A 44,420-nucleotide genomic window follows, 5' to 3' on the forward strand; every position below is an offset into this window, starting at 1 on the left:
TCAAATGAGACCTGATATAAACGCAAGGAACGCGCAAAAAAACTGCCGACCGCAGAATACATAAAACCGGCAAATAAAGGCACGGTCATAATTTTAAAGATTGCCGGTTGTGGATAATACCAGGAGGCAATCGCAGGATGGGTCAGAAAGATTTCCATCACCATGGCCATGAGATGAAACAGCGCAATCACTTTGGCTTCGGCCCAGGATTCCAGTTTGGTATAAAGCAGCAGCACCTGAATGAGCAGGGCAAAAAATAACAGATAGTCATAACGGTAAAAACCGTAAAACAGATCACTGCCCATGGCAGCAGTGAGTGCAAACGCCAGCAGGAGTAGAATCCCAAATAAGGCAGCCGAAGCTGCCTTATAGGTAAATTCAAACCCTGATTTGAATAGATCGATCAAGGTTTAAATCCTAAAGATATTTAGCACTATACTCATGTACGGTATCAATAAAGGCTTTTGGATTGGCTGGATCGACCCACTGGGTAATGCCGTGGCCGAGGTTTGCTACATAACCGGTTTTTTCACCATTGGCATAAGCATCATCCAGCATGGCTTTGGTCGCCTTAATAATAGTTTCCGATGAACCATATAAGGTCGCAGGGTCGAGGTTACCCTGAAGCGCAGCACGACCCGCAACGGTTTGACGTGCTACATCCAGTGGTGTGGTCCAGTCCAGACCAAAGGCATCTGCGCCTGTAGCGATCATCGGTTCCAACCACTGACCGCCACCTTTGGTAAACAGAATTACTGGAATCTTGCGGCCATCTTTTTCACGGTGCAAGCCAGTAACAATCTTCTTCATATAGTTGAGCGAGAATTCAATATATTCACGATGTGCCAGTGCGCCGCCCCAACTATCAAAAATCTGTACCGCTTGTGCACCTGCATCAATCTGCGCATTCAGATAATCAATCACGGCATCGGCTAGACGTTCCAGCAAAGCATGCAGCACTTCAGGCTGTGCATACATCATATTTTTGGTGAAGCGGAAATCTTTGCTTGAACCGCCTTCTACCATATAAGTCGCCAAGGTCCACGGACTGCCAGAGAAACCGATCAGAGGAACCTGGCCACCCAAGGCTGAACGAATGGTCGACACTGCATTCATCACATAATCCAGATCCGATTTTGCATTAAAGGCTGGCAGATTTGCGACATCCTGCTCGGTACGGACGGTTTTATGAAATTTAGGCCCTTCACCCACTTCAAAATACAATCCTAAACCTAAAGCATCAGGCACTGTCAAAATGTCAGAGAACAAAATCGCGGCGTCCAGATCATAACGGCGTAAAGGCTGCAAGGTCACTTCACAGGCCAGTTCAGTATTTTTGCAAAGAGAAAGGAAATCTCCTGCCTGAGCACGCGTTGCGCGATATTCTGGTAAATAACGGCCCGCCTGACGCATCATCCATACCGGAGTGGCATCTACAGGTTCACGCAACAAGGCGCGCAGAAAACGATCATTTTTTAAGGTCGTCATTTACTTTCCTATCTATCTTTGATATTCGCCATATCATAACAAAAAGGTTGTATTTTTAATAACTTCTGCTGACTTTAAAAACCGATCAGCTTAAGCGGCCAAATGTGATGTTTTACACAAAACAACTACTGCATCTCCACATTTTTTCTGTAATACTTATAGTGTTTTTTCACATTTTTAAAGAAATAATTTTAAGGTTGATTTACATGTTCGTTCGCACAATGCTCGCTGTGAGTTTAGGTTGCATTTTCGCAGGTACTGTTTTTGCTGCGTCTACTGCTGAACAACCATTGAACCCGCAAGTTGTTACCGATGTTTCAGTCCAGGATCCAATTGATCCACTCGCGACTGAAGCTTCAGCCGCCCAAGCACCGGCTGAAGCCAAAATTACGGCGCAAGAACAACAAGACTTAAATCAGGCCTCTGAAGCACTGAATGAGCTACAAGATACCGAAGACCAATCTGCTGATATTGGTGCAGCGCCAAATACCAAGGCCCCGACGAACTCTGCTGCGACCAAAGCTTCGTGGACTTTAGACGGCTTAAACAATGCCCAGTGGTATGAAAACATTGGTGCAGGTCAATTTCCGGTCTACGCACGTGCACATGTCATGCTCAACAATGCCCACGCTTCACCGGGTGCGATTGATGGTACCAGCGGCAAGAACACACTGAAAGCAATTGCCTCTTTCCAGCAAATGAATGGCATCAAGCCAAATGGCGTACTGACGCAGGAAACCTGGGACAAACTGGTGGCACGTCAGGGTTCCAAGCCGACCTTTGTAGAGTACACCATTACTGAAAAAGATCTGGCAGGACCATTTGCCAAATCGATTCCTTCAGATTATGCGCTACAGGCGAAAATGAAAGGTTTGTACTACACCAGCGCATCTGAAATGCTCAGTGAAAAGTTCCATATGGATGAAAACTTCCTGAAGAAGTTGAATCCAGGTGCTAATTTTAACAAAGTCGGCCAAAAGATTCTGGTGACCAATGTTCGTAATGAGCTACCAGAAGGTATTCACTTGATTGTTGCACATAAAGGTGCCAAACAACTGTACTTATTTAACAGTAAAAATCAAATGATCGGCTCATTCCCTGCCAGTATCGGCAATACCAGTACGCCTTCACCAACGGGTACTTATAAAATCACCGGCGTTGCACCAAATCCTTGGTATAGCTACTCGCCAAGTAACTTTGTTCAAGGTAAAAACACCAAACCACTGTCTCTACCACCAGGTCCAAACGGCCCGGTCGGTAATGTCTGGATTGGTCTCAACAAAAAATCATTTGGTATTCACGGCACACCGAATCCGTCCATGATTTCTAAATCCTATTCACACGGTTGTATCCGTCTGACCAACTGGGATGCCAATGATCTTGGCCGTAAAGTCAAATCTGGCGTAACTGTTCGTTTCTTAGAATAATGATCCGTAAAATGCTTTGAATAAAATGGCCCGCTTTTCAGTGGGCTTTTTTATGACTTGATTTTAAGCTGATATATCGTTGCAAAAATGCAATGATATGTCGCCTATTTGAGATTTTTTTGAGCTTAAAACAACAGTATGATGATCTCAAGTTGAAAATAAGATCGAGATGAAATCATGAAGGCTTTTCTACATCCTAGCGAAAATCGTGGTCATGTAAAAATGGGCTGGCTGGAGTCTAAGCACAGCTTCTCATTTGGTAACTGGTATGATCCCAAGTATATGGGGATCAGTGCCTTACGTGTTATTAATGATGATTTAATCGATGGGCATCAGGGTTTTGGAACCCATCCCCATGACAATATGGAAATCCTGACCTGCGTACTGAAAGGCACCATTACTCATCAGGACAGCATGGGCAATCATGGCGGTATTGCTGCGGGTGAATGGCAGCTCATGAGTGCCGGAACAGGTATTCGCCATAGTGAAATGAATCAGGGCGATGAGCGGGTACATTTACTGCAAATCTGGATTATTCCCAATGAACAGGATGCCAAACCGAATTATCAGCAAATTCGTCTGGATCCGCATGAGCAGCCTAACCATTGGCATTTAATTTGTGGACCGAATGGCAATGCGCCGATGCATATTCGTCAGAATGCTGAAGTCAAAACTGCGGTAATTCAGCAAGGTCAAAGTTTGCAAGTGCAGGCCACCCAGCAGATCAATTATATTCATGTAGTTTCTGGCACTGTGCAGATTGCAGAACATAGAGTTGAGGCGGGTGGTGCAATTGCTTTTCTGGATGACTCAGCGATTCAAGCCATCGATGATGCGCAAGTGATCTGGTTTGATTTACCAGAAGTGCCTCACTAAGTTTTAAGGCTCTCACCCATCATGGCTATTAATCACTTTGATGAATAGCCATTTTTTATGAATCGAGAATAAAAGCAGACAGAAGCTTTATCAGAAGATAATTTTTTTAAAAACAGCTATAAAAATTACACCAATTCACATCAGTTTTTTACTTAAAATTCTGGCATTTCAGGCGAAGATGAAGCTGATTCATTTCTATTGAATGAACGCATCGCGAATGGCTGATCTGGTCATGGTCTTATATGGGATTCAACGTCTATCCAGCTTTGTATTGATTTTAAATAAACCAAAGAGCAACGCTTATGAACCAGATTTTAGAAATTCAGAATCACCAGCAACATGCTCTGCATTTTTTACTAGCGTTTTTAAAACAACAAAACTATCAGTTCACAGCCATTACCCCGTTGTCGCATCAACGGATTTTAGATCGTAAAAGAAACGAGAAAAATCAGGAAATAACCCTGCAGGATATATTTGGCTGGAATCTGGAATTTAGCAAAACCGATCTTGATCCGGTTCTTTTTTCCTTGCTGGCAAAACAGCAACTTCTACAGGTTCAGGATGAGCAATACACCAGTCTGGTCAGAGTCGCTTCACTGGAAGGTGAACTCTTTATTCACTCTTCCTTTCCGACCACACAACAGGATGCTGTTTTTTTTGGTCCCGATACTTATCGCTTTGTCTATCATCTCAAGCAATATCTAGCCACCGAACCTCGCCCTTTCAAACGGGCTGCTGAAATATGCTGTGGCACCTCTGCTGCTGCCATCAGTATCGCCAAATACTTTCCGGATCATGAGGAAATCTTTGTAGCAGATCTAAACCCCAAAGCCTTGCTCTATAGTCAGCTCAACATTGATTTTTCGGGTTTTGCTTCAATCTCTCCTGTACAGAGCAATTTATTTTCCAATCTTGAAGGTCAGTTTGACCTGATTTTTGCCAATCCACCTTATTTAATTGATCCTGAGCAACGGCAATATCGACACGGGGGTAATGAGCTCGATGGCAATGAATTATCTTTTAAAATTATAAAACAAGGCCTGCAAAGGCTAAATTCAGGCGGCCGTTTATTTTTATATACCGGCGCTACCATCACACGAAATGGCAATCGATTTTTACAGTATCTGCAAGACCTGATGCAGCAGCATCAAAATATTCACTGGTCTTATGAGGAAATTGATCCGGATATTTTTGGTGAAGAATTAGAGCAACCTGCTTATCAGCATGTGGAAAGAATTGCTCTGGCTCTGATTAAGATTGAAGTATGCGATTGAAGAATATCTGTTTATAAATTATCGACTTTTTAAATATCGAACCTCTTTAAGATCCGTTTATTTTAAATCATTCTGTAAAATTCATCAGCAATAAAAAAACCCCAATCTTTCGATTGGGGTTTTTAAAATTTGGCGGAAGCGGTGTCCGTCTAACAGTAGTCCTAAACAATCCCGGACAATATTATAAACATATATTTTTCAATTATTTAATATTTTTATTATCCTAAGCCATCTTGCCTAATCCTACCATTTCCAGTATTTTATGAGGGGTAGGTTGTGGGGTAAATCAAGACATGCCAAAGAAATCTAAAGAGCTATCTGCACTCAGTGTAGCAAAAATTAAGAAGACTGGGCGACATTCTGTAGGGGGCGTTGATGGTCTTTGCTTGAATGTAGAAGGCAATTCTCGTGTCTGGATTTTACGCGCTGTTGTTGGCAAACGTCTGGATAAAGATGGAAAATTAAAGCCCCATCGACGTGATATTGGTATTGGCCCTTACCCTGAAGTTTCATTAGCTGAAGCGCGTGCCAAGGCAACAGAATTAAGGTTACAAATACGAAGCGGTATTGATCCAATTGCACATAAACAGGAACAGCTCAACAAGCTTAATATTCAGAAGCTTCGTGATAAAACATTCCTTGAGTGTGCAAAAGTCGTTATTGCCAATAAAACTCGTGAACTTAAAAATGAAAAGCATATTGGACAGTGGACATCTACATTAGAAACTTATATCTATCCTACTCTTGGCGATATTAGTATTGGCACAATTACTAAAGTTGATATTGCCGAAGTTCTTAGACCTATCTGGATTAAAAAAAATGAGACCGCCAAGCGTATTCGTGGCCGTATTGAAACCATTTTTGATTATGCCAAAGCTATGGGATATTTTGTGGGTGACAACCCTGCTGAATGGAAAGGCAATCTTGAGCCAATCTTAGGCAACTTAAAGCAGGAATCGCGCCCTCACCCATCATTACCTTATGAACAAGTTGCTGAGTTTATTCAGCACTTGAGACAGAAAAAAGGAATTTCACCGAAAGCTCTGGAATTTGCAATTTTAACGGCTTGCCGTTCTGGTGAGATTTTTGGAGCTAAATGGCAGGAAATTGATTTTAAAAATAAAGTCTGGACTATCCCTAAAGAACGTATGAAAGCTGAAAAAGAACATCGTGTTCCGCTATCCCAACAAGCTATCCGTTTACTTAAGTCTGTTCAAGAATTTACTCAACAGCAAGATTACATTTTTCCTGCTCCACGAAATGGTGCAATGCTTTCTGACATGTCATTGACCACTCTGATCAAACGTATGCATGAACAGAAGTTTAAAGAAAATGGCTTAGGCTATATTGATCCAAAACAAAATCGAGTAATTACAACACATGGTTTTCGGTCTACTTTCCGGGACTGGTCAGCAGACAAAACAGATTACCCTAGAGAAGTTTGTGAGCACGTATTGGCACATAAGCTACCTGATGAAGTCGAAGCAGCTTATTTACGTGGGGCTTATCTGGAAAAACGTAAAGGATTAATGGCTGACTGGGCTGAGTTTTGTAATGCACAAAAATTAATAGCATAAAATCTATGCTTCCGCCTTAAATGGCAGAAGCATTAATATATTTTTTCCCTCATCAAGTCTGATAGAGATTATACTTATTTAATAATATAATAAGTTTCAGCATTCAAGGTCTGTTTAATAATACATGCCAACTGCCCCAACACTGATTCAACACGAGAATTCAGTTCAGAATAATCTAGGCTCGGCTGAACTAATACTATTTCTATAGTAACGTCATAAGTTCTATACTTTTTAATCAAAGCATCTAAATCTGACATTTCACCTAATATGAATCTACTATTTTTAGTCTTTTTATAAGTATTATTCTCTCTAATCTTTAATTGTTTTAATGCTTTTACTGCATCAGATAATTTATCACAAGTTGAAAGGGTTTGCTGAACCAGCTCATTCACAGCTCCAATAGAAGATTTTGTACCTATAGCATATTTACAATGATATAAACGCATACATACTTTTTGCTGTTCTTCATCAATCCAAAATCCAACTAAATCTGCAAGTTCATTACTACCATCGTCATAGAACAATATGTTCGGCTTATTTTCTTGAGATTGAAGTACATCAATTATTTTACCCTGAACAGAGTTTTTCACTGCCCCAAACTTCCAACTCTCTTTATTTATCTCCACCCCATTCCAGTCCAACTCAGTTACATTATCTTTTACTAATGTGTAAGAATATTTATTCTTATAACCAATTTTTTCATTTAAACTAATTACTTCAAAACCTGAAGTCCAAGCAACAAGCCCAAGTTTTTTTGGAAGTTCCTTAATAAAATCTAACTCACAATTAAGTTTTATTCCATTATAAGACTCGGAAACTAAAATAAAACCATGAGTTAAATCATAGATATAATCAAGTGTACAAAAATAATCATCTTCAAAATAAATTTTTATCGAAAAACTTATTATCTCTTCAGCTTGTTTAACATTTAAAACCTCATAAAAGCTAAAATTTAATGTTTTTAAGCCCAACTCTCCTCTAATCCGTATTAAATTAACAGCCTTAGAAATTAAATCTACAGGTGAGATGGTGAGAATTTTAAAATTAGCTAAGTTTTCAACACTAAATGGCTCAAGCATATTATTAACAAATGAATCAATAGGAATATTTTCATTATGAATTTTGTCATATAACGATTCACACCATTTGACCCATTGATAAATGTTAGCACTAGACATTGACCATGTGATACCCTTCCTAGAGCACCCCAAGCTAGCTTTCTTACCGTCAATGTAACCATGGCCAAAAAAATTTGATAATGCATTATTATTTAAATCTTGCTGTGTTAATTCTTTGTAGACATCTGTACCAGTAAACATTCTAAATCTTATATTTCTAGATGTTGATAACATACCTAAATTTGCAAACGCTGAACGTTCTAGATCATAAAACATTCGAAATAACTCAGGAAAACTAAAATTAATATAGCCTAACTCTTTTGCTAAATTCTGGACTAAATCCTTATTACTTCCATGAATAAATAAGTCAGTACCTTTTCTCAGAAATATGAATATATCGAACAAATCAAATTGTAACTCATCACTAGACACCCACATAGGGGTAACTTTCTTTCTTGATAAGATAATTCCTAAATTTTCTTCCCTAAAAATTGCAGAAATATAATTATCCGACAACTTATTAAAATATTTTTTAAGATTAGTTTTTTCAAATATCTCGTTAATATCATCATCAATTTCTTTATAAATTGTTGCGCTATTTTTAATATAAAATGAATTTGATGAGAACAATTTTCTTATCAATTCATGATTATATTCACCATCAATTGAAGAACTAAAAAATTCTTCTGTCATTTTTTCTTTACTTAAACTCCCAATCAATAGGTTCCAATCTGCATCAGCCTGATAAAGCTCTTGAAATTGCTCTCCAATATCATCTGCAACAACATTTGAGATGATTGTTGCTTGACCTAGTTTTTTTGTTCTATTAACCCTTGTGAAACGACCCACTAATTGCATAAATATTGGCAAGCTCTTACATTTTTTATGTAAAGCTAATATTTTTAAATTAGGTAAATCATACCCTTCTCCAAACATATCAACACAAACCACTATTTGTGTTTTTCCTTCCTTTAATTTACTTTTATCTTCTTCATTTATTCCATCTTTGCTGGTTGCTAATAAAACTTCCATTTTTTCAGGGAAATATTCTTTTATTAGAGAGGTATATAATTTTTTTAATTCTTTTGCATGCTTAATAGTAGAAGTTTTAACCATAAGAACATGCTCTAGCCCTGCCAGAATATCTTTCTGTAATACTTCCAATGCTTTCCTTGCAACAACGCCATCGGATTTCTCGTCATAATATTCATTGACAGCTTCAAATTGAATTTTCTCAAAAATACCTTCATCAAAAGCTTTTGCTATTGAATATTGATATATGAGTTTTCCTTCTAATTTTTTACCATCTCCTCTGTAAGGGGTTGCGGTAAATTGAAATATCTTCTTTTTTCTTTGGGTGAAATTATCACGAAGTTTTTTCCATGTTGGAGCTTCACTATGATGAGCCTCATCAAAGATCAACCTATCAAACTGATTTAAAAAAACCTTCAAATTTTCATCTTGGAATGAATTAAAAATTTGCGATGTTGCAACGACAATAAACTGTTCTTCTAAATCATGTTCAACAATTTTATCAATATCTTTTGGTTCTAACCTAGAAATAATAGGTTGTTCACTATTTTCAGGAAGAACCCCCCAAGCAATATATTTTTTAAAATCGATTAGATCATCACTTATTTGCTTCCGTAAAGAGTCGGATGGAACAACGATTAGCGTTCTCTTAAATATTGCTTTAAATAACAATGATGCAATGACACCCGTTTTTCCTGTCCCTGTAGGCATATTAATTATTACAGGTTCTTCCTCATCATTTAAATCATAGTCTAAACATTTAAGCAATGCTGACTTTTGAGGTAGCCTTAAGGCTGTTTCATAAATAGCAAGGGTTGATTTCCACGATGAAATTATCTGATCTTTTGACTTATCATTTCCAGTATCAACTCTTACTAGCCCCATATTTAACCTGTTAGATTTATTGAAATAAGTTCCATGATGATAGTAGAAACTATTTAAAACAAGAGCAAATAATCAATAAAAATATATTGTTACAATTATAAAGTTTACTTATTTTTGAATTCGCTCGCAATCAAAATAGCCTGTGTTTCTAGTTAAACCCTTTCTGATATGTTATTGATGACTGTGATCTAGAACATGCTTGGACAAAAGCTAAAAGAAAATGGCTTAGGTTATCTTGATCCAAAGCAAAATCGTGTTATTACAACACATGGTTTTCGGCCTACACTTCGTGGCTGGTTAGCAGAGAAAAACAGAGTACCCTCGTGAAGTCTGTGAGCACGTACTTGCACATAAGCAGCTAGAAGAAGTCAAAGCAACTTACTTACGTGAGGCTTATCTTGAAAAACGTAAGAGTTTGATGACTGATTGGGCTTAGTTTTGTTGTAAATTACTAATAGTATTTATTGAAAAATCATACAATAAAATTGCCCATTCAACCACAACTCACTTCTTGTGTATTTACAGAATATTCGCTTCGTATATATTGATAATATAGTTAAGTTGTCATTAAAAAGTAAACATGTATTCTTTTCCGAATTGGTTTGATACTTTCTCCACCCATTGCTCTATTTTGTCAGCTGTCATGACTTGAAAATCTCGCCAATAATATTTCATCTGCTTCCATACCATCTCGATTCGATTTAACTCAGGGCTATAAGCTGGAATAAAATACAGATTCGTCGAAAAGTTAGTTTTAAGTAGCTCTCTGTAATCAGCCATCTTTTTACTTCTATGAATCGAGGCATTATCAACAATAAGAACCAATGGAAGGTTATACGTCTGTTTTACTTGTTGAGCTATTCCAGTTAAATAGGCATAAAACCAAGTGCTTGTCACTGACTCTTGTAAACAACTAGTCACCAGTTTCCCCGTTGAAAGCAAACACCCCATGACATTAACTCGTTTTAATCTTATTGCATCAACCGCATGAACATCACCTATCTTTGTCCACGCATAGCGGTTATCAGGTGTAGATGAAAATCCTGTTTCATCAACATAACCTAATATAATTTCACCACGTGCCGCTTGCTCTCGTAATTCTTCAATCTGCTGTGTTGCTTGTTCAAATGCAATCGGATCTCTTTTTTTTCAAGCTATGACGGGTACGCTTGAAGACCATACCTGAATCACGTAAAAACTTACGAATGGTTTCAACAGACACGGACACTTCGTATTCTTCATGTAGTTTGACTCGGATTTGTTCTGCATTGAGTGGACTTGTATTGACCCAATCTAGGATTTTCGCCTGATAGTCTGAGATCAATGTATTGGGTCGACCTGAGCGATGACCTTCTTTAATCGATTCAAACTCATACAATTCCCAACGTCGGCGTTGTAGCCTTATGGTTTCTGGGATACGTTCTTGTAGAGTGGCAACTTCCGCAACACTTTTACCTTCGGAAAGCCAGAGAATAGTTTGGGCACGTTGCCTTTCACGCCAATGTTTTGCATGCTTGACCAGAAAAATGAGTCGTTCTCGCTGTTCTAAACTAAGTGGTACAGAAACAATTCTAGGCATGTGTGAACATCTGTTAACTAAAAAAACCTTTTCGCATCATTAGTTATTTTTGTCAACTTAATAATTACCCAAAACTCCGTACTGAAATAACGCATAAGTATGTACACTTTGGATCTGGGCATAAACACTAAAATTTACAATAATGTTCAATCAAAATATTGAGTATAAGGAAATAATGGACACCGTAGAAGAATGTTCTGACAATCTCTCTTTTGATGACCAAATCAAAATTATAAATGATTTGGAACAGTACATATTTAAAAAAATTTATTCTCGTTTAGAATTCCGCTCAAAGATACATAATCAAATAAAACTAGATCATCTAAACTTAGTCAAACTCAATTATACGATATTTGATAAAAGTTTACTCTGCCAATCTTTTTATCAAGTTCAAGCTGCTACACCTTTAAACTTCTTCAAACCTATTCATGACAAAATTCTTAAAACAGTAATCTACATATTGCATGATCAGGGTATGTTTAAAGAATCAGATGAAAATCGAGTAAAAAGGTTATGTAGGGATACTGTCAAAAAAACTATTTCTTGTTCAAAAGATAATGATGAATTTCCTTGTGAGATTTGTAAACATAAAGATAAAGTGCTTTGTAAAAAAGGTGATGATATAGCTGAGAAACTGGATTTTGAATATTTACCTATACATTATCATGAAATCATTTCAGACATAAAAACCTATCGTTCCGCCATCGAAACTAAAAATCATACGCAAGCAAAAATTATTTATAAAAGCTTACTCCAGCAATATTCAAAGCATCGTGATTCTTACGTAATCGAATTATTACCTGAAAGCTTTCAAAACACGATCGATAAAATTCAAATCAGCTATCTTTCACAAGAACCTTATGATATCAAAGAAAAAGCTTATATCGACTTTGTTGAAGAATTTATCAAGAAATTCGAATATGACCATGTATTACTTTGGAATGAGTTAAATTTTTCAAGACAGGATCAGAATACGCTAAAGGAAATATCTGCTCTTTCATTTCAACTCATTGGTCCATTTAAAAATAAGTTTGCTATACGTAAGTTGAACTCAAAGATTCGCGCACTAAAACCAAAAAAAATAGTATTACTTGAAAAACTTACGGAGTATCTAGACAAAAAAGCGACAGCATATGTACGTGAGATTTTAATGCAAATGTATGATCAAAAAGAAAAAATATATACAAAGCAACAAGGAAATATTGACAAACTTTTACGGACTAACTTTAAAAAATATCAGACAAAGATATTAAACAGAAAACAACAGGTTAAAATTATTTCTAAGATTAAAACTAAATTTACACCTCAAATAATACAAATATTAGAAGACAAACAGGAGAAAAAACAGCAACAGCTTGATTTTAAAGTGCAACTGCAAAAGCACATTGTGCGAAATCTGACAAATGCGTCAACAGGAATTATAAGCAGTGAGTCTGTTTATGACCCGTACTTATTTACTCCTACTGCATCTATCCATGACACAAATGCTCTAGCTGAACTTAAAACAAAAGCCACCCGAAATAAATCTGCTAAAAAGCAGAAAGGTTTCCAGAATCAGGAGCATCCCACAACTCAGCCGAAAAGAAAATTTATTGGCGATACTGAGAGGATGCTTAAAGACAATAAAAAAATTTATCAGTCTTTGAAAGACCTTCTAAATGATTAAGTTCATCGCTTTGACATTAAGAAATTATAGGCTCCACGCACTTCCTGCATAAAGTGTAATTCCATTTATGTACTTTCTATTGATTGGTTCAACGCCTTCCAGATTGAACCAACGCTATAGAAGGAAATCTAAATGTCTACTATCCAAAACACAATTCAAATGCTGCGTCTACCTGAGCTGATTAACCTGATAGGTTTATCTCGGTCATCCATTTATGACCGACTAAACCGGCGGTCTAAACGCTATGATCCGGACTTCCCTAAACCAGTGAAGTTAAATAATGCTTCACGGTGGTTACTCTATGAAGTTGAAGCTTGGATTAAAAGTAAAATTTCATACCGCGATCAAGCCGATTCGGTGAGCTAATTCTGTACCTGTAAATTCAAAACATAATGCAGCTGTGCAATGCATTCTGAAATTATAAGTATGGTTAGGCTATCATTTTAATTTTCAATGAATTACGGTCTTATATATTTACTATTAATCTATATCTATTAATCATATAACATTCTATGTATTAATAGATGATCAATAGTTTTAAAGTATCCAAATACATCAATACTGATATAACCCTATAGGATGTTGGCGTATAGACGTACTGGTGTAGTAGATATGACTCAAGTTCATCCTAAGTTAGCTTAACCAACTTGGATCCAATCATGGATACTGCTCTAAACAGTATCCAGTGGATGTCCACACTTAGAATACTGATCACAGTTGCGCTTTTAACTTTTATTGAAGCGTAATAAACATGAATATTTTATATGCAAATGCTGGCCGATACATGGGGACTCATGAACAATGGCTCCAGCAATTTGAAACCGAACTGCAAACTACTCCAGTCAACGATGGTGACAAAACCACCTTTGTCGTGAATTCACTGGATAACATCCTAGCCCCTGCTATAGGGAAAGCTAAACTCGTCAAACAGTTCAAAAAGCATAACTTCCCTGAAGTCATAGTTGGAGCAAAAAAACTATCGAATAGCCGCTATACCTTTTCTACCAAGTACCCTGCTCACATGAGTAATTTACCTTCTGATATTGAAGAACTAATAAACTATTCTTCGCATTCAGACATTATCAACGGTCTTGATATTCAGGCATTTGATGATGCGCTAAGCCAGATGTCAGAAGATGAATTAGAGCTCTTGAGGAATAGTACACCTCCACCTTCCAGTCTGAAGGAGAATTTGCTCCCGTACATTAATGCAGTCAATAAGTTTAGTGGCTTAATTGGGTCATTTTTCCGACGTCCCGACATTAGGCGCAAAGTTTATGATGAGCGGAAGAATCTAAAAAACAATAAATCTCGAATGATTAAAATGTTCAATTCTTTAATTGAGCGTTATTCGCGTGTAGTCGTTGTAAGGCTCGATTTATATTTCAAAAACAAATCTGAAACGTTACTGCAAAATTGTTTCACAGCTGAAGATTGTTTGTCTAAAAATGATTTTGATGCGTTTAAAAAGCGCGTCGAACAACTACTAGAAAACAAACGGCATAATCCTGTATTAAAACAAGCCATCGGATATATTTTTCGTTTTGAATATACGCCAAGACGTGGATTCCATCTACATACATTCTGGTTTTTCAATGGAAATAAGAATCAGGAAGACATTAGCTTGGCAGAAGGCATTGAACAGTTGTGGAAGAAAGTGACCAATGATCAAGGTTATGCTTACATCTGTAATAAGCGTAAGCATACTTACGAAAATTGTTATTTAGGTACGATTGAATACAACCAGTCGGAAAAAAGAAAGTGGCTTGAAGATGGTTTTGATTATCTCTGTAAAACCAGCCAGTTATTCATTTTCACCAATATGAAAAATGGACGTCGCTTCCAGATTAGTCAACCTTTACAACCACAGACTCGTGGTCGCCCAAGATCAAAACCCTTAGATCTTAATTCAGTAACTGGAGATGAAGCATGATTAGATTACAGCCTAATGAATCATTTGCATCGCTCCTCAGTACTCACCATATTACTCAAGCGTATATTCAGCCTTTTATTGGCTATATACCCAATAATCGCCCTCCTGTTGGCTTGGATGATTACCTGAAGCTATATTGTATGATTGCTGAAAATAAGACTTTTAAAATTATCTCTAAACAACCAACTTATGACTGTCTGGTGCCACATGTCTATCTAACGCCCAAAGGTGTTAATTTACTCAAGATTATTCTGGATATTCCGATGAATCCTTTTCTGACGGGTAAATTTTCAGATGTGATCATCAAACCAGAGATCAAGCTGATGGTTGATTTACTGTATAAGCATAGACTCCTTGACTTTCCACTTAAATTCTATCAGCAGTTTGAGGCAGCTGTAGATGGGTTCTGTCAGGACTTGAAAGTGAGGTCTAAAACACGAGATTTTGTGAGTTTGAAGAATCAGTGGGATACGTCATTCATTAATTCTAGGAAAGCTTATAATCGTTTTGAAGAAGCAGCCTTGCATAACAATTCAATGTTTCAGGTGCAATCATTACTCATTTCAGCTGAATTTTTGAGTGTTGATGATTTTTCAATGAACCCTAGAACATTTGCTCCAGTCACTGTTGATGACATCTTGCAGAAGACTTCAAGTAAAATTATCGAAGCGGTCTGGGCAAACAATACTGAAAACCAAACTGTAGGTATTTTGTCGAAACAGGAAACGACTATTCGGGGGGTTAAAAGTATTCGACTTATCTTTTTTGTAGCACGAGAAGATACAGATTTCACCCCATTTAGTGAATCTCAGCTCTATAACGATGTTGAACCTTTTGTATTTCAGGAAGGCAAAAACCGTGTTGAGTGGAGTGATATTGCCTGCATGAACTCAGGGGTAGAACCTTTAGTTTATGGACTAGAATCCAATTTTTACGATACAAATCAGAATTATATTAGTATGCGACTTACCACTTTAAAATACAGTTTGATTGGTCCAGAATATTGGGTGCGGTTTAAATACACTAACACAACGTTTAAAGTTGAAAAAAGTTCGTATTAATCAATTATTTTATGACTTAGATTAGCATTTGAAGTGCAACACCATGTTGTTGCCATAATACCTGACTCGGACTTTTAAAGCCGAGTCTTTTTCTTTGACGATGATTGATACGGTCAGTGATTTCTGAAATGTATTCATCTCTATACTGATTTAAGTCACTTCCTTTACTAATGTATTGTCTGACTAAGCCATTGGTATTTTCATTTGTACCTCGCTGCCAAACGCTATAAGGATCTGCGAAGTACCAATCTATTTCTAATGCTTGAGCTGCATATTCATGCAGACTGAACTCCTTACCATTATCTGCGGTAATCGTTTTGAGCTGATCTTTGATCGGCTCAAGTAAACTGATCGTTGTTTGGCAAACTTCCTCTGCTTTGCGTGAGCTACACTTCTTCAACCACAAATAACCTGTCTTGCGATCTACAATCGAGACCAATGATTGCTGATGATTCTTACCCACAATCGTATCTATCTCTAAATCACCGAAACGATGACGCTGTTCAATCTCAATCGGTCTATCATGAATGCTTTTACGATTAGCCAGCTGACCACGAGTTTCAGGATAGCCGTATTTCCTCTTTCTTTGATTTCCGAAACGTAGATGATGAAAGAGAGTACCGTCCTTATTTTTATCCTGTCGTATTAAACGATAAATTGAATGCAGGCTGACTGAAACACGAGAAGTAATTTGTTCAGGACTCCATTGAAGTTCAAGATAAAAAATGACATGTGCCCATATTTCATCAGAGATTCTTTTGGGTTTGGAGCAATGGCGTCTTAAAGCGAGTTTAGCGAAGTAACCATTTCTCGCTCGATTACGATTGATTTCTCTAGAAATAGTGGAAGGTGAACGATTCAGTCTCCAAGCAATGTAACGTTTAGAAAATCCTTCACGTAACAATGTAGAAATCTGATATCTTTCCTCTTGGGTAAGATGAGTATAGTCCATAATGCAACTTTGACTTTGGTCGGTCGGAAGCAAAATGCTAGCTTATCTTGCTTCTTTCCAATAATTTAATCTCTGTTGCACTTCATTTGAGAATCTAAGATTTATGAAAGAGTTCTATTTTACCGCACATCACTGAATAGAATAACCACCATCGATCACATACTGTGAGCCCGTAATAAATTTAGCTTCATCCGACCATAAAAATTTCACTAAGGCTGCTACTTCTTCAGCTGTACCCAAACGCCCTACTGGGTGTTTGGCAGCCAACATTTCACTGTCAATATGCGCGATTAGCGGTGTTTCAATATAACCAGGATGCACTGAGTTAACACGAATATTGTCAGCAGCGTAATCCAGTGCAGCCGCTTTGGTCATACCTGTCACCGCATGTTTACTGGTCACATAAGCGGAGCGATTTTTAGTACCGATCACTCCTAGCATAGAAGATGTATTGACAATAGAACCACCTCCGGATTTCAGCATCAGTGGAATCTGGTAATGCAGGCAATAATAAATACTGTTCACATTGACATTCATTACACGATGCCACTCTTCAAACTCAATATCCGCAATGCCTTTGGCTGCTGAAGTCATACCTGCATTGTTCAGTACATAGTCCAAACGGCCAAACTGTTGTTCAATTACGCTGACGGCAGACTGAATAAACTTCGCATCGGTAACATCGCCGCAGAAGCTAATAATTTCGGTTTTATCCTGTAGCTGCGCTTTCAACTCCTCAAGGGCTTGTGCATTTAAATCCAAGAGACATAGACGACAAGACTGTTCTGCCATAGCGCATGCTGCTGCTTTGCCAATGCCTGAAGCAGCGCCGCTGATCATTGCCACACGTTGAGTTATCTTTGATTTATTGTCCATGTGGCTGAAACTCCTGCATATATTCTATTAGTTTTTCACGCATTTCTGTAGGAATAGATTTCTTTTCAAAACTGACTGGATCCACAATCACAATTACACTTTTACCGATGGCGACGAGCGTCTCCTGCTGCTCGCTGAAGACTTCATACAGCATCGTAAAACTGGTGTTACCCACATGCGTGACGTATGAGTGTGTAATTAAATGATCGGGATAGACGACTGGACGGCGGTATTCGCATTCATTTTTCAAAATCACGCTGTATAGATCATTTTCAAAAAATTGCAGATGATTTAAAAATGCAATTCGTGCATCTTCTAGATAACGAAAATAATGCACATTGTTCAGATGGCCAAATAAATCCATTTCGCCCCAAGAAATAGGACGACTGACTTCAGATAGACTCAACTCAGTCACGATACAGCCCTCCATTCACATGAATATTTTCACCCGTAATATAGGATGCGCTACTGCTACAAAGGAAAGTGATGACCTCAGCAATTTCTTCAGGCTGGCCTAAGCGTTTCAGCGGCGTGGTCTGAATCATCCCTTGGCGTTTTTCATCACTCATCCCCTGCATCATTGCAGTATCTATCAGTCCAGGGGAAACCGTATTCACTCGTGTACGTGGTGCTAACTCAATAGCAAGACTTTTGGTCAGTGCAATAACGCCACCCTTAGCAGTTGCATAAGCGGTATGGGCAATACTGCCCTGATGACCTGCAATGGAAGAAATATTGACAATAGCACTCTGCTCAGATAGGGCTGGCAAAAAGCTTTTGATTAGATAGTAATTGGCATTCAAATTAATATTAATCTGATGATTCCAATGTTCGAAGCTTAAATCTGAAAGTTCAATATGCTTATACAGGCCAGCGGCATGAATAATAAAATCAACCTGTGGGTACAGCTGCAGTGCTTGTTCAGTCACAGCATCCATGACATCAGGAGATGCAATATCTGCCTGAAAATAATGTGCACGACTTTTTAAACTGTCTAAAAATTCACGGTCTTCTGGAACTACATCCATTAAGATAAAATTGACATCATAGTGATCAAAGGCGTGTATAACCGCACGGGCGATTCCCCCCAGTGCGCCAGTTAAAACAACCGTTTTATTTTGTAGTCCTTTCATATTTTATCTTCCATTCAACTTTTTAATCAGGTTCAACGTGTGCATTGTCACGTATAGCTCAGACACTGCCAGCATCAGCGATATTTACGCCAATGCTGGATAGTTCATTCCTTATGAAAACTGTGTGCGATCCTCATGATCAACATCATGCAATGAACGGCCACGTGTTTCCTTCAACATGAAAATTGCGAAGACAGACAGTACAATCACCCCAAAAATGTAAATCGTAATGGGTGTGGTTGAGTCATAAGTTTTCCACAGCAAGGTTGCAATCATCGGTGCAATAGATCCCGCTAAAATCGAACTGATTTGATAACAGAACGATGAACCTGAATAACGCATACGCGTTGGGAAAATCTCTGCTAAGACTGCACCTTGACCTGCATAACACATGGCTTGGAAATACAGACCAACACACATTGAAATTAGAACTGTCAAAAATGCACCAGTATTCAATCCTGTAAAATAAAACGGCAACCAAATTACAAGACCTGTATAGCCAATATACATGGTACGTTTACGGCCAATTTTGTCAGAAATAAAGCCTGAAAAAATCATGGCAAAGAATTGGAACGCGTTGGCACAAAGCAGTAAGAATAAAATTGTGGTGTAATCAAATTTCAGCTGAATTGAAAGATAAGCAATGGAGAACACCACAATAATATAATAGGTCGAGTTTTCACCAACTCGCATCAACATGCCAAACAGTGCTTGACGCGGGTATTGTACCAGTACTTCCTTTAAACCCGCAGAGACTTTTTGCTCTTGCTCTTGACGTTCAATTTGCGCTTTAAAAACATCGGATTCTTCAACATTTTTACGAATGTAATAGCCAATAAAGACGATAATTGCAGACAGCCAGAACGCAATACGCCAGCCCCAAGCTAAAAAGTCTTCCTGTAGCAACGTATAAGACAACCCCAAAAGTACCAAACTCGCTAAGACATTTCCTGCACAAGCTGCTGCTTGTGGAAAGCTGGTCCAAAAGCCACGCTGGTGCTCTGGGCTATGCTCACCAACCAACAGCATTGCACCGCCCCATTCACCACCCACCGCAAAACCTTGAATAAAGCGTAGCAAAACCAAAATGGCTGGCGCTGCATAACCAATACTGGCATAAGAAGGAATACAGCCCATGGCAAAAGTGGCAAAACCGACCATAATCAAACTGATTTGCAGTAGTTTTTTACGACCGTATTTATCACCATAATGACCAAAAACTAAACCGCCAAGTGGACGTGCAATAAAACCAACGGCATAGGTTGCAAAGGCAGCAATAATGCCCATCAGTACACTGCCATCCCCCATAGTTGGAAAAAACAATTTGGAAAAAACCAAAGTACTGGCAATGCCGTAAATAAAAAATTCATACCATTCTGCAATCGTGCCTGCCATTGCCGCGCCGACAACTTTTTTAATTGACGATTTATCTGCAGACTCAACTTCGATTGCTGCTTGATTCACTGCTTCCATGTGAACTTCCTATTATTAAAATAAAATTAATCTAATGTTTTACTTAGTTGATATTGCCTAAACAGACATATTTCATTTCCAAATATTCATCCATGCCATATTTCGAACCCTCACGGCCAATGCCAGAAGATTTCACCCCACCAAATGGTGCAGCAGCATTAGAAATTAGACCGGTATTAATTCCTACCATGCCGTATTCCAGTCCGCGTGCCACACGGATAAATTGATTCAAATCTTGAGTAAAGACATATGAGGCCAAACCAAATTCCGTATCATTTGACATCGCCAAGACTTCCGCTTCTGTCTCGAATTTAAAGATTGGTGCAAATGGCCCAAAGGTTTCTTCTTTGGCACACAGCATGTCTTGTGTCACATCTTTTACCAATGTTGGGACGCACCAATTGCCTTCCAAATTCTCGGCTTTACCAACAACCAGTGAGGCACCTTTGTCCAGAGCATCAGCAATATGTTCTTCAACTTTTTTCACTGCTTTACGGTTGATTAATGGGCCAATATCAGTTTCTACATCTAGGCCATTACCCAGTTTCAATGCTTCAACTTTGACTTTGAGTTTTTCGACAAATTCCTCATAAATCGCGCTTTGCACATAAATACGGTTGGCACATACACAGGTCTGACCCGCATTACGGAACTTGGTGTCCATCACACCCTGTACCGCCTGATCCAACTGGGCTGAATTAAAGACCAATACTGGTGCATTGCCGCCCAGTTCTAAAGATAGTTTCTTCACTGTCGGTGCGCTTTGTGCCATCAGCTTTGCGCCAATTTCGGTTGAACCCGTAAAACTTAGTTTTTTAATTAACGGATGAGCCGTGAAAATCTGACCAATTTTGGTTGACGAGCCTGTAACCACATTGAAAACACCACTTGGAATACCCGCCTGCACTGCTAATTTGGCAATTGCCAGTGCTGTAAGTGGTGTTTCAGAAGCTGGTTTGACGATAATGCAGCAACCCGCAGCTAAGGCTGGCGCAACTTTACGGGTAATCATAGCTGCTGGGAAATTCCATGGCGTAATGGCTGCGCATACACCAATGGCTTCTTTAAAGACCAAAATTTCGCTGCTGGCTGCAGAAGGAATGATATCGCCGTAGCTACGTTTGGCTTCTTCACTAAACCATTCAATGTAGCTGGCAGCATAAGCAATTTCGCCTATGGCTTCTTTTAGAGGCTTACCCTGCTCGACGGTCATAATGGTTGCTAAATCATCCTGATGTTGCATCAGCAGATCAAACCAGTTTCTAAGGATACGACTTCGCTCATTTGGCGCGACATTCTTCCATTGTTTTTGTGCAATATCTGTATCAACAATGGCTTGTTCAATTTCATCTTCACTTAGCAGCGGTACATCAGTAATGTGCGACTGATCCAGTGGGTTACTCACTGCAAGTGTTTCTGCTGAAGAAACCCATTTACCATTAATTAAACATCTGTTCTCAAAAACAGACAGCTGGCTAATATCCATATTTTTCATTCCTAATGTATTTATTGCTTAAATCGTGCGATTTTTTTGACTAAAGTGGATTGTTCTACACCTAAGGCGTCTGCTGTAGCTCGCGTTGAGCCATGCAGCTGTAGTGCTTCTAAAATTAAATTACGTTCAAACGCTAAAACTCGATCTTTTAAGTTTTGCTCCACATTCGAAGTCGGATTGTGTTTAAATTCTTTAGGTAAATCTTCAGGTTGGATTTCATCCTGTGATGTGCTGACCATCATTCGTTCAATCACATTTACCAGCTGACGAATATTTCCAGGCCATGACTGCTGTGTGAGCACTTCAATCACTTCTGGGCTGAAATGTTTATTCATTTGGTATTTATCATTGAATATTTTTTGATATTGCTGCACCAATGGCAGAATTTCTGAACGGCGCTGGCGTAACGGTGGCAGTTCTAAATCCACTACATTGATTCTGTAGAATAGATCCTCACGAAATTCTCCTTGTTCGATCATCTCTTCCAAATTCCGATGTGTGGCTGCGATAATACGAATATCGACCTGTTTGAATTCGGTTGCGCCAACAGGTAAAAAGCGCTGATCTTCAATGACTTTTAATAACTTCACTTGCATACTCAGTGGCAAATCACCAATTTCATCAAGAAACAGCGTGCCTTGATGAGCAATTTCGAGCAGCCCTTTTTTGCCCTTGGTCGATGCACCAGTAAATGCGCCTGGCACATAGCCGAACAATTCAATTTCCAGCAAATTGTCCGGTATACCTGAACAATTCAGCTCTAAAAATGCCTGTTCTGCTCTTGAGCCAATACTATGGATATAACGCGCCAATTTACTTTTGCCTGTGCCCGTTTCTCCACGCAGCAGCACCTTGCTGTCAAATTTGGCAATATTGCTTGCCAAATCAAAAATCTTGCGGGTTTCACGCGAAATGATCAGGTCATGGGCTGCACTCGAAATGTGATATTGCGACTGACTACGGAACAGATTTTCCAGCTGTTCCTGTGCATGCTTAGCACGTAGCAATTCAGTAATATCGCGTACACTGGTCACCACGCACATCAGTTGTTGACGCTCATCAAAAATCGGGCTGCCCGTCACCAGTATTTTTTGACAACCATGAATGGTCTGAACCAGCGTTACCACTTCCCTACGCTTTATCACCTCGAGTGAAGCGGAATTCGATAAATAACCGACTTCTACCAGATCCCCCATGTAGCGCCCAATGAGGATGCTACGATTTAAACCCGTAATACGCTCATAAGCATTGTTAACGGCAATGGTGACCGCATCAGCATCGGTGATGTAAATGCCGTCCTGAATTGCATCAATTAAAGAGCGAATCGGTTCAATTTCAAATATGGATCGGCCTTCACGTGACTGTAATGCAAAAGGGTCTTTACTGGCTTTAATAAAGGCTTCGACCTGATCAATGCTCATGGTATTTCCTTTTGGCTCAGTAAGCTTCGCGATAAATTGCTTCAATATCCTGCACGCTTAATTGGCGTGGGTTATTTTTCAGCAGACGCTCTACCTTAATTGCTTCCGCTGCCAAAGCTGGAATATCTGATTCCAAAATACCGAAAACACGGAGTCCCGCTGGAATATGCAGTTGCTGGCAAAAACGATGGAGGAATTCCACCAATTTTTCTGCATTTGCCATATGGTGTTGGTCTTCTGCCAGTTTCAACATGACTGCGATTTTGCTCAGTCGTTCTGCACAGCCGAGCACATTCCATTCCAGTACATATGGCAACATCAAAGCATTGCTGACCCCATGCGCCATTTTGAATTTTCCACCCAATGGATAAGCCAAAGCATGTACAGCGCCCACGCCAGCATTACCAAAGGCCAATCCAGCCATGAGGCTGGCAGTTGCCATTTTTTCCCGTGCAATTAAGTTGGACGGCAAGGCATAGGCTTGTGGCAAATATTCCACAATCAACTCAATCGCCTGCAATGCCAGAGCATCTGTAATCTCGGTATGATTAACAGAAATATAAGCTTCAATGGCGTGTACTAAGGCATCTACACCGCTGGCAGCCGTCACAGATGGTGGACAACTCACCGACATTAGCGGCGAAACAATGGCAACGTCTGGCAACAGATAATCACTGACAATCCCCTGCTTCATTTGATTGGCTGTATCTGACAAAATGGCAATATTGGTTACTTCTGAACCTGTACCAGAAGTCGTAGGGATGACAATGAGCGGAATATTGCGGCCTTGAATTTTATCAGTACCAACAAAATCACGGATCTCACCATCCTGCCCCGCCAAAGCAGCTACACATTTGGCAATATCTAATGCACTGCCGCCACCGACAGCAATCACAGCATCACTTTGATGCGAATGATAAAACTCAATGCAATCCTGTACCTGTTCTAGCTCTGGCTCTGGTTTAACGGAATCATAAATGGAATACTCAATATCCAGTAGATCCAATACGTGCTGAATCGTTCCAGATTTCACTACGCCTTGATCACTGACAATCAGCGGTTTTTGAATATTAAATTTCAGCAGCGCCTGTGCCAAATAATCCAGTGCATCCTGCCCAGTGATTAATTTATTCGCGCTTTTAAATGTCGAAAAAGTCATAAACTGCCCTGTTAAATTTTATTGGCAATGTATTTGCCGATCTGTCCTAGATATTCTTCTGCGACGGGCAACTTGCCCGCTAAGGTAAAAATGCCATGCATCAAACCAGATAAATGGTGATACTCCACACTGATGCCGCTTTGAATTGCACGTTGTAGATAAAGCAAGGCCTCATCACGCAGTGGATCATGTTCCAGTGTCAGGAGATAAATTTCGCCATTGGCAGGGTCGAAAGGCTGGTCAAGCAGCGATACTTTGGCTTTAGCAGACTCACTTTCTGTCAGCTGATCGAAGAACCAATGCATGGTGCTTTGTACCAACGGAAAGCCCTCTGTATAGGCTGCATAGCTGGCGGACTCAGGATAGAAACCAATCACTGGATAAAGCAGTACCTGTGCTTTCAGCTGAATTTGATATTTTTGATAAAAATTTTGCCCAAGATATGCCGCTAAGTTTGCACCTGCGCTGTCACCGCAAAACACCATACGCTCTACATTGACTTTCAATGCTTCCTGATTCGCCACAATGTACTGGAGTGCATTTTCACAATCGCAGTAAGGCACTGGAAACGCATGCTCTGGCGCCAAACGGTAATCTACGGCAATGACACGAACATCCGTGCTGTCAGCAAGTTTTCTACAAATCGAATCATGGCTGTTCAAATTACCAATTACCCATCCACCACCATGAATAAACAACACAGTTGGACGTGCCTCACTACGTTCCAATTCACGGTCATATAGACGAAGATGAACTGGTTCACCTGCAATTTCAGCCTCAATATCACGTGTTTGGATATGCTCTAAATCGCGCATCGCCGCCAAGGCGCAATTGGTTTCGTAACCTGCTCGCAGCGCTGGAATTTCACCCATTTTTTCAAATGACAATCCACCATTTTTTAAAAAGGCTTCAATAATCGGCTGAGCATCGGGGTGTAGCATGCGGCTCATGCGAATTCACCTACAGCTGCATGGCGTGGTGAAGCATAATCTTCAGCATTAAACTGGGTATAGCTACGATATGCTTCTACATTTAAAGGCCAGTTATTGATGACTTTACCCGCCGCATTTTTGTACCAACTTGAGCAGTCTGATGAAAATGCAGAACCTGCCATTTTGGCTTGGATATCAACATTATATGCGCTGAATTTATCTGTTTTAACATCCAAAGAGGTTTGTTGATTCAGAATGTATTGGGTTGCATCTACAATATATTGATGCTGAATTTCTAGCATCGTCACAATGGAATTGTGGTTTAAATTGGTGTTTGGACCATAAATCAGGAACATATTGTTGAATGACGGTACAGTTAGGCCAAGATATGCTTCTGCGCCCTCTGACCAAAGATCTGACAAACGCTCGCCCTGATTGCCAATAATGTCCAAATCACCATTAAAGTTTTGGCTGGCAAAACCTGTACCATAAATGATTACATCCGCTTCAATCACTTCTCCAGTAGCGGTAATAACAGCATTTTCAGTGATTTCAGCAATACCATCAGTGACTAAAGACACGTTGTCGCGGTTCAGCGCTGGGAAATAATCATCAGTGCGTAGAATACGCTTGCAGCCCAACTCATAATCTGGTGTAAGCTTTTTACGCAGTTCTTCATCTTGTATGCTGCTATGTAAGTGTTCCAACGCAATACGCACACCTTCTTGCTGAGATGCAGTACCCTGCTGTGTGCGATCAAAACCTTCTTCACGCATACGATGAATTTCATTACGGCTGGCAAAAAATGTCTCTGGATTACTTTCAAATTCATCTAATTCGGCATCTGTGAATACAATTTGCCCGCGTGGCATAATCCAATTGGCGCTACGCTGAAATACTGTTAAATGTCCTGCCGCTTTAGCGACTTCTGGAATGTACTGTACTGCACTGGCCGCATTGCCAATGCTAACGACTTTTTTACCGTTTAAGTCTATGTCATAGTCCCACGCCGCTGAATGGAAGGCTTGACCTTGGAATTTTTCTGCGCCTTTAAAATGTGGTGTAACAGCTTTATTTAGTTGTCCCCATGCTGGTACAAATACTTTGGCCTTAACAGGTGCTTGCCCACGAATTTGTAAATCCCACAGCTGTTCTTGTGAATTCCACACTGCTTGAGTAATTTCAGCGTCATATTGAATATGTGGTTCTAAATCAAAATGTTTTGCCAAGCGCTGTAGATAATCCAGCAATTCGCTTTGGCCTGCATACATACTGCTGACACGCAAATTTGGGAAATAAGTGAAGCAATAAATATGAGATTGAGTATCACAGGCAGCACCTGGATAAATATTGTCACGCCAAACACCACCTAGTGCTGACGCTTTTTCAAAAATTTTAAAATTATGTAGACCGTTGCGTTTAAGTTGTGCGCCCATGCCTAAACCGCCATAACCTGAACCTAAAATCACAACATCAATTACTTCACTAGTCATTTGCTCAATCCTTTAAAAAATTTCCATATCTAATGAAAAAAGTCATCACAAGATACTTCTCAATATTCATGCCAACTTTCACATAAAAAATAACTTGTTGTTTTAGATTAGATTAAGTTAATTAATACATGCAATACCTGATGAATTTATTCATATATGTGAATATATTGATGAATTTTTTACTCAACACGATGTTGTAGATAATTTCTAAAAGACTTAGAGCGCTTATGGCATTGAATTTATTCTTATACTTTGGTCTTGTTCTATTATTTTATTGCATGAACTTTCATTCTTTAATTAATCACTTTTAAATTTTTTGGAGATTTCTATCTCAAATTGCTAAGGCACAGTCAAATATGTTGATTATTACGATACTGTCTAAACGCCTACATCGGCAGATTGATGAATTAATTCTTTAATTTTGTTTACTATAAATGTTTTAGTGATTTCGATCATTTCATCTCTTTGCCAGCTTTCGATATGAATCAAATACACTGAGCTTAAGTAACTTTATTAGTATCGAAAGAAATGATCGGTTTGGCGTAAATTTTTAATCAATGTAAAAGAATTCCGATAATGGCTTGAGCACATAACTACTTCTATCTTGGCGAAGCCAAGATTAAAACACCCCAAATGTGCTCAGTAGACTTACTGAACAACATTAGGGATTTAATCGTAGTAAGTAAAATCTCAAAACTAGCTAGTTAAAATCAGGCTAGTTAAAACCGAATCAGTTAAAATCCGAAAACTTTTTTCACATATAAGCAGAAAGCCTTAAACTCGTTCAATAACCATAGCAAGCCCTTGACCAACTCCAATGCACAGGCTAATTACTGCATATTTTTTTCCACTGCGCTGCAATTCACGTGCTGTACTTAATGCTAAACGTGCACCTGATGCACCCAACGGATGACCAACTGCAATGGCTCCACCGTTCGGATTAACACGTTGATCATCAAATGCAATATTCAGCCCTTTCAGACAAGCCAAAACTTGTGAAGCAAATGCTTCATTAATCTCAATAATATCCATATCAGATAAACTCAGCTTGGCACGTTTTAATGCCAAATGAATCGCCTCTACCGGGCCAGCACCCATGATTCGTGGCTCAATACCCGCGGCAGCAGAAGACAAGATTCGCGCCATCGGCTGTATACCCAGTATTTGCTCGGCTTGTGCAGAACCAATCAGCAGTGCAGCTGCACCATCATTAACACCAGATGCATTGCCTGCCGTAACGACCCCATTTTCAAACAAAGGCTTAAGTTTTTGTAGCGCGTCCAAAGTAGAAGAAGGACGCGGATGTTCATCATCAACCACAGCTTTGGCTGGTAGCTTACGCCCTTGCACCACGTCGATACTGACAATTTCTCCGTCAAAAAAACCCGCTTGCTTGGCTGCCTCATATTTCGCTTGTGAAGCTGCTGCAAAAGCATCCGCTTGTTCACGACTGATCCCATATTCAAACGCAACGTTATCACCAGTTTGAGGCATGGTGTCATCGCCGAACTGTTTTTCAATTTTAGGATTTGGAAAACGTGCACCAATGGTTGAATCAAAAACTTTAAAATCTCGACTGAAAGGTGCTTCTGACTTGGCGAAAACAAAGGGCGCGCGTGACATCGACTCAACACCGCCTGCTATAAAGACATCGCCTTCATTACAAGTCACAGCACGGGCAGCGTCGATTACTGCTGCCAAACCCGAAGCGCATAAACGATTTACTGTTTGTGCCGGTGTTTTCACATCTAGACCTGCTAGCAGCGCCGCATGACGCGCAATATTACGGCTATCTTCACCGGCTTGATTGGTATTACCTAAAATCACGTCAGCATAGATGTCTTTAGGTAGCTGATGTTTTTCCACTAATGCTCGTATTACATGTGCAGCGAGATTATCCGGACGAATTGATGCCAATGCGCCAGCATGACGGCCAAAAGCACTGCGTACACCATCATAGATATAGGCATTTAACATATTTTATTTTCCTAGAAGATTTAGGTCTAAACGGATTGGGTATGAAGTAATGAAAGTTGTAGACGTGCACGGCGCTGCAGCCAAGGGCTTGGACGGTAGCGCTGATCGCCTGTATTGGCATAGATCCGTTCTAAAATCAGAAGGATTCGGTCTGGACCCAATACATTGCCCCAAGAAATTGGGCCATGCGGATAACCCAACCCAAGCTTAACTGCCTGATCAATATCTGACGGTGCTGCTATCTGCTGCTGCGCGATATCACAAGCCAAATTTACCACCATTGCCAGCACGCGCTGAGCGACAAATCCTATACTTTCCGCAATAACACTTACTCCGTGGTCATCTTTTGCGAATAGTACATGCGCTTGATCTATATAATTCTTGGAGCTAACAATTGATGGCATGAGCGTACGGTGCTGAGCAAAATCAGTCAGCATATCAATCGAAATAGAACGTACAGGATCTACACCAAAACGTAGTGCCGCTGTCGTGGTGTCTTCTCCATACGTCGCTAATATAATTAAACTGTCAGTTGCTGGATGCGATGCGCTATCAAGCACAGCACCCTGTGCTAGAACGTATTCGCTAAGCAACTTCGCATCCTGCTCATGGTCAGCTTGAATCCATACCGTATTAAAAGTGAAAACTTCAGGCACAGCTTGCTTCGGAATTTCATTGATTTTTTGACTATTTTCATAGCGGTAAAAACCTTCATCGACTTTACGGCCAACTTTCTTACCAGCCAGCATTTGGCGGGTTAATGCGCTTGGACGATAACGGTCTTCTTGATAATACTGAGTGAAAATTGATTCCATCACCGGATGTGAAACATCTAGACCCGTCAAATCAAATAATTCCAGCGGCCCCATTTTGAATCCAGCACCTTCACGCAAAATTCGGTCAATTTCGGATACGCAAGCCACGCCTTCACCCAAAATTTTCAGCGCTTCCGTGCCATAAGCACGGCCAGCATGATTGACAATAAATCCTGGCGTGTCCTTGGTACGCACACCAAAATGTCCCATGCGCTGTGCCAGCTCTAGCAGTGTTTCAACAGTCGATTCATCTGTCGCTAAACCAGAAATAACTTCAACAATTTTCATCAAAGGCACAGGATTAAAAAAGTGAAAACCTGCCACACGATCTTGATGTTGAAGTTCTGATGCGATAGCTGTTACCGATAGTGATGAAGTATTGCTGGCTAATATAGTCTTTGGACCAACAATACTTTCCAGCTGTTTAAATAGTTGCTGTTTGATCTGCAAATTTTCGACAATTGCCTCAACAACAAGATCAACGCCAGCCACATCTTCGATATGCTCCAACACGCTAAAACGTGCCAAGATCAGCTCCAGCTCTACTTGGGTAAATTTGCCTTTGACCTTCAATTTTTGCAGTGTGTTTTTTAACTGTGAGAGACCTGCTTCAGCTGCCCCAGCTTTGACATCATAGAGTCGTACTTCTACTCCAACTTGCGCTGCAATCTGCGCAATGCCCATACCCATCACGCCTGTACCGATCAGCGCCATTGATTGAATAGTCATACTTATTCTCCCGTATACTGCGCTGGACGTTTTTCAAAAAAGGCATTTATACCTTCTTTCTGATCTTGAGTATCAAATAAAATCTGAAAAGCTTTACGCTCCAATGCCAGCCCAGCCTGCAATGGCATATCTGATCCGAGCTGTGCCACTTCTTTAATCTGTTGAACAGCAATTGGGGCATAAGCTGCAATAGTTTTGGCCAATTCCAGCGCATGACCAATGGTTTTTTCTTCTTCAACAACCTCAGATACCAAGCCCATATTGTAGGCATGTTCTGCACTAATAAATTTTCCGGACAAAAGCAGCAGCATGGCCTTATATTTGCCAACAGCACGAAGCAAGCGCTGCGTGCCGCCTGCACCCGGCATCAGACCAAGTTTTACTTCGGGCTGGCCGAACTGGGCTGATTTGCTGGCAATAATAATGTCAGCGTGCATCGCTAATTCACAGCCACCACCCAAAGCATACCCATTAACAGCAGCAATAATCGGCTTACTGCAATCCGTAATGCTTTGCCAATACTGTTCGGTACGACGCAAATACATTTGCGCCGTGGTTGCTGTCGTAAAATCTTTAATATCTGCTCCAGCTGCAAAAACCTGACTTCCGCCAGTGATAACGATTGCACGAACTGCAGGATTTTGTTGCAGTTGAATAAACGCATCGGACAATGCTTGACGCAATTCCAAATTCAATGCATTTCTTGCTGTTGGTCGATTTAGCACCAGCAGTGCTACGCCATCATTTTGAATGCTAATTTCGAGTATTGAAGGATTGTCCATATCGTCATCTCTGTATATTCAAGGCTTTTCAATCATTGAAAAGCACAAAATGCGGAAGTTAGGCTCTGATTAAAACTTGAATGTATATTCCAAAATCGTTCTTAGCTCATCAATATCATCATAACGATAACCTTTGGTTGCACGGCTTGATGCATAACGCAATTTCACATCGAGGCCTTTTGCAAAGCCCGTTGGCACTTTATAAGATGCTTGAAGATTGGTTTCACGATGGGTGTAATCTACATTTGGATCGTAGACAAAACGCTTGGTGTAAAATGGGTTGTTGCTGTTACTGTTATCGATATCCCAACCATAAAAGTAACGTCCCATGAACGTTAAGCCAGGAATGCCGTAAGGTGACATATCTACTTCATATTTCACTTGCACTGATTTTTCATGCGCTTCAGAAAAAGTAGAATATTGGGCCACGTTATAGTTCAGGTTGTTTGAGCCAGCAGAAGAAAAACCTGCAATATCAAAAGGCTCATTACCAAACACTTGCTGATAACCAAAAGATAAGGTGTGGTTTTTGTAGTTGTAATCGGCCATAGCAGAAGCAATATAGGCCTCAATATCACCGCCCTTTTTCTTGCCCGTATCGGTATTACTGAAACTGGTGAAGCCAAGTTTTAGTTTTTGATCTTCATCAATTTTCTTCAAATATGTTCCGCCCAAATAAGCTTGATTCCAGACATCTTCTAATTCAGAAAAATATGCGGTCAATGATGCATTTGGAAAACTGTATGTACCACCAAGGAAGCTGACACTGTTGGCTTTGATACCTGCACCATAATCAGTGGTGAAATAATTTAGATCTTTGGTCGAATCCAATGGATTCATACTGTAAAAATAACCGGCATTTATCAACAAATTGTTAAAGCTTTTATCCTGAATACTGACACCTGTACTCACGGTCGGTAATAGTCGTACTGTACTTGTTGCAAGCACAGGCACATAAGGGAATTGGTCACCATAGGTCAAGACGGTATCTTTATATTTAAGTTTTAGTGCACCACCGATTTCACCATAAGCACTTTTCGTTTCCCCTGTCACAGGGTCGTATTGCAGTAATAAGGTCCCGGTTTCATAAATATCACTATAAAGCTTAAGACCTAAAAGACCATATGCATCAAATCCAACCTGCAACGGCGTATCGGTATAGCCAGATGAATACTTTGCAACAAAGCCCTGCCCCCATTCATTTCGGGTATTATTTCTTTCCTCTAATGGCAACTGTGAATTCGCACCTGAAGGATTTTTACCGCCACTTTCATACTCACGATAAAAATGAAAGTTTCTACCTAAAATTTCAAGTTGATCATCTTTAAAAATAAGATCTGCATAAGCAAAATTTGGCATAGCTATAACCAAACCAATACCCGTCGCAATTTTTTTCATTGATAAATTCATCAAAAATAATTCCATATTAAAAAAATATCCATATAAAATAAAAATGCATATTATTAATAAATAAATTCCTTATTTTTTATTAACAAATGAAGGCATAATTATTTTTTTATTCTATGAATAATTTCATAATATCCAAATGCAAAACTTAATCTTTAATTAAGTTTCACATATATGAAATATCGGAATAAATTCAACTTAAAACTGGTCAAAGGATATAAACTATGAATGTTGAGACACAAACAAAATTGCAAGAACTTTTGGATAGAGAAGCCATTCGAGATTGCTTGTACCGTTACTGCAGAGGTGTTGATAACGCTGATTTAAATGCTTTAAATTCAGCATACTGGGAAGATGCAATAGATTGTCACGGTGCATATCAAGGCTCTGCGACTGGTTTCATCAGCACAGCCATGAATAGCCTTAAAAGCGCCGTCGTTAGTATTCACCAGATAAGCAATATACTGATCGACTATCAACCTGATTTATGCAAAGTAGAATCTAAATTTTTTGCACTCCAAATTTACCCAGATCAAAATAATAATAATCTTGAGACTCAAATATGGGGGCGCTATGCAGATAATTTTGAGAAAAGAAATGACATATGGAAAATAGCAAAAAGAACCGTAATATACGATTGGGTACAAGAAAATAAAATGCAAGCCATTTCAAAAGAAGCAAGATTTAAATTAAGACAGCCCGTTGGATGTTTATATCCAGAAGATCCAATCTATACATTATTATAAAATTTAACAATATAAAAAAGCTGAATCAATTGATTCAGCTTTTTTATAAGGATTATTTAACAGTTTGCACTGTATATTCAGTCGCTACTTTTGTTTTCTTTTTAAAAATTAAGGAAACTGAAATCGCGGCAATAATCGCTGGAATACTGATTAAAGCGAAATTCATCAAATGGGTTAAATGTAGGGTTAATACGTAACCAGTCACAATCGGGCCAACAATTGCACCGAATTTACCGATAGAAGATGCCCAGCCAATCCCAGTTGAGTTTGCCACCAACGGATAGAATTGAGAGATATAGCTATACAGAAGAATGGATCCGCCCTGAATAGATGCTCCTGCAATAATGACCAAACTGTACAGAATGAACGCACTAGATTTAAAGCCAAGACCAAATAGCGCCAATCCACCCATCAGGAACATACAGATCAATACTGTGCGTAAATTGAATTTATCCGCCAGTACACCACCAAAGAGTGTGCCTAAAATACTGCCGAAATTCAGCGCCATTAAGAAGTAAATACTCTTATCTAATGGATAACCCGCAATCATCATCAATTTTGGTAACCAGCTGCTCAGCGCATATACAATGAGCAAAACCATAAAGAACGCGGTCCAGAACAGTAAAGTACCACCAGCTCGTCCATCTTTAAAAAGAATATTGACTGAATTTTTTGCTGTGTCGGAATCCTTATAAAGGGTGAATTCCTGCTCCAAATGGTTCACTTTTTCAGGTAACACGCGGTTCAGTGTATCCTCTGCCAACTTCAGCTTACCTTGACCCACCAAATAGCTCACTGATTCAGGCAAGTATTTCCACATAAATGGAATTAGAATAACTGGCACGCCTGCAACTGCAAACATAATACGCCAGCCAGAATCCTGTACATACATAGAGCCAATTACAGCAGAAATAATTCCGCCAATAGCAAAACCACTAGACATTAAACCAATCATGGTGGTGCGCTTAGTTTTAGGAGAAAATTCTGCAGTCAAAGCCACAATATTTGGCATAATACCGCCCACGCCCACACCAGCGAGAAAACGTAAAGTACCAAATTCCAGCGGCTGTGATGCAAATGTGCATAGGAACGTTGCCACACTTAGCAAAGTCACACTCATCATTATGATTTTTTTACGGCCGACATAATCTGCAATAATACCGCAGCCCAATGATCCAACAGCCATCCCTACCAGCGCCGTACTTCCTAAAATACCTGCTTCAATGGATGTTAAGGTCCATTCCTGCATCAGCAGCGGCAATACAACACCATAAACCACCAAATCATAACCTTCAAAAGCACTGATTAATGCTCCCCAAATCAAAAATTTAACATGGAAGCTATTAATTTTGGCTTCATCCAGCAGTTTTGTGACGTTAATAGAACTCTTGTACATTATTCACCTCCATTGTGAATAAATAGTTATTTTTCACTTAAAATCAATACTAATACCTAAAGCTATTGAGGCTACACAAAAAAACGTTCTTTATGAATATAAAGATAAAAAAATAAGGCACAATCTTTTGAGACTGTGCCTAAATACTTAACTAGCGATACTAACGACTGAGCTTCCAATTGCTTTATTAACAGCTGGGATAATTTTTTCACCCCATAAATCAATTTGCTTCAACATCGTTTTCTGATCAAAGTCACCCAGTTGTGTTTGAATTGCAATTTGATCTGGTTTTAAAATTTCAATTTCTTCGATTAATTTTTCAATCACATAATTAATGCCGCCAATTGGCATGTTCTTAGCCATTTGCTCGAAAGATAAATCTTGCTCAGTTGGCATTTCTTTAATCATATAACCATCTTCACTTTGCTGTGTACGTTTCTGCAAAGCTTCCGAAAGACGGCGCTGATAGCGAGCATTATCCAAATAGCTTTCCACTTCCGCTTTGTTTTCGCTGGCATAGCAACAACGCAACAATGCTATTTTACTATCTGAAACTTGCTTACCTACGCTTTCAGCAGCAGCTTCTAAATTCTCGCGCACCTGACGGATACGGTCATTGCCATCATGATAAGCGGTCACAAAAATATTGTGCCCTTCTTTGTAAGCACGCGACATACTGCGCGGTGAACCCGCTGCCATCCAAATTGGAGGCGTAGGCTGCTGTACTGGACGCACAGCAATAGCTGTTGGTGGAATATGAATATGCTCACTAGAATGTTCAAAAATTTTATTGTTCAAACCTTTCATGATGATTTCTAAATATTCATTGAACACTTGTGGTGCATCACCTAAATCAATGCCAAAACGTTCAAATTCAAATTCCTGATAGCCTGAACCGACGCCAAAATCTAAACGACCATTTGAAACAATATCTGCAAAGCCAATTTCAGATAATAGACGCTGCGGCTGATAGAGCGGCAGTACACATACAGCTGAACCTAAGCGAATTTTTGATGTTTGACCTGCACACGCTGCCACCATCATCAAGGGTGAAGGTACAAGGCTATAGTTATTAAAATGATGTTCTGCAAACCAAGCTGCATCAAAGCCGGCTTTTTCAGATGCTACTGTTTGTTCAATTGAGTTTAAAATTACTTGTTCAGATGTCTGATGATAACCGCGCTGCGCAGCCAAAATAAATGTACCAAATTCCATATTAAAATCTCCTGATTACATTTTTTTAAATAAATCATTCCTGAGCGCTAAAATAAATTTTGCGCTAAAATGATTTTGATCCATTGTTTATTTAAGTTTAAAAATTAAACTTTATTTTGAAATTTATATCCCTTGCTTAAATTCAGTGTATGGATAATTTTTCAATTATGCATGCGCTTTTTTAAATCCAAGGGATTATTCACATATATAAATTTTAATGAAAATTTCAGGCCGATGCTTTTTTGGCGCTGAAAAATTCCCTCACACTTTTACAGTAATCTTCACTCAACCCAGCCTCATGTTGTAAGGCTGCTTCCAATTCCAATTGTTGCTGCAATGTGTTCGTGCTGGAGGGTTGAAAAGCAGTTTTAATGTTTTGCATCGACAATATCGGTCTTTGTGCCAGTTGTGTCGCAAGCTTTTCAGCTGTAGCTTGCAAAGTCTCTGACGTACAGACTTGCCAAATCATCCCCATGTACAAAGCGGCTTGTGCAGTCACAGGCTCTGCCAGTAACGTAATCGCTTTAGCGCGGGCAAGCCCAATCAATCTTGGCAACGTCCAGCTCAAACCTGCATCTGGCCCTAACCCAATTTTAGAAAACGACAATACAAATTTGGCATTTTCTGCAGCGAGCACAATATCACAGGCCAGTGCAATACCTACTCCTGCGCCCGCAGCTATACCATTCACTGCACAGATGACAGGTTTCGGGCTTTGCTCAATCGCTGTAATTACAGGGTTATAGTTATCCCTTAGCGAAGCACCTAGATCCAACTTTTTAGTTAAATCTTTTCGCTCATTTAAATCTTGACCTGCACAAAAGCAGCGGCCATTGCCAGTCATTAAAATTGCACGGCAGTGCTCATCCTGATTCGCGCTTTGCAGCGCCTGATGCAGCGCCTTGAGCATAGGTACAGTCAGTGCATTCATTTTGCTGGGGCGGTTGAGGCGAATGATCGTGACGCCATGCTGATGCTCCACCATAATATTTTGTGCATCATCCGCTAATGCAGAATTTTCCTGCCACATGACATGTGCCTTTACGGCATTAGTTTCAGTATGTATCCAGCCATATCTTTTAGCTTTAGAAATCATGTCGTTAAAGCTTTGCATCCACGCTTCATTTGTAGAAAACTGTGTAACAACGTGCTGATCAATCCAGACATGATCATCCTGATCTGGTGCAATGCCACCAACCAGTGGAAATTCCCCTTGACCAAAACCTTTCAGCACATATTTAAAAGATTTGAAATCATCCACATGTTCAAGTTTCAAGCCTTGTTCTTTACAATAAATCAAGTCCATCACATGCTCCTTATGCAGCTTGCTCAGATGCATCACCAGCATTACCAAATGAAGACCAACCGCCATCAACAAACAGCGCCGAACCATTCATATATGAAGCGTCTTCCGAAGCTAAGAACAGCACAGCATTGGCAATATTGACCGGTTTACCTAAATGACCCAAAGGAATACGGCGGTTGATTTTAGGCGTATCAATTGAATTGCTACGTTCCAACTCTTCTACACCTGGTGTACGGATATAGCCGGGGCAAACAGTCAAGACTCGAATGCCTTTTTGTCCAAGTTCAGCTGCCATGCAGCGTGTCATCATTTCAATAGCGGCTTTTGACGCGCCATAAGCATGACGTGGTGCAAACGGTAGATGTGTATTAATTGAACCAAAATTGATAATTGTGCCACCCTGTGCAGGCATTAATTTCACTGCTTCTCGCGCACAGCTAAATGGACCAGTCACATTCGTTGCCATAATTCTTCTTAAACCTGACAAAGCCTGATGTTCCACTGGGCCAAAAATATCGGCAATCGCAGCATTATTCACCATGACATCAACACGACCAAACCGCTGTTTAATCTGCTCAAAAGCAACCTGAATCTGTGCTTCATCAGTAACATCAACCTGCATTGCTAAATGCTGATCGCCAAAATCTTCTTTCAATTTTTCAACTGAATCAGCATCATAATCTAGCATTGCGAGCACATCGCCTTGAGTAGCAAATGCCTCAGCAGTTGCACGACCAATACCACGTGCTGCACCAGTAATAACCACTACACGTGAACCAGTCTGCGGTGCTGCACGCTGCACTTCATCTTCTGTACGAATCACATCTGCTTCACAAGCATCACCAATTTGATTGAATGTTGCATAGCCACCATCAACACTGACCACTGAACCCGTCACATATTCCGCACCCTCGGAAGCTAAAAAGTTAACCACTTTAGCAATTTCATCTGGACGGCCAAAACGCCCCATTGGAATACGTTTTCGGATGGCATTTAAGTCCAGCTTATTGTCCTGTTCTAGTGCCACAATCATGTCAGTTTTGATATAGCCTGGAGCAATGGCATTGACACGAATTTTTTTCTCAGCCAATTCACAGGCCAGTGATTTGGTTAAGCTGATTACAGCGGCTTTAGACGCTGAGTAAGCATTGCGCTTAGGATTGGAGTGTAACCCTGCGCCTGAGGCAATATTAATAATGGAAGCATTGCCATGTGTCATAAATTTCAGTGATTTTTGTACTAGCTCAATTGAAGCCACCCAATTCACCTCAAAAGTGTCTTCAAATTCTTTGGCTGATGTCTCCAAAACTGCATTCATTGAGGGGCCAATGGCAGCATTATTTACAATCAAGTCCACACGCTGAAATTGCTGTGTGATGTTGTCTAATGTCTGGCTGATTTCTTCAGGGTTAAGCAAATTACAAGCATATATGGCTACTTGATCATCTGTTTTGGCCTTTAGATCTGCGAGTCCTTGTGGATTTTTATCTAAGGCAGCGACTTGATAACCTTGTTGCATTAATTCCAAGCATATTGCTGTACCGATACTGCCAGCAGCACCACTAACAATCGCAACTTTTTGTGTATTCATTTTTCAAAGTCCTTTTGAGTATTCAGTTATCCGTATCGAATTTTTTACTGCTTGAACTAACGGTGTTTAGCAACCTGACGGAAAGCACCGTCCTTATACAGTAAAATTTCATGATCAAAGGTTTCGGTCGCAACCACACGTCCGATGTATAAATTATGCGTCCCCCATTCGATGCATTTTTCAACTAAACAATCGAATGACACTGTTGCACCATTTAGAACAGGTGATCCAGTTTCCAGATGATGCCAGTCGCCCTCTGCATAGCGACCTTCAGGTGCCAATCCAGGGGTGGAGAAAAGACGCGCCACATTGTGTTGATCTTCACTCAGCATATTGATCGCAAAAGCGCCACTGTCTGCGATCAGCTGCTCTGCGCTTGCACTGCGATTTACACATACCAGCATGCTTGGTGGCTCCATAGAGACCGAGCAAATCGCCGTTGCTGTCAGACCATGACGTACATCGCCATGACGTGTGGTTACTACGCCAACCGGCGAAGCAATATTGCGCATGGATTGTTTGAAATCAATAACTTCAATACTGTTTATTGCAGTTTGGTTTTGAATAATATTTTCAAATTTTTCCATAATATTACGGTCTATTTTCACGTTCATTGTTCTGCTCCAAGTCCTTTTTATCTTTCTTTAATAGTGCTTATTTCACCTGAAATGTGCAATAAATTGGAGGATTTAAGACACATTTACACAGATATGAATTTTACAACCCTACATCAGGTCACAATCAGCGCATCTAGCGCCATCAAACCTTCGCCTTCAGGGAAAACCAGCACAGGATTTAAATCAATACTTTCATATTGCCCCTGATTGACATAAGCAAATTGAGACAGATCAGACAACATCTGCGCGAGCGCATTAATATCTGACGGCGCACCACCTCGCACACCTTCTAACATGGCAAAGCCCTTAATTTCGCGAATCATACGGTGGGCTTCTTGCGTATTAAATGGTGCAACACGGAATGTCACATCTTTCAATACTTCAACAAAGACTCCCCCCAAGCCAAACATCACCACTGGCCCGAGACTTGGGTCAGTAAAGACGCCAACAATGGTTTCCGTTCCCCCTTGAATCATTGGACTTAATATCACGCCATCGAGCAGTGCATCGGGTGCCTGCTGACGCACATGCGCAACCATACTGCTCATTTCCTGCTGGACGTGCTGTACATTTTTCAAGTTCAGTTTGACGCCACCAACTTCTGTTTTATGTGGCAAATCTGCAGATGCGATTTTCATCACCAGTGGATAGCCAATCTGATCTGCTGCTACAGCAGGATCTTGACCTACAGGCACTAAAATTTCTGGGGTAAAAGTAACACCCGCCTTGGACAAAATCGCTTTGGCTTCATGCTCACTTAACGCTTTTTGAGGAATGTTGATTGGTGCTGGCAACTGAATTTTCGTCAAACTGGCTTCTTCTTGTGCCAACTTTTTCCACTGTTGGAATTGCCACAGTACGCCCAATGAATGAATTAATGCACTGCCATCTTCAAAGACCAAAAATCCATTGTCTTCATAGGTTTGAATAATCTCACGAGGCGCTGTCATGGTCAGGCATTTCAAGCATTCAGTATCATTTTGCATCGCATTAGTCAGTGACTCATTCAACAATGCAGAGAAGTTTTTACTGCTCGGCCCGCTTCCTAAAATGCCAGCAAAAATGTTATAACCGCCTTTTTCAATCATGGCGCGCATAAATTCTGTCATCAGTGGCAAATCTGTCGCCGCCTGTGCAGTGACATCTACAGGATTGACTGGTGAAGCATAGGGCAAAAGTTGTTTAAGTTCGGCTTGAACCTCTTCTGGCATGGCCGCTACGTCTAAACCTGCTTTCTCTGCATCATCCGACATTTGAATGCCAAAACCGCCAGAAAAAGTATAAATGCCTAACTTATTACCTTGCAGCGTATTGGCTTTCACCACGGTGTATGCAATATCAATTTGCTCTGCCGTGGTATGTGCACGGAAAACGCCATATTGACGCAATACAGCATCAAATACATGATCAAGCCCCGCCAATGCAGCCGTATGTGAACTGATAGCTCGCGCACCTACCGCAGAACTACCGACTTTCATAAATACAATCGAAATATCTTTACTGCGCGCTTTCTCTAAAGCCTGAATAAAATTATCACGGTTGCGGATACCTTCTGCATAAACCATCACGACTTTTACTTCGGCTTGATCTACCGCCCAAGATAAAGCTTCAGAAATATCCAAATCACATTCATTGCCTGTGGTGATCCAATATCCAACCCCTAGTCCACGCTCACGACAAAGATGTGCAATATGCGACCCATAAGCGCCACTTTGCGACACTATTGCGACAGGGCCAGCCTGTACAAATTCTCGGTCTAAAATAGTCGAGAAGGTACCGTAGTAATTTTTGTAGCTATTAAATACACCTAAACAATTTGGTCCTAACAAACGTAAATTGGCTTCTTTGGCGATATTCACCATTTCTACCTGCATTTCCTCACCAACATCACCCGCTTCAGAAAACCCTGCAGAAAAAACAATCGCTGATTTCACACCTTTATCTGCACACGCCTTAACTGAATCCAATACAGCCGTTGCTGGAACAGCCAGTAATGCCACATCTGGTGTTGCTTTAATTGCCTCTAAGCTAGAATAAGCTTGGTAATTTTGTACACTTTCTCGATTTGGATTGATCGGATAAATATCACCCAAGTAACCACTATTTTTCAAATATTTAAGCGGTCGCCCACCGATACGCATTGGATTATCTGAAGCACCAATCAGCGCCACAGATTGCGGATTCATCAATGCTTCTAATACAGAAATTGTCATTTTATTTAACCTATATTTGTAGTCTGGTCTGGTGATCTAATCTGTTCATTGCTGATAGCGAGGTTCAGGCAGCCCTTTTACGCCTAAGCCATCGATGGCAAACAAATAACCGCCTTCAGGGTGGCGTGAAATCATGCGGCCAGTGCCTGAGTTTTTAATTGAAGTGACATACAGTGTGCTGAGATCTTCGCCGCCAAAGGCCAAGCAGCTTGGAAAATCTGTCGGTGAACGAATTAAGCGGTCTAAGGTGCCATTAGGTGCAAAACGTGCAATTTTATTGGCGCTCACTAAGGCAACCCATAAATAACCTTCGGCGTCCACTGTTGCGCCATCCGGCGCAGAGCCCAAGCCAGAAGTATCAAAAAAGATCCGCGGCTCGAGTAAATCTTGATTTCCATCGCCATAGTCATAAGCACGGATTTTCAAATCTAGGCTGTCCGCCATATACATCACTTTGCCATCTGGACTGAATGCAATGCAGTTAGAGATACGGATGCCATTTGCCAGCTTTTGTGATTTACCATCACGGTTCATCCTATACAGCTCACCCAATGGTTCAGTGTGAATCCCCATAGAACCGCAGATAAAATTACCGAAGCGGTCAATTTTTCCATCATTGAAACGCACCTTGTCATTAGGTGGAATTGGGCGCATCAAGGTTTTAATTTCACCAGTGCCTAGGTTCAGCTCATAAAAACCATCCACCAAGCTGACAATCAAACAGTTGTTCGGTGCAAAGCCAATGCATCCGATTTGTGAGGGGGTTTTCCAGCTTTTATATCCCTGTGTGATTGGGTTATAGCGCTTGACCAAACAGCTGACGCTATCAACCCAATACAGGCATTTACCCTCGCTGTCCCAAATTGGGCTTTCGCCCAGCAAATCTGCAGTATCGCCAATCTTGGTTACAGTTATAGTCATGGTGCATTCCTCTTGCTAGCTCTGTGTTTAGGCACTGTCCATTGGCCTAGTTCAAATGTTGAATTTCATTAAGAAAAGGCAAATGTTGCTGCACCATCCACAAACAACACATGGCCAGAGACAAAACTGGCTTCATCACTAGCCAGAAAGACTGCTGCATTGGCAATGTCATCAGCAGAACACAATCGGCCCAGCGGCATGCGCTTGCGGCGGTTTTCCCACGCTTCTTCCGAAACCACCAGCTTCGCGCCTTCAGTAGGTGTTGATGTCGGCGCAATCGCATTGACACGGATATTGTATTCACCAAATTCCGCTGCGCCAGAACGCGTTAAGCCAGACACGGCGCTCTTCACAGCGCTGTACATCACACCGTTTTTCATCGCAAGCACTGAAGATGGTGAACCGATATTGATAATATTGCCGCCGCCCGCGCTGATCATGTCGTTCAACACCGCCTGATAGCCCCAAACCACAGCTTTAAAGCCCACATCAATCATGCGGTTAATCATGATTTCAGTCTGCTCAGCCAATGGCCCATAACGGTTCCACATCGCGTTATTCACTAAAATTTCGACTGGCCCAAAATGCGCTTTTAATTTTTCCACTTGAGCAAACAAATCTTCACGAACTGCCACATTGCATGCCAACGCAAATGCTTGACCGCCTTGCGCAACAATATGATCTACCGCTTCCTGCGCGATTTCTTCTTTCAAATCCAGCACACCCACCAGTGCACCTTCACGTGCAAATGCTTCGCTGATCGCGCGTCCAATCCCGCGGCCGCCGCCAGTCACTAATGCTACTTTTCCTGACAATCTGTCCATGATTGATTCCTTCTATGCTTTAAAAATCTCTAGATTTTTATGTACTGTTCATGTTTTTGAATGACTACATCTTGGCATGTAAATTTTCTGGCTGACAATCAAAAGACGCAAAAGCAGGCCAGTTTCACAGATGTGAAAAAGTCAAAAAATTGCTGGGTAATTTGCTTTAAGAGAAGCAAGCGGCTTAAGCTGAAATTCAATATGCTGCAGTCAAATGACCTAGACAGTTGGGATCAATCCCCTGTTCCAATGCATGCTGATTTATAGGTTCAGCCCAAAGGGTGATTGATCTTTTTTCATTAATTAATAAATTAGATTTCTTTTTAAATTAATAGGACTTACGCATTGACGGATTCAAAAAAGTATTAAAATACTTTATAAAGTATCTGTGATCAGACGAATTAAACATGCTTCTACAGCAACTTGTACATTACCCATTTATATGGGCTTTCTCATGACAGAACCGAACTCTATTAGCTGCACACAACTTGCCGAGACTTATAATATCTCGCATGATAGTGTAAATCGCTTTCTAGAGCGTGAAGACTACACACCTCACGACCTATATCAAGAATCAATTCAACATATTGATAATAATAAACTTATAGTCAGTATTGATGATACTGTTTTAGATAAACCATATAGTCAACATATGGACTTGGTTAGCTATTTTTGGTCAGGCAAACACCACCGATCCGTCAAGGGTATTAATCTCATTACCTTGTATGCGACAGATCAAAATGGTCAAAATATTCCAATTAATTTCCGAATTTATGACAAATCTGAAAGTAAAACCAAGAATGATTACTTTATGGATATGTTAAGTGAAGTACTCAGTTGGGGTGCAAAGATTCAATTTATTACAGGTGATAGTTGGTATTCATCGACTGGAAATCTAAAAACCATAAGAAAATATGGTATTCGATTTATGTTTGGTATCGACTGTAACCGTAAGGTTTCCCCAGAAAAAGGACAATGGTTTCAACTGCGTTTATTGCCAGATTTCCATCAGGGTCAAGTGGTCTGGCTCA

36 protein-coding genes and 2 pseudogenes (1 of these 38 running past the window's edge) are annotated in these 44,420 nt (G+C 40.1%); 11 read left to right on the forward strand and 27 right to left on the reverse strand.

All coding sequences use genetic code 11. The features are described 5' to 3' along the window. Together FTV30_RS00880 and hemE are read right to left on the reverse strand one after the other, a co-directional pair. On the reverse strand, positions 1 to 407 hold the 5' portion of the coding sequence (locus FTV30_RS00880; protein WP_005096399.1) for a DUF817 family protein. Its footprint begins 394 nt before the window's first position; only the first 407 of its 801 coding nucleotides appear in the window; its start codon is at positions 405 to 407; its stop codon lies beyond the left edge, outside the window. Between the two features lie 10 nt (positions 408 to 417). After that, on the reverse strand, positions 418 to 1,488 hold the full coding sequence (gene hemE / locus FTV30_RS00885) for a uroporphyrinogen decarboxylase (protein WP_005096398.1): 1,071 nt from the start codon (positions 1,486 to 1,488) through the stop codon (positions 418 to 420). A gap of 206 nt (positions 1,489 to 1,694) precedes the next feature. On the opposite strand from hemE, the gene FTV30_RS00890 reads away from it, so the two are divergent. From FTV30_RS00890 to FTV30_RS00905, 4 genes are all read left to right on the forward strand, one after another. Next, the gene (locus tag FTV30_RS00890) at positions 1,695 to 2,915 is read left to right on the forward strand and encodes a L,D-transpeptidase family protein (RefSeq protein ID WP_005171817.1); all 1,221 of its coding nucleotides are present in this window, start codon (positions 1,695 to 1,697) and stop codon (positions 2,913 to 2,915) included. Between the two features lie 177 nt (positions 2,916 to 3,092). Next, a complete protein-coding gene (locus FTV30_RS00895; protein ID WP_005096396.1) occupies positions 3,093 to 3,791 on the forward strand; it encodes a pirin-like bicupin family protein in 699 nt (232 codons plus the stop codon). Between the two features lie 302 nt (positions 3,792 to 4,093). Beyond that, positions 4,094 to 5,065 (forward strand): class I SAM-dependent methyltransferase, encoded by a 972-nt coding sequence (locus tag FTV30_RS00900; protein ID WP_005096395.1) that lies wholly within the window; start codon positions 4,094 to 4,096, stop codon positions 5,063 to 5,065. Positions 5,066 to 5,358: 293 nt separating this feature from the next. Beyond that, a complete protein-coding gene (locus FTV30_RS00905; RefSeq protein ID WP_180000836.1) occupies positions 5,359 to 6,642 on the forward strand; it encodes a site-specific integrase in 1,284 nt (427 codons plus the stop codon). A gap of 74 nt (positions 6,643 to 6,716) precedes the next feature. On the opposite strand, the gene FTV30_RS00910 is transcribed toward FTV30_RS00905, so the two are convergent. After that, a complete protein-coding gene (locus tag FTV30_RS00910; RefSeq protein WP_180000837.1) occupies positions 6,717 to 9,677 on the reverse strand; it encodes a DEAD/DEAH box helicase in 2,961 nt (986 codons plus the stop codon). A 159-nt stretch (positions 9,678 to 9,836) separates the two neighbouring features. Here FTV30_RS00910 and FTV30_RS16170 point away from each other — a divergent pair. Next, positions 9,837 to 10,113 (forward strand): annotated as a pseudogene (locus FTV30_RS16170) (integrase); the annotation flags it as partial. Between the two features lie 131 nt (positions 10,114 to 10,244). On the opposite strand, the gene FTV30_RS00915 reads toward FTV30_RS16170, so the two are convergent. Both FTV30_RS00915 and FTV30_RS00920 read right to left on the reverse strand, forming a co-directional pair. Then, on the reverse strand, positions 10,245 to 10,811 hold the full coding sequence (locus FTV30_RS00915; protein WP_108675453.1) for an IS630 family transposase: 567 nt from the start codon (positions 10,809 to 10,811) through the stop codon (positions 10,245 to 10,247). Continuing rightward, on the reverse strand, positions 10,801 to 11,256 hold the full coding sequence (locus FTV30_RS00920) for a helix-turn-helix domain-containing protein (protein WP_004647755.1): 456 nt from the start codon (positions 11,254 to 11,256) through the stop codon (positions 10,801 to 10,803). The genes FTV30_RS00915 and FTV30_RS00920 overlap by 11 nt, the downstream gene beginning before the upstream one ends. A 175-nt stretch (positions 11,257 to 11,431) precedes the next feature. Between FTV30_RS00920 and FTV30_RS00925 the strand changes: the two genes are divergently transcribed. The 4 genes from FTV30_RS00925 to FTV30_RS00940 all read left to right on the forward strand — a co-directional run bounded on the left by FTV30_RS00925 (position 11,432) and on the right by FTV30_RS00940 (position 15,916). Then, a complete protein-coding gene (locus tag FTV30_RS00925; RefSeq protein WP_180000838.1) occupies positions 11,432 to 12,922 on the forward strand; it encodes a hypothetical protein in 1,491 nt (496 codons plus the stop codon). A 132-nt stretch (positions 12,923 to 13,054) separates the two neighbouring features. After that, on the forward strand, positions 13,055 to 13,288 hold the full coding sequence (locus tag FTV30_RS00930) for an AlpA family transcriptional regulator (protein ID WP_180000839.1): 234 nt from the start codon (positions 13,055 to 13,057) through the stop codon (positions 13,286 to 13,288). 385 nt (positions 13,289 to 13,673) lie between these two features. Then, positions 13,674 to 14,855, forward strand: coding sequence for an inovirus-type Gp2 protein (locus FTV30_RS00935; protein ID WP_180000840.1), 1,182 nt, complete (start codon positions 13,674 to 13,676; stop codon positions 14,853 to 14,855). Then, entirely contained in the window at positions 14,852 to 15,916 is a 1,065-nt protein-coding gene (locus FTV30_RS00940; protein ID WP_180000841.1) for a hypothetical protein, read from the forward strand. The genes FTV30_RS00935 and FTV30_RS00940 overlap by 4 nt, the downstream gene beginning before the upstream one ends. A 16-nt stretch (positions 15,917 to 15,932) precedes the next feature. On the opposite strand, the gene FTV30_RS00945 is transcribed toward FTV30_RS00940, so the two are convergent. From FTV30_RS00945 to FTV30_RS01010, 14 genes are all read right to left on the reverse strand, one after another. After that, positions 15,933 to 16,868, reverse strand: a complete 936-nt coding sequence (locus FTV30_RS00945) for an IS30 family transposase (RefSeq protein WP_180000842.1) — start codon at positions 16,866 to 16,868, stop codon at positions 15,933 to 15,935. Positions 16,869 to 16,997: 129 nt separating this feature from the next. After that, a complete protein-coding gene (locus FTV30_RS00950; RefSeq protein ID WP_180000843.1) occupies positions 16,998 to 17,744 on the reverse strand; it encodes an SDR family NAD(P)-dependent oxidoreductase in 747 nt (248 codons plus the stop codon). After that, a complete protein-coding gene (locus FTV30_RS00955; protein ID WP_180000844.1) occupies positions 17,734 to 18,159 on the reverse strand; it encodes a thioesterase family protein in 426 nt (141 codons plus the stop codon). Before FTV30_RS00955 ends, FTV30_RS00950 begins: the two co-directional genes overlap by 11 nt. Further along, positions 18,152 to 18,877, reverse strand: a complete 726-nt coding sequence (locus FTV30_RS00960; protein WP_180000845.1) for an SDR family NAD(P)-dependent oxidoreductase — start codon at positions 18,875 to 18,877, stop codon at positions 18,152 to 18,154. The genes FTV30_RS00955 and FTV30_RS00960 overlap by 8 nt, the downstream gene beginning before the upstream one ends. A 111-nt stretch (positions 18,878 to 18,988) precedes the next feature. Then, complete coding sequence (locus tag FTV30_RS00965; RefSeq protein WP_180000846.1) at positions 18,989 to 20,350, reverse strand: MFS transporter; 1,362 nt, start codon at positions 20,348 to 20,350, stop codon at positions 18,989 to 18,991. Between the two features lie 43 nt (positions 20,351 to 20,393). Continuing rightward, positions 20,394 to 21,836 carry an NAD-dependent succinate-semialdehyde dehydrogenase gene (locus FTV30_RS00970; protein WP_180000847.1) on the reverse strand — a complete coding sequence of 481 codons (1,443 nt, stop codon included), beginning with the start codon at positions 21,834 to 21,836 and terminating at the stop codon, positions 20,394 to 20,396. 20 nt (positions 21,837 to 21,856) lie between these two features. Then, a complete protein-coding gene (locus FTV30_RS00975; RefSeq protein ID WP_180000848.1) occupies positions 21,857 to 23,266 on the reverse strand; it encodes a sigma-54-dependent Fis family transcriptional regulator in 1,410 nt (469 codons plus the stop codon). A gap of 16 nt (positions 23,267 to 23,282) precedes the next feature. Next, positions 23,283 to 24,425, reverse strand: a complete 1,143-nt coding sequence (locus FTV30_RS00980) for an iron-containing alcohol dehydrogenase (RefSeq protein WP_180000849.1) — start codon at positions 24,423 to 24,425, stop codon at positions 23,283 to 23,285. A gap of 11 nt (positions 24,426 to 24,436) precedes the next feature. After that, positions 24,437 to 25,375, reverse strand: coding sequence for an alpha/beta hydrolase (locus tag FTV30_RS00985; RefSeq protein WP_180000850.1), 939 nt, complete (start codon positions 25,373 to 25,375; stop codon positions 24,437 to 24,439). After that, positions 25,372 to 26,850: an NAD(P)/FAD-dependent oxidoreductase gene (locus FTV30_RS00990; protein WP_180000851.1), complete on the reverse strand. Its 1,479-nt coding sequence runs from the start codon at positions 26,848 to 26,850 to the stop codon at positions 25,372 to 25,374. Before FTV30_RS00990 ends, FTV30_RS00985 begins: the two co-directional genes overlap by 4 nt. Before the next feature lie 774 nt (positions 26,851 to 27,624). Beyond that, positions 27,625 to 28,827: a 3-oxoadipyl-CoA thiolase gene (locus tag FTV30_RS00995; RefSeq protein WP_180000852.1), complete on the reverse strand. Its 1,203-nt coding sequence runs from the start codon at positions 28,825 to 28,827 to the stop codon at positions 27,625 to 27,627. 26 nt (positions 28,828 to 28,853) lie between these two features. Continuing rightward, positions 28,854 to 30,371 (reverse strand): 3-hydroxyacyl-CoA dehydrogenase, encoded by a 1,518-nt coding sequence (locus tag FTV30_RS01000; protein ID WP_180000853.1) that lies wholly within the window; start codon positions 30,369 to 30,371, stop codon positions 28,854 to 28,856. 2 nt (positions 30,372 to 30,373) lie between these two features. Next, positions 30,374 to 31,153, reverse strand: a complete 780-nt coding sequence (locus FTV30_RS01005; protein ID WP_180000854.1) for an enoyl-CoA hydratase — start codon at positions 31,151 to 31,153, stop codon at positions 30,374 to 30,376. 69 nt (positions 31,154 to 31,222) lie between these two features. Further along, positions 31,223 to 32,551, reverse strand: coding sequence for an OprD family porin (locus FTV30_RS01010; protein ID WP_257228880.1), 1,329 nt, complete (start codon positions 32,549 to 32,551; stop codon positions 31,223 to 31,225). Between the two features lie 233 nt (positions 32,552 to 32,784). Here FTV30_RS01010 and FTV30_RS01015 point away from each other — a divergent pair, with 233 nt between their 5' ends. Continuing rightward, complete coding sequence (locus FTV30_RS01015) at positions 32,785 to 33,306, forward strand: nuclear transport factor 2 family protein (protein WP_180000855.1); 522 nt, start codon at positions 32,785 to 32,787, stop codon at positions 33,304 to 33,306. A gap of 52 nt (positions 33,307 to 33,358) precedes the next feature. On the opposite strand, the gene FTV30_RS01020 is transcribed toward FTV30_RS01015, so the two are convergent. The 8 genes from FTV30_RS01020 to FTV30_RS01055 all read right to left on the reverse strand — a co-directional run bounded on the left by FTV30_RS01020 (position 33,359) and on the right by FTV30_RS01055 (position 43,389). Then, the gene (locus tag FTV30_RS01020; protein WP_180000856.1) at positions 33,359 to 34,702 is read right to left on the reverse strand and encodes an MFS transporter; all 1,344 of its coding nucleotides are present in this window, start codon (positions 34,700 to 34,702) and stop codon (positions 33,359 to 33,361) included. Between the two features lie 147 nt (positions 34,703 to 34,849). Then, complete coding sequence (locus tag FTV30_RS01025) at positions 34,850 to 35,917, reverse strand: LLM class flavin-dependent oxidoreductase (RefSeq protein WP_180000857.1); 1,068 nt, start codon at positions 35,915 to 35,917, stop codon at positions 34,850 to 34,852. Positions 35,918 to 36,143: 226 nt separating this feature from the next. Then, positions 36,144 to 37,223, reverse strand: coding sequence for an enoyl-CoA hydratase-related protein (locus tag FTV30_RS01030; RefSeq protein WP_180000858.1), 1,080 nt, complete (start codon positions 37,221 to 37,223; stop codon positions 36,144 to 36,146). 10 nt (positions 37,224 to 37,233) lie between these two features. Then, positions 37,234 to 38,814 carry an SDR family oxidoreductase gene (locus tag FTV30_RS01035; RefSeq protein ID WP_180000859.1) on the reverse strand — a complete coding sequence of 527 codons (1,581 nt, stop codon included), beginning with the start codon at positions 38,812 to 38,814 and terminating at the stop codon, positions 37,234 to 37,236. A 56-nt stretch (positions 38,815 to 38,870) separates the two neighbouring features. Then, entirely contained in the window at positions 38,871 to 39,428 is a 558-nt protein-coding gene (locus FTV30_RS01040) for a flavin reductase family protein (RefSeq protein ID WP_257228881.1), read from the reverse strand. Between the two features lie 116 nt (positions 39,429 to 39,544). Further along, entirely contained in the window at positions 39,545 to 41,644 is a 2,100-nt protein-coding gene (locus FTV30_RS01045) for an acetate--CoA ligase family protein (protein ID WP_180000860.1), read from the reverse strand. Positions 41,645 to 41,689: 45 nt separating this feature from the next. Beyond that, positions 41,690 to 42,565: an SMP-30/gluconolactonase/LRE family protein gene (locus FTV30_RS01050; RefSeq protein WP_180000861.1), complete on the reverse strand. Its 876-nt coding sequence runs from the start codon at positions 42,563 to 42,565 to the stop codon at positions 41,690 to 41,692. A 68-nt stretch (positions 42,566 to 42,633) separates the two neighbouring features. Continuing rightward, positions 42,634 to 43,389 carry an SDR family NAD(P)-dependent oxidoreductase gene (locus tag FTV30_RS01055; protein WP_180000862.1) on the reverse strand — a complete coding sequence of 252 codons (756 nt, stop codon included), beginning with the start codon at positions 43,387 to 43,389 and terminating at the stop codon, positions 42,634 to 42,636. Between the two features lie 388 nt (positions 43,390 to 43,777). Between FTV30_RS01055 and FTV30_RS01060 the strand changes: the two are divergent. Next, positions 43,778 to 44,420 (forward strand): annotated as a pseudogene (locus FTV30_RS01060) (IS701-like element ISAba11 family transposase); the annotation flags it as partial.

The sequence above is a fragment of the Acinetobacter sp. YH12255 genome (assembly GCF_013417355.1).
GTDB lineage: Bacteria > Pseudomonadota > Gammaproteobacteria > Pseudomonadales > Moraxellaceae > Acinetobacter > Acinetobacter pseudolwoffii.

What these genes read in the sequence shown, in the direction of transcription:
- FTV30_RS00975 (WP_180000848.1), bottom strand. Translation starts at nt 23,266, where the DNA reads ATGAGCATTGATCAGGTCGAAGCCTTTATTAAAGCCAGTAAAGACCCT.
- FTV30_RS00960 (WP_180000845.1), bottom strand. Translation starts at nt 18,877, where the DNA reads ATGAAAGGACTACAAAATAAAACGGTTGTTTTAACTGGCGCACTGGGG.
- FTV30_RS00900 (WP_005096395.1), top strand. Translation starts at nt 4,094, where the DNA reads ATGAACCAGATTTTAGAAATTCAGAATCACCAGCAACATGCTCTGCAT.
- FTV30_RS01035 (WP_180000859.1), bottom strand. Translation starts at nt 38,814, where the DNA reads ATGAATACACAAAAAGTTGCGATTGTTAGTGGTGCTGCTGGCAGTATC.
- hemE (WP_005096398.1), bottom strand. Translation starts at nt 1,488, where the DNA reads ATGACGACCTTAAAAAATGATCGTTTTCTGCGCGCCTTGTTGCGTGAA.
- FTV30_RS00895 (WP_005096396.1), top strand. Translation starts at nt 3,093, where the DNA reads ATGAAGGCTTTTCTACATCCTAGCGAAAATCGTGGTCATGTAAAAATG.
- FTV30_RS01000 (WP_180000853.1), bottom strand. Translation starts at nt 30,371, where the DNA reads ATGACTATTCAATCAATGGCGCTGATCGGTACAGGCGTGATGGGTATG.
- FTV30_RS01015 (WP_180000855.1), top strand. Translation starts at nt 32,785, where the DNA reads ATGAATGTTGAGACACAAACAAAATTGCAAGAACTTTTGGATAGAGAA.
- FTV30_RS00930 (WP_180000839.1), top strand. Translation starts at nt 13,055, where the DNA reads ATGTCTACTATCCAAAACACAATTCAAATGCTGCGTCTACCTGAGCTG.
- FTV30_RS01045 (WP_180000860.1), bottom strand. Translation starts at nt 41,644, where the DNA reads ATGACAATTTCTGTATTAGAAGCATTGATGAATCCGCAATCTGTGGCG.
- FTV30_RS00940 (WP_180000841.1), top strand. Translation starts at nt 14,852, where the DNA reads ATGATTAGATTACAGCCTAATGAATCATTTGCATCGCTCCTCAGTACT.
- FTV30_RS00970 (WP_180000847.1), bottom strand. Translation starts at nt 21,836, where the DNA reads ATGGATATTAGCCAGCTGTCTGTTTTTGAGAACAGATGTTTAATTAAT.
- FTV30_RS01025 (WP_180000857.1), bottom strand. Translation starts at nt 35,917, where the DNA reads ATGGAATTTGGTACATTTATTTTGGCTGCGCAGCGCGGTTATCATCAG.
- FTV30_RS00985 (WP_180000850.1), bottom strand. Translation starts at nt 25,375, where the DNA reads ATGAGCCGCATGCTACACCCCGATGCTCAGCCGATTATTGAAGCCTTT.
- FTV30_RS00945 (WP_180000842.1), bottom strand. Translation starts at nt 16,868, where the DNA reads ATGGACTATACTCATCTTACCCAAGAGGAAAGATATCAGATTTCTACA.
- FTV30_RS00890 (WP_005171817.1), top strand. Translation starts at nt 1,695, where the DNA reads ATGTTCGTTCGCACAATGCTCGCTGTGAGTTTAGGTTGCATTTTCGCA.
- FTV30_RS00935 (WP_180000840.1), top strand. Translation starts at nt 13,674, where the DNA reads ATGAATATTTTATATGCAAATGCTGGCCGATACATGGGGACTCATGAA.
- FTV30_RS00995 (WP_180000852.1), bottom strand. Translation starts at nt 28,827, where the DNA reads ATGTTAAATGCCTATATCTATGATGGTGTACGCAGTGCTTTTGGCCGT.
- FTV30_RS00950 (WP_180000843.1), bottom strand. Translation starts at nt 17,744, where the DNA reads ATGGACAATAAATCAAAGATAACTCAACGTGTGGCAATGATCAGCGGC.
- FTV30_RS01055 (WP_180000862.1), bottom strand. Translation starts at nt 43,389, where the DNA reads ATGGACAGATTGTCAGGAAAAGTAGCATTAGTGACTGGCGGCGGCCGC.
- FTV30_RS01040 (WP_257228881.1), bottom strand. Translation starts at nt 39,428, where the DNA reads ATGAACGTGAAAATAGACCGTAATATTATGGAAAAATTTGAAAATATT.
- FTV30_RS00910 (WP_180000837.1), bottom strand. Translation starts at nt 9,677, where the DNA reads ATGGGGCTAGTAAGAGTTGATACTGGAAATGATAAGTCAAAAGATCAG.
- FTV30_RS00965 (WP_180000846.1), bottom strand. Translation starts at nt 20,350, where the DNA reads ATGGAAGCAGTGAATCAAGCAGCAATCGAAGTTGAGTCTGCAGATAAA.
- FTV30_RS01005 (WP_180000854.1), bottom strand. Translation starts at nt 31,153, where the DNA reads ATGGACAATCCTTCAATACTCGAAATTAGCATTCAAAATGATGGCGTA.
- FTV30_RS00920 (WP_004647755.1), bottom strand. Translation starts at nt 11,256, where the DNA reads ATGCCTAGAATTGTTTCTGTACCACTTAGTTTAGAACAGCGAGAACGA.
- FTV30_RS01010 (WP_257228880.1), bottom strand. Translation starts at nt 32,551, where the DNA reads ATGAAAAAAATTGCGACGGGTATTGGTTTGGTTATAGCTATGCCAAAT.
- FTV30_RS00905 (WP_180000836.1), top strand. Translation starts at nt 5,359, where the DNA reads ATGCCAAAGAAATCTAAAGAGCTATCTGCACTCAGTGTAGCAAAAATT.
- FTV30_RS01020 (WP_180000856.1), bottom strand. Translation starts at nt 34,702, where the DNA reads ATGTACAAGAGTTCTATTAACGTCACAAAACTGCTGGATGAAGCCAAA.
- FTV30_RS01050 (WP_180000861.1), bottom strand. Translation starts at nt 42,565, where the DNA reads ATGACTATAACTGTAACCAAGATTGGCGATACTGCAGATTTGCTGGGC.
- FTV30_RS00980 (WP_180000849.1), bottom strand. Translation starts at nt 24,425, where the DNA reads ATGACTTTTTCGACATTTAAAAGCGCGAATAAATTAATCACTGGGCAG.
- FTV30_RS00990 (WP_180000851.1), bottom strand. Translation starts at nt 26,850, where the DNA reads ATGACTAGTGAAGTAATTGATGTTGTGATTTTAGGTTCAGGTTATGGC.
- FTV30_RS00925 (WP_180000838.1), top strand. Translation starts at nt 11,432, where the DNA reads ATGGACACCGTAGAAGAATGTTCTGACAATCTCTCTTTTGATGACCAA.
- FTV30_RS01030 (WP_180000858.1), bottom strand. Translation starts at nt 37,223, where the DNA reads ATGGACTTGATTTATTGTAAAGAACAAGGCTTGAAACTTGAACATGTG.